Genomic DNA, 57,671 nt, shown 5'->3' on the forward strand with positions numbered 1-57,671 from the left:
ATTTGATTGTTAGTATGCAACATGAGAAGTTACCTTTATTGATTGAGATTCGACACCTTTAATCAAAATCGGTAACTTCTTCTTTTTCAAGCTCTGTGTCAGATTAAGTCGGAACTAATACATTTTATCAATCAGCTGATAAATGCGCTTTGGCCCTTTTATGGTGTATCGCTTTTTCGCCTTGTTTGAATTGTCCATTTATATTGGTGGGCATGGATCATGATTAAATATCTATAAGGTGTTGGAACACTGGCATTGATTTTGCAGTTGAGATGAATAATCTTTGGGGGATTATTCATGAAAAAAATAAAATACTTACTCTTCTTTGTGTGCTGTATTGCTTTACCCAGTTTTGCTGCAGAGCCCCTGCCAACACAGGCTCAAAATATTCAAGAAATTCGTCTCTCGCTCGACAGTGTCTGGGTGGTGCTCGGTGGCATTTTAGTGTTTTTCATGCAAGCAGGTTTTGCCCTGATTGAAAGTGGTTCGGTGCGCTCTAAAAACACCATTAATGTACTCATGAAAAACTATATGGATGCCTGTTTAGGAGGCTTGGTCTTTTGGTTGATTGGCTTTGGTTTGATGTTTGGTGTCAATTCGAGTGGCTGGATAGGAACCTCACATTTTGCCCCCAATGCCATGGATGACTGGCACTGGAACCTCTTGTTCTTTCAAATGATGTTTGCTGCCACCGCCACGACGATTGCCAGTGGGGCGATGGCTGAGCGGATTCACTTTGTGGCGTATATTGTGAGTGCTGCGGTGGTCAGTGGTTTGATCTACCCGATTTTTGGTGCATGGGCTTGGGGGAGCTTATTTGATGGCGAAGGTTGGCTAAAAGCCATGGGTTTCATTGACTTTGCAGGTTCAACGGTGGTGCATTCGATTGGTGGATGGGTGGCTTTAGCCGGAATTATTGTGTTGGGGCCTCGTTTAGGGCGTTTTGGGCGCAATGGACAAGTCCATTATTTGGCAGGACATAATTTACCGTTGGTGGCGCTAGGCGGTTTTATTCTATGGCTGGCATGGTTTGGTTTTAATGCGGCCTCTACTGTGAAGGCGGATGTGAGTATTGGGCGGATTGCCTTGAATACACATTTGGCGGCGTGTGCTTCGGCAGTTGCCTATATGGTTTATACCCTAATACGTGGTAAAGCAATTTTAATGCGCGGCACCATTAATGCCTCCTTGGGTGGGCTGGTTGCAATTACGGCGGGCTGTGCAACCATGAGTCCACTGTATGCCATCATCAGTGGGGCGGTTGCAGGTGTGTTGGTCAGTATTTTACCAGTGGTGATGGAAAAACTCCGCTTGGATGATGTGGTCGATGCGGTGACTGTGCATGGTTTTTGTGGGGCATGGGGCACATTGGCAGCGGGTTTGTTTTTTGAAAACAATATGTTTAATGCGGGGATCATTGCGGTACAAGGCTTGGGGATTTTGACAGCCTTTACGTGGGGTTTTGGTGTGGCATTGATCGTCTTTAAAGTCTTGGACCTCGTTCTTGGTGGTTTGCGGGTGAGTAAACAACATGAACAACGTGGCTTGGACTATACAGAACATGCAGAACTGTCTTATCCCGAGTTTCAGCGTGATGTGACGTTTGAAACTGATGATATGACCAAACGTCATTAATGAAAGAGGATAGCTCATGTCGACTGAAACATTAACTATTTTACAAAAACGCCAAGCGATCGAGCGTGGACTGAGTCGGTACTTACAAGGAACACTTTTAGAGCAAGTATTAAATCACTGGGAAGCGAAATATGGTGATCAACCCTCCTTTGTCCTGAATCGTTTTTTGAGTGAAGTTTGCACCACAGAGGAATTACGTTACTTCCGAAAAGACATGCTCAAAAATGTCTTGGCCGAGATGGCCCAAGTTGAAAAACAAGTGTTGTTGAATCCCTCTGCAAAAGCATCGAAAAGCGAACAAGGGGGAGCAGCGTTACTCGATGCATTGACGTTTTTTATGCAAAATATCTGTCAAGCGGTCAAAGCCGTTGATGTGCAGGAGTTTGAGCGTGAGGTAAAAACGCAGCTAGACGCTTTATCCATTGTGATTGATAGGTATCAGGCCTTGAATGATCGAGCGTTGCTCGAAGCTTTGCCTATGACTCAGTATGCGCAGGTCTTGACGGTCTGTTATGAAAATTATTGTGAGTTTTATGGTCCAGCAAAAGCAGATCAGCTCTATGCCCATGTGAAGCGCCAAGTGAAAGAGCGTTACCCAATGGTCGATATGCATCGCTTAATTTAAATAAAATTAGACATAAAAAAAGCGACCTTCAGGTCGCTCTTTTCATATTAGGCTACAGTTTCTTCTGGGGCTGCACGCCAAAGGCTTTCTAGGTCGTAGAAACGACGTGCTGTTGGCAACATCACGTGCACAACAACAAAGCCAAGATCAATCAAGATCCATTCTGCATCACGTTCGCCTTCGACACCGAGAGGGCGAAAACCTGCTTTACGTGCTTCTTCAGCAACGTTATCAGCAAGTGCTTTGATGTGACGCGTTGATGTACCGCTTGCAATCACAATTGCATCAGCGACGTTGCTGATTAGGCTGACATCAATCGCTAAAATATCTTTTGCTTTTACATCTTCAAGGGCTTCATGTACAACTTTTAAGCAAGCTTGTACGTCGGCAGCTTGGGTATTCATTGCGAAATCGTGAGAATTAGAAGCGCTGGGCGATGGTTCTAAATTCATAAAGGGAATTTTTCCGGACAATAACTCATCTTATAATATAGCGTTTTTAGGCGAAAATTTCAAATCCGCAACATTTCAACTTTGAGGATGTGCAGCAAAGTATTTTGCCTTCCATGCAAAGGACTGAGTTGAAACAGTTTTTGGTCGATATTCCGCCGCAATAAAACCGTCATAACTGCTGTGTTGTAGCCATTCAAAAATATTTGCATACATAATTTGTGCAGTATCTGGTTCATGCCGCCCCGGACAGTCTGCAAATTGGATGTGACCAATAGCTTGAATATTTTCTTGTAAGCCTTGCAGTACATCTTCACCCATCATGGCCATGTGATAGCAGTCGTATTGCATTTTAAGTGCAGGGTGTTGTACTGCTTCTAGCATTTCCTGTGCTTGGGCAATATTTTGCACTAGAAAGCGCGGCATATCTGTGCCGTTGATCATTTCAAAGACAGGTTGAATGTCATGTTCACTGAACATGTGGCATGCCAGTTTCAGGTTTTTGGACAAGGTATTTAAACAGGGCAGTAGGTCGGCATCTAGGGGTTGTTTGCCAGCAAGGATATTCACACTTGGCACTTTGAGTGCGCTGGCATATTGCACTGCTAACTGAAGAGCGTGATGAAACTCTAGCTCTTTGCCAGGGATGCCTGCGAGTCCATTGCCACCTGTCATTAAGTCGCCCGTAGGAACGTTAATAAGGCAGAGACTTAAGTCATGAAGCGTAAGCTGAGTTTGAATTTGTTCAATGCTGAGTTCGTAGGGAAATTGGATTTCCACATGTTTAAAGCCAGCGGTTTGAGCCAAAGCAAAACGCTCAAGCAGCGGTACTTCGGTAAAAATCATGGATAAATTTACAGCAAGTTTGGTCATGATTTTCTCCTAATTTTATTTGGCTTGTTGTTCTACTTGTAATATGACTGAGGCAAGATCAGCTTCAGCATAGCCTTGTTGTTGGTGTGCTTGCAATTGCTGAAGTGCTCGCGCTGCAACAGGAATGTCGAGTTGGTGCTGCGCAGCAAGCTGCACGGCGTTGTTCAAGTCTTTGGACAGGGTTTGAACTTTCCACTGTACGGGCTCAAACAGGTGAGTCGCCATACGTGGACTTAAAATTTGAAAGGGTTTCGAATCGGCAAAACCGCCTGCAAGCGCAGGTGCGAGTAAGCGAGTATCCACACCAGCTTTGTCTGCTAAAGCAACCGCTTCTGCAATCAGAGTGCTATTGGCTGCCACAATCAGTTGATTACAAATTTTGGTGGCTTGTCCTGTTCCCGTGTTGCCCATACAGGTGACACGTTGCGACAAGATATTATAAATCAAAGACAAGTCTTGAATCGTCTGTGCATCGCCACCAGCAAAGATGACCAGCGTACCTTGTTCCGCACCGACAGTCCCCCCCGAAACAGGTGAGTCGATCCATTGCACCTGTTTTTGTTCGGCACGTGCTGCAAGACTCAGGGTTTGCTCCACCGAAAGACTGGAAAAGTCGATGATCACTTGCTTCGCCGTCAAAAACGGTTCGATTTGTTCATAAACGCTGAGTGCAGCTTTGTCGTCGGCTAAACATGTTAGGACTATAGGATATTCAGCAATATTCTGTAGTGCTAAGTCTGTAGCCCCCAAATCAATGAGTGCATCGCAGGCACTGCGGGTACGGTTCCATACAGCGACTTCGAAACCTGCTTGAAGTAAGCGGGTGGCCATACGGCTGCCCATGAGTCCCATGCCGAGAAATGCAATTTTAGTGTGTCGATCGAAACTCATGGGACCCTCTTTGATTGTCAGTGATTAAATACTGTTATTTATATTGGCGTGGTAGATACTGCACGTCGGGTTGTTTATCTTTCTTACGTGCGATTTGGCTATTTTTACCTAACAGTAATTTGAGCTGCCAAATTTTTTCCAAACGTAAGGATTTTTTAGGCTCATGCTGCATAGCATCCAACACATATTTTGAGGCCATGAGTGCATCTGGTGAACGTTGTAACATTTCTTCTGCAATGGCTTGAGCTTTAGCAAGCGGTGATTCATCAAGATGTGTGACTAAGCCGATTTCTTTGGCATAAGTTGCATCGAAAATACGTGCCGTAAGTGTTAATTCTTTGGCAAGATCTAGTCCGATTAGACCTTTCAAAGAACGCGTCAGTCCCATATCCGGAACCAGTCCCCAACGGCTTTCCATAATCGACATTTTGGTTGCAGGGTGTGCGACACGAATGTCTGCCGCTAAAGCCAATTGCATACCAGCGCCAAAGCAAAACCCTTCAATCGCGGCAATCACAGGAACAGGCAGTTCTTGCCAAATTAGGAAAGCTTTTTGAAATAGACTTTGTCCCGGTTTAATCAGCTCCCATGCGGCATAGGCGCGATTCTTCGGATTGTTCAAATCGGCAAGATCAATGCCTGCACTAAAGACTTGCGCTTCACCAGTGAGGATGACACAGCGAATGCTGCGGTCTTTTTTAATTTTTTCAGCAGTTTTAACCAATTCGCGCAACAGGTCGAAACTCATCGCATTGCGTTTGTCTGGACGGTTTAGTGAAACTGTGGCAATGCCGTTTTTGTTTTCAATGCGAAGTAAAGCCATGATGAGAACTCTTATTTTTTGCTCGCATGGAGCATAGCATAGCTCTCGTGCGGATAAATGACACCAAGAGTCACGTCGAAACTTGTCTTTGGTGCCATGCTTTTTTGAATGTTTTATGGGCTATGTTTGATTAAAATTTGCTGTGCCGCATGTTGTACTTGTTCAATCACAACTTTGAGTTCATTGAAACGCTTGATGGTTTCTTGAACAAACTGTTCATCTGCTTTACGACGCTCTTTACGTAAGGTTGAAACAAACTGTTCAAATGTCCCTGTTGCTTCTTGTAAGTTGGGTACACCGACATAGCGTGTTGCACCATACAGACGGTGTAGCACATGCTCCAATTGTGGGAAATCTTCCATTTCAATCAACTGCTTCATTTCATGCAGCTCAGTATCAAAACTATCCATTAACATACGCAGTAAGTCGACTGCTAAGTCTTCTTTGTTGGCGGCTAACTGTAAGCTTTGCTGCCAGTCGAGTACCTTCGGATCAAGTGCTTCAATCACGATGGCTTTTTCAACGGGTGAGCCTTTGTTGAAACGATCAGTGGTCCAATGGGTCAGGATTTGGATAATCTGATCAATTTGAATCGGTTTGGTGACATAGTCATCCATGCCGACTTGCAGTAGTTTTTGTTTTTCATCGGCCAATGCATGTGCGGTGAGGGCAATGATGGGCAAACGCTTATGGTTTTCAATGGTTGACTCCAGCGCACGAATGGCACGTGTGGTATCGACACCCGACATGACAGGCATTTGAATATCCATAAATACCAAATCAAAAGCTTTGCTGTCGTGTTCAGCGCGCTCTTGTAAAATCTCTAAGGCTTGTTGGCCGCTTAAAGCTTTTGTTGTCGTGACATTCAATTCGCCTAGTAGTGCTTCAAGGACAATCAGGTTAGGGAGATGGTCATCCACCGCTAAAATATGTAAGCCTTGACCATTGAAGGACTCTATTTCATCTTCTTCAAATAGCGGTTGATTGCTGAGTAATTGAATCAAAGCACTCCGACTGAGCGGTTGGTATAATGGTCGTGCGCGATACTCATTCAGTGTGGTCAAATCGAGTGACATTTGGTAGCCATAAACCGCAAGGTTACCGCTATAACGCTGACGAATTTCTTTTAATAAGGCTTCGGTATCACCACTGTGGTCAACAATCAACCATGTGTTTTCCACATCTTGAGGCAGTCTGTTGAGGTGACTGAACAAGTCTAAAATTGAACTCGATTCGATGTGCTCCACAGCATAATCTTCAAGATAATGACGCAGGATATTGGCCGTTGCAGGATGCGCCAAATACGAGACCACTTGCATATCGCTAAACTGAGGATGCTCGACGTACTCATCCTCTTCATTAACCATAAACATGGCCGTAAACCAGAAGGTGGAACCTTTTTCGGTTGGCGCGCGTTCTTGGTTGTCCTCAAATCCAATTTGCCCTTGCATCAAATGCACCAGCTGTTTGGAAATCGCTAAGCCCAGACCTGTACCGCCAAATTGACGCGTGACCGAAGCATCGCCTTGCGAGAAAGACTCAAACAGTTTTTTACGGTCGGTTCCACTGAGTCCGATACCGCTGTCTTGTACACTAAAGTGCAATAGGCACTGTCCAATATCATCTTGTTCCATTCTTGCGCGGACGATGATCTCGCCATCAGGAGTAAACTTAATGGCATTCGAAATCAGGTTGGTTAAAATTTGTTTAAAGCGTAGGGCATCTCCAACCACATGCTTTGGCACATTGTCAGCATAGTAAAAGGCCATATCGATATGCTTTTGTGCAGCAAGAGGAGACAGCATATCCATAACATCAAAAATTGCTTCTTCTAGATCAAACGTTGCAGTATCGAGTTCTAACTTACCTGCATCAATTTTTGAAAAATCTAAAACATCATTAATCAGTGCCAGTAAGTGTGCAGATGATTTTCGGATGGTTTGTAAATAAAGATTTTGATCATTGTTGAGGTTGTCTTGACGCAGTAACAGGTGAATAAAACCATCAATACTGTTCAGTGGCGTGCGCAGTTCATGGCTGATATTGGCCAAGAATACAGACTTGGACTGACTTGCTGAAATGGCTTGGTCACGCGCTTGACGATAGGTAATGTTTTGCACTTCTAACGTGTCAAGGGTTCGACGTAAATCATCTTCCGTTTGCTCAGTGTGTTCTTTCAACTCTAAAAAACTAAAATGCAGGCGTTTCACCACATTGGCAATATCGCGCTGTAGTAAGCGTAATTCACCAGTACTGTTAATCAGCATGTGTTGATCTAGGGTGTCGGCATTTAAACGTTGCAGCTGCATGCGAATTTCATACATCGGCGCAATCCAGCGACGCGAGTAGAAATTTAAACAGAGTAAAAGCAATAAGAGTGTCAACAGACCTGTCGCAATCAACACAATCAACACGCGATAACGGGCAATTTGTAAGGGCTGGTTATCTAATTCAACCACCAACTGCGCAGGTGTGCCTGTAAATTGGTTGATGGGCAAACCATATACCGTATTGCCTTTAAAATTCATCGGGCCAAAAAAATCAGTATTTTTTTTCAGCGCGGGCCATGGCGCTTGGTCTTGGTAGCCAATGCTGAGTTTGTTATTGCCTTTGTCATCAATAATTGCGGCACGAATCAGATGTTTTTCATCTAACATCTTTTGCATCAAATAACGTGCATTTTCATACTGCCAAGGGGAGGCATTCACCAAATTGATCGCCGCTTCCGCATCTAGCTGATAGCGCGTTAAAATCGCTATCGCCATTTGTCGCTGTTGGGCTTTGGCGGCATTTGAAGTTTCGGTAATAACCAGTAATGCACCTACACAGGCCAAAATCATAATCGGCACGAAAATAAGTGCAATGAGCTGTCCATAAGCATGGTTTAAGTGCAGACGATTAAATAACTTTTTATTGATATTTGACATGGTGCAAGTGATTTATTCCCTATGCTTTGAAGTGTAGCACGCTTTATAAAAAATCGATGGTGCTTTAATCACTTTCACGAAAAAGCACGCTAAATGGGTGCAGGGACAGGCATTTTTCCATACAATAGGCGCACCTCGATCAAGGTGCAAAGAATGAGTACTACATCCACTGATTTTCAAGCAGACGAATTTTTGTTAGATCACTATGTTGGAAAAACTCCACTGGTGCGTTTACAGCGTCTGGCAAGTCACACTCAAGCAACAGTATTGGCAAAGTTAGAAGGTAACAACCCCGCAGGTTCTGTCAAGGACCGTCCCGCGTATAACATGATTATGCAAGCGGAAAAGCGAGGGCAAATCCAGCCGGGCGATACCTTGATTGAAGCGACCAGTGGAAATACCGGCATTGCATTGGCGATGGTTGCTGCGATGCGTGGCTATCAGATGAAACTGATTATGCCCAACAACATGAGCCAAGAACGTAAAGATGCAATGCGTGCTTATGGCGCGGAACTGATTGAAGTAACCAAAGAACAGGGCATGGAAGGTGCACGTGATTTGGCTTTGCAAATGCAAGAAGAAGGCAAAGGGCACGTACTCAACCAGTTTGGTAATCCTGATAATGTTGAAGCACATTATTTAACGACTGGGCCTGAACTTTGGCAGCAAACAGGTGGAAAAATCACTCACTTTGTGAGTTCAATGGGCACTACAGGTACCATTATGGGGGTCTCTAAATATCTCAAAGAAATGAACCCCGACATTCAAATTATTGGCCTACAGCCATCGGATGGTTCAAGTATCGCAGGGATTCGCCGCTGGCCTGAAGAATATTTACCAACGATTTTTGACCGCAGTCGGATTGATCAGATTATTGATATTCCGCAAATTGAAGCAGAAAGAACCATGCGTAAATTGGCGCAAAAAGAAGGGATTAGCGCAGGAACTTCTTCAGGTGGTGCGGTGTGGGCATCGATTAAAATTGCTGAAGAAAACCCTGGTGCCGTCATTGCGTGCATTATTTGTGACCGTGGTGACCGTTATTTATCGACGGGTCTTTTCTCTGTGGTCGATCCTGAATAAAACAATAAAAGAGAGTCCTGCTATGCGTTTACCTGTTCTCACCTTTGATATTGAAACAATGACTGATTTGAGATCGGGGGCGCATTTATATGGTTTAGATTTGCCTGAGGCTGATTTGGAGGCGGCACTGACCAAATTGCGTCGCCAAGAATCAGGCATGGATTTTCAGCGTTTGGCTTTGCATGAAATTGTGTGTATTTCAGGCTTATGGCTGGATGACCAAGGCCAGATGAAACTTTTTTCTTTTAGCCGTGAGCAATATTCGGAAGCAGAAATCCTCAGTAAGTTTTTATCTATATTTGATAAGCGTTTACCAACTTTAGTGAGCTGGAATGGTGCTCAGTTTGACTTACCTGTAATCATGCTTCGTGCTATGTATCATGGTTTAACTGCACCTGCTTTGTTCGATCAAGGCGAAATTGACACACAAAAGCGCTATAATAACTATCAGAACCGTTATCATCAGCGTCACATCGACCTGATGGATGTGATGGCAATGTTTAATGGACGTCATTTCCAAAAGCTAGATGATGTTGCCCATTTATTGGGGTATCCCGGTAAACGAGGCGATGGGGCTTATCATGTACCTGAATATGTTCGGGCACAGGAGTGGCTCAAACTCACCAGTTATTGTGAAGGTGATGTGCTAAATACATGGTTGGTGTATTTGCGTTGGCTTTTGCTCAAAGGGCAATTGCTCGCTCAAGACCACCGTCATTTTATTGATCAAACCATCCAGTTTTTACAGGCTCAGCCGCAGCATCAAGACTTTTTGTCGGTGTGGCGTGAGACCTCACAGCAGACGGCCTTTACCGCTGCTGATTTTTCCCCTTCCCATCTTTAGGTACACATGAAACATAGAGCCAAACCTCGTCCAACTCAACAGCCCAGTTATATTTTTCAGGTTGAGTCACTTTCGCATGAAGGACGCGGCATAGCGCACTATGGTTCGCATCCAGACCATCCTGCGGACAAGCAGGGTAAAAAAGTCTTTATTAGTTATGCATTGCCGGGTGAAACGGTCAAAGCGCAGATTACCCATGCGGTAAAGCGTTTAGAGGAAGCCGATGCTGTCCAGCTTCTCAGTGAAGCCTCTACTTTACGTGTTGAGCCGAAGTGCCCGCATTTTAAAAGCTGTGGTGGCTGTAATATGCAGCACATTCATCCCGATGAACAAATTCGCTTAAAGCAAGATGTGCTTAAATCACATTTGCAGCATTTTGCGGGGATTCAACCGGAAGAATGGTTGCCGCCTTTGCGCTCTTTACGTGAAGACTACCGCCGTAAAGCACGCATTGGGGTGCGTTATTTGCCGCACAAAGATCAATTGGTCGTGGGTTTTCGAGAGCGTCAAACCAATAAACTGACTTCAATTGATCGTTGTTTGGTGTTAGATCAAGAGTTTGGTTCAATCACATGCTTAAAGCAGTTACTCCAAAGTCTAACAGCCAAAGCGGCCATTGGTCATATAGAATTGGCCATGGGGGATTGTGATATCGCCCTCACGGTGCGACATACTGAAAAATTAAACACAGAGGATGTCAACCGATTAAAACAATTTGCGTTAGACAGAGGGTGGCAGTTGTATTTACAAGCTGCAGGCCCAGACAGTCTAAAGCGTGTGGATGATGAACATGCAGAGATGCGTTTACATTATCGTTTAAATGATTTTGATGTGGCATTTGGATTTAACCCACACGACTTTACTCAAGTAAACTCAACCATTAACCCGCAAATGGTGAAATTGGCATGTGACTTGCTAGATTTAAAACAAGGAGAACGTGTTCTCGATTTGTTCTGTGGTCTAGGAAATTTCTCTTTGCCTTTGGCTCGATGCGTGGGAGCAACAGGACAAGTGGTTGGTGTTGAAGGCAGTGAAGAAATGGTTCAACGTGGTGCAGAAAATGCGGAACGTAATGTTCTTCGTCAGTTGAAGTTCTTTTCACAAGATTTAACAAAAGATTTCTCGCATCATTCTTGGGCAAATCAAGGATTTGATGCATTATTGATAGATCCTCCACGTGCAGGCGCAGAGGAAATAATGCATTATATGCCTAACTTTGGTGCAAAAAGAATCGTTTACGTGTCGTGTAATCCAGCGACACTCGCAAGGGATGCGGGGCTGTTGGTACAACAGGGTTATCGATTAGTCAAAGCCGGTGTGATGGACATGTTTACCCACACAGGTCACGTTGAGTCGATAGCATTGTTTGAAAAAGATAATGAGATAAACGATTAAAGAATATGAAGCGTAAAAGTGTAGGAGAAGGGTATGGTCACAGTACGTGAGCAACTACCTGGGCGACTCAATGAGTTGTCTCAGGAGGCGACTGTAGAGCATGCCGAACAAGCTCAACATGATTTGGCTGAATGGTTAGATCGTGTTCGAAGCATATTAGATGATGCGAAGCTTGAGCAACTCGAAGAAGTTGCCAATTTGACTTTACAAAAAGAGTTAGAAACTACGGTTAATCATCGTTCCAATACCTTTTATACCGGTATTGAAATGGCGGATATTCTGGCCCATCTACATGTCGATGAAGACACCTTGGCTGCTGCGATGCTCTATCGTGGTGTACGCGAAGGCGTGATTCCTTTGGCGGAAGTACAAGAGCATTTTGGCGAACAAGTGCATGCACTGGTCAAAGGCACTTTGGCCATGGGTAAGTTATCTGACCTCATTGAGCAGAATAAACGCCTCGAAGATCACTTTAATAACAATCAGCGCGAGCACTTAAACGGCATTTATAAAATGTTGATTTCGGTGACGGAAGATGTGCGCGTAGTACTGATCAAATTGGCTGAGCGAACTTATGCACTGCGTGAATTGGCGACTTCATCTAAAGAACGTCAAGAGCGTGTAGCACGAGAAATCTTAACCATTTACTCACCTCTGGCACACCGTTTAGGGATTGCACAGTTAAAGTGGGAGCTGGAAGATTTAGCCTTTCGCTATTTAGCACCCGATCGCTATAAAGAAATTGCGACGCTGCTGAATGAAAAGCGACTGGAGCGTGAGCAATATATTCAGTTTGTGATTGATACATTGCGTGCATCTTTGAATGAGCATGGCATTGAAGCTGAAATTAGCGGTAGGGTAAAACACATTTATTCGATTTATCGAAAAATGAAAAGTAAGAACCTGAGCTTCGATCAGCTCTATGACATTCGTGCCGTTCGAGTCTTGGTTAAAACTGTACCTGAGTGCTATCACTCATTGGGGATCGTGCATCAAATTTGGCGACATATTCCACATCAGTTTGATGACTATATTACCAATCCGAAAGCCAATGGTTACCGCTCACTGCATACGGCGGTGATTGCGGAAAACAAATCACTGGAAGTTCAGATTCGTACCAAGAGCATGCATGAAGAAGCAGAGCTCGGGGTGTGTTCGCACTTTAACTATAAAGAGGGCGGTAAGAATACCGATCGCTCTTTTAACCATCGTTTACATTCATTGCGTGCAGTACTTGAACACTATCAAGAACGCAATGATGCGAATGTACATAAGTCGGATGAAGACTCTGAAAATTTTGAGCAAATTCAAGATTTTGAAGACTTTGAAAAGATTTATGTGTTTAGCCGTGATGGCGATATTAAAGAGCTCCCACGTGGTTCGACCGTACTCGACTTTGCTTATCATGTGCATACTCAAGTCGGTAACAAGTGTTATGCCGCGCGGGTGAATCAGCGTTATGTTCCGCTGACCTATACCTTAAAAACGGGTGAACAAGTTGAGATTTTAACCAAGAAAGACCGTGAGCCAAACCGTGATTGGTTGGTGAACTCTTTAGGTTATATCAAGACGGCACGTGCGCGTGACAAGCTGCGCCATTGGTTTAGACAACAAGACCGCAGCAAAAACTTGGAAGTGGGCCGTGACCTGCTCAACAAAGAACTTTCACGTTTAGCAATTCACCCAAAAAGTATTGATTTGAATGATTACTGCAATCATTTTAATGTCAAAGCGGGTGAAGATATTCTGATTGCACTGGTTAATGGTGACATTAGTCTGCATGCCTTGATCAATCAGGTGAACCGCCATATGCATTTGGATCAGGACGAACCTGAACTGGTGCTGAAGCCGACATTGAATCCACGTGCTAGTCATACTTTGTCAGCGCATGGCATTCTGATTGATGGCTTAGATAACGTTGAGCTGCATGTGGCGCAGTGTTGTCAACCTGTGCATGGTGAGTCAATTGCGGGTTATATCACCTTGAACCGTGGGGTGAGTATTCATAAAGTGGCGTGTCCTGACTACTTACGCATGATTCAAAATGAACCTGAGCGTGCAGTAGAAGCCGATTGGGAAATGCAGCCAACGCGTGGTCAGAGTGTGCAAATTGTGGTGGAGGCTTATGATCGACGTGGTTTGCTCAAAGATTTGACTCAAGTGATTTTCTCCGATCAAATCAATATTCGTCAGGTCAATACCATCTCTGAAGCAGACGGTATTGCCAATATGAAATTATTGATTGAAGTTAAAGGCTTATCTCAACTATCAAAACTGTTGGCACGATTGGAGCAACAACCGGGCATCATTAGTGCGCGTCGTTTAGTGCAAGGTAACTAAGCGAATTGAAAAAAAAAGAGCCTGCAATTGCAGGCTCTTTTTTTATTTAGAAAGGTACAAGTTGGTTAGGCGATTGAGAAATTGAGGACTGATTTTACTTAGTTGAAATAAAAGCTTGGCTTTGGCACCCACGGCTTGATGGGTTGCAGTGAGTACCGTATCTTTTGCAACAGTACGTTGAAAAACGTGTTGAGCTACATCTTCCGCAGTTAAGTGTACCCCCACGTTTTGAATACTCTTCGCTTGCATATCCTGCACCATGGCAGTTTGTACAAATAGCGGCATGACATCTAACACCCGAATGCCATATTTCTGCCATTCGGTATCTAAGCCTTCGGTGATACCGCGTACTGCAAACTTACTGGCAGAGTACGAGACTAAATCGGCTTGACCATAGATAGCTGAAGCCGATGAAAGGTTGATGACACGAGCAAAATTCGCTTGTTTGAGGTAGGGCAATGCAGCATGGCAGCCATTCAGTACACCATTAACATTGATCGAGATGGTTTTGTGATGTGCGCTGATCTCTGTGTGTTCAAAAGGCCCTGAGAATAGAATTCCTGCATTATTGACCAAAACATTGAGCTCGCCCGCCCATGCGACAAACTCGGCTAAAGCAGTTTGCCAGTCTTGATAGTTGGAAACATCGAGCTGTCCTGCTTTGGCATTCGGGCCGAGGCTGGCTGCCAGCTGTCGGGCTTGAGCGCTATTGATGTCATAAATCCCGACTTTATAGTGATGTGCATAAAATAAGCGGGCGATGGCCGCACCAATACCTTGGGCTGCACCGCTAATCAAAATACTGCGCATTGAAATGGCTCCTTGTTGCTCTTTTTCTTGATGTTATTGTTGTGATTGGATTGAGCATAACAAATGAATGCCGTCATAATGTAATTTTTATCAATATGATTTTTGAAGAGAGATAAACATGGAACAATTGCTGAACGTGATGCGGGAATTACGTGAAAAATGTCCATGGGATCAACAGCAAACCCCAGAAAGTTTAACCCGTTATGCCATTGAAGAGGCTTATGAAGTTGAAGCTGCTGTGCGTTCAGGTAAAGCTGATGAGGTACGTGATGAATTGGGTGATTTACTGCTACAGGTGGTGTTCCAGTCACAGATGTATGCCGAGCAAGGGGCTTTTAATTTTCAAGATGTGGTTCATGCCATCACAGAAAAACTAATTCGTCGTCATCCCCATGTCTTTCAAGCACAGCAGTTTTCAGCTTTGTCTGCCGAAGATGTAGGCGAGCTTTGGAAGCAAATTAAACAACAGGAAAAGCAAGGTAAGGCACAGTCACGTTTAGACAGCATCAAACATGGTCCAGCCTTACAACAAGCGGAACAGATTCAAAAAAATGCAGCACGGATCGGTTTTGACTTTCCAGATGTAGCAGGTGCTTATACCAAGCTTGAAGAAGAATTAGCTGAATTGAAACATGCGGTTCAACAGCAAAATTCCGATGAAATAGCAGATGAATTTGGCGATTGTTTATTTTCAATGATCAATGTTGGACGTAAACTGGGCGTCTCAAGCGAAATGTCGCTTTTGAGTACGATTCATAAATTTCGCACTCGTTTTGCTTTCATTGAAGATCAGGCTTTGCAACAACAAAAAAAGATTGAGCAGATGTCTTTAGAAGAAATGGATCAACTGTGGGAGCAAGCCAAATTACAACTGAAATAATAAAAATGGTGGCTTGAATTGATAAAAATAAAAGTAAGTTTGTTGATCATTGCGTTGTTATTGCTGAGTTTATTGGCTTGGGTGCCCAGTGGTTATGCACAGTCTTTTGATCAGAACTATCTGAACTGGAAAGCAGAGCAGCAGGCGTGGGATGATCGTACTCAAGCCCCCAAGAGCGTGAAATGTGCTGTGTCGCCTGTTCAGGCCCAACCTGTGTCGAACGCAAATAAAATTAGTTTAAATCAAGCCAGTGTTGATCAATTGCAGCAACTTCAGGGTGTGGGTTTAAAAAAGGCCCAGGCAATCGTGGCCTATCGCCAGAAACAAGGGCCATTTAAGACCATAGATGAGTTACAACAGGTGCGCGGTATTGGACCAGCGATTTTTGCAAAAAATAAAGCCCGTTTAGGCTTGTGAAAAAAGCAGTGTCATTTATTGGTGAATTGATCAGAATCCTGCTTTGCTTTCGATAATCAAATTGCCCTTTGATTGTGTTAGATATATGATTAGCGTCATCTTAGAATTTTACGTTTAGGCGTAGGAGACAGCGGCTTTTGCAAACTTTGCGCGCGTCAAAATGTGGTTTATCAACCGCTCAATTACCTTCTTACATTTTAGATGTGATCGATGCATTAACTAAGGCAGGCTATGAAGCGTATATCGTCGGTGGCGGTGTCCGCGACATGATGCTTGGCCTAAATCCCAAAGATTTTGATGCAGTGACCAATGCAACACCGTCACAGGTAAAAGAAGTTTTCGGACGACGTTGCCGTATTATCGGGCGCCGTTTTGAGCTGGCTCATGTCTATTCAGGTCGTGAGTTGGTTGAAGTGGCAACTTTCCGTGCACCGCCGAAGAAAGAAGTCACCTCTGCACAAGGCATGATTTTGCGTGATAACAATTGGGGCACCATTGAGCAAGACTTTGCCCGCCGCGATTTTTCAATTAATGCAATGTACTATCAGCCACGTAAGGGCGTTGTCTTAGATTTCTGTCATGCTGTGGATGACATTAAAAATAAAACCTTACGTCTACTGGGCGATGCACAAACGCGTTTTGAAGAAGATCCTGTGCGAATGCTGCGGACTTTACGTTTTTCTGCAAAATTAGGTTTCTCAATCGATCAGCAGATTCTCGATGTTTTCACCTTGGAAATGACGCAGTTGCTACGCGATGTTTCACCGCACCGTTTATATGATGAATCTCAGAAGCTGTTCACGATGGGGCATTTAAATCGGGTGCTGCCAATGTTGATCGATTTCGGTATTTGGAAGCAGTTATTTGCAGATATCAAACCGAATATCACTCCATTTATTGAACGTGCTGCTAAAAATACCGATCAACGTATTCAAGTGGGCAAAACCATCAACCCTGCATTTTTCTATGCGGTATTGTTATGGCAACCGTTCTTAGAGCGTTGTGAGTTTTATAGCAGTAAAGGTGTGGTTGCAGCTGAAGCGCGTGCACAAGCAGGACTTGATGTATTAAAACGCCAAGCCACGCGGACTATTATTCCGCGCTTTGCCGAAACCTTCATTCGTGAAGTGTGGGAAATGCAAACTCGGTTACTTAATCCGAAAGCACAGCAAATTCAAGCCTTATCTAGCCATGCACGTTTCCGTGCAGGCTTTGACTTCTTGTTGCTTCGCGAAAAATCCGGTGATGAGGGTACGCTCGGCATGGGACAATGGTGGGACGCGTATCAGTTGATGAGCACCGATGAAAAAGAACGTGCTATCAGCCAATATAACCGCCAACGTGCAAAATCACGTCGCAGCGGTAAAGCAAGTGCTGAAGAAGCGGCGATTGCTAAAACGGTAAGTCATGAAATTGAGCCTTTGGTACAAGAGCAAGAGTCGCGTAGTCGTCGTGCACGTAAACCGAAGCAACACGCTGAAGCTCGTACCCAGATTGGTACGGGAGCAGGTCATAGCTCGACCGAGATTGGTGCAGATCACCCAATTTTAAAACGTAAACGTGTTCAGCGTGATTTAAGCAGTGTGATTTTTGGACCGACACAATGAGCATCGTTACGTACATTGGTCTAGGTAGCAACTTAGGCGACTCTAAAGTGATTTTGACTGAAGCGGTGCACAAGTTGGCTAGTCTTGGCGGTGTAAAGATCTCCAAGCTGTATCAAAGCCCACCGATGGGGCCGCAAGACCAGCCTAATTATTTAAATGCCGTGGTGCAACTCAGCACAAACTTGGCACCGTTGGCTTTGCTAGATGAGCTGCAACGTTTTGAGCAAGAGTCGGGACGTGTGCGTTTACGCCATTGGGGTGAGCGCACTTTAGATTTAGATTTACTGATCTATGCAGAAGAGAAAATTCAGCATGAACGCTTAACCGTGCCACATGTCGGTGTGATGGAGCGTGATTTTGTGTTGATTCCATTGCTGGATTTAGACCCCAATTTACACATTGATGGTATTGCGTTGAAACAGTTGCCTGTTGTACAACAACCCACGTTGAGCGTACTGGATGCAGGCAATTGGGCAGAGATTTAATTTAGCCGAGCTAAATATGTTGAAAGGAATAGTTTGATGATTAGTTTAAATGACTTAAGAAAATTTAAAGCAGAAGGTCGCAAATTTTCCTGCCTGACTTGCTATGATGCAAGTATGGCAAAGGCAATGGAACTTGCTGAAATTGATACCATTTTAATTGGCGATTCACTAGGTATGGCGATACAAGGTCGTGATTCCACTTTGCCTGTTACAGTTGAAGATATGACTTACCATACTGCAGCTGTACGCCGTGGTAATCAACATGCCTTGATCATGACCGATTTACCGTTTATGAGCTATGCCACCTTAAATGATGCTTTGCAAAGTGCAAAAGTAGTGATGCAAGCGGGCGCGCAAATGGTCAAAGTCGAAGGCGGTGCATGGCTAGCTGAAACGGTTCATGTTTTGACACGCAATGGTATTCCTGTATGTGTACACTTAGGTTTAACCCCACAGTCGGTACATGTGTTTGGTGGTTATAAATTACAAGCACGTACACGTGAAGCGGCAGACCAACTGATTGCGGACTGCCAAGCGGTGGTTGATGCGGGCGCTGCTGTGTTGTTATTAGAGTGTGTGCCTGCACAGCTCGGCAAAGAAATTAGTGAGTTGTTCCCACATGTACCTGTCATTGGTATTGGTGCAGGTGTGGATACCGATGGTCAAGTCTTGGTGGTACAAGACATGCTTGGACTGACTTTTGGTCGTGTTGCAAAATTTGTGCGTAACTTTATGAAAGAACAAGCAGGGGAAACGGCGATTTTGGATGCGTTCAAGGCATACCATACAGCTGTGCTAGATAGCTCATTCCCTGCGAAAGAACAAACATTCCAAGTCGAGCTGTAAAACATGAAAACTGAAACCACGATCCAAGGCCTATCAGCATCATTGAACCCTGCGCGAACGGCTCGAAAAAGTATTGGTTTCGTCCCGACCATGGGGAACTTGCATCAGGGACATTTGAACCTTGTACGCGAAGCGAAAAAACTCTGTGATGTGGTTGTAGTTAGCATTTTTGTGAATCCGATTCAATTTGGACCCAATGAAGATTTTGACAGTTACCCACGCACCTTGGAGCAAGATCAGCGCTTGTTGGCCGAGGTTGGTTGTGACATCGTGTTTGCACCAACTGTTGAGCAAATGTATGGCAACAGTCCACGTTTGACCAATATTACTGTTTCAGATATCACCAATGATTTGTGTGGTCTACAACGTCCAGGTCATTTTGATGGTGTCGCCGTTGTAGTGACGAAACTGTTCAATATTGTGCAACCTAATTTTGCTTTCTTTGGTGAAAAAGACTATCAACAGTTGGCTGTGATTCGTCAGTTTGTTCGTGATTTGAATATGCCGCTTGAGGTAATGGGTGTGGCAATTGCACGTGCAGAAGATGGTTTGGCTTTAAGTTCCCGTAATGGTTATTTAAGCGAAGAAAACCGTCAAAAGGCACCGACCATTTACCAAAGTTTAAAAGCGGCAGAACAGTCGCTACAAACCGGTACTGCTTTAGCGGATGTGTTAGCAAATATAAAGGCGACATTGACACAGGCTGGTTTTGTTGTGGATTATGTGGAAGCACGCACACCTGCATTGCAGAAATTAGATGCGTTTGACCAAGATCTGGTGCTTTTTGTTGCGGCGAAACTCGGGGCAACTCGTTTAATTGATAACTTGAAAGTGAAACATATTTAGGCAAGCTCACCTCTCAAAGGATTAAGATGAAGCGCATTTTAATTGTTACAGGACAGTCTGGTTCAGGTAAATCCTCTGCATTACAAGTATTGGAAGACCTCGGTTATTACTGTATTGATAATTTGCCTTTGGCCTTACTCCCAGAGATTGTGGCTAAACTGGATCGGGAAAATAACCTTGAGCAGTTGGCGCTTGGTGTGGATGTACGCAGTACACGTGCAGATTTGCAAGAGTTCGACTTGGTGTTTGAACAATTGCAAAGACATGGTACGGTCGATATTATTTATTTGACCACGCGTGACCAAGAGCTGATTGCGCGCTTTAGTGCTTCACGTCGTCCACATCCGTTGGCGACACGCTTTCAAAGTTTGAACCAGTGTATTCAAGAAGAGAAAACCCTTTTATTGCCGATTAATTTGCGCTCAACTGTGCATATTGATACCACCGATAAAAGTGTGCACGATTTAAAGCATACCTTGCTGTCAAAATTGGGGCAGTCGGATAACCTGATTTTGATTTTGCAGTCTTTTGGCTTTAAACACGGTATCCCGTTAGATGCTGACTATGTGTTTGATGTTCGACATTTACCGAATCCGCATTGGGATTTAGAACTGCGGAAGTATTCAGGACTAGATGCCCCTGTGCAAAAATTTTTGGAACAAAGTGAGCAAACGCACGAAATGTTCCAAGATATTTATAAGTTTTTAGATAAATGGTTACCAGCTTTTGCTGAAGGGCATCGTCACTATATGACCGTGTCAATTGGTTGTACAGGTGGGCAGCATCGCTCTGTATATATTGTGGATAGACTAAAAAAAGCCCTTGAGGCAAAATGGTCTATTCAGGTCCTCCATCGAGAAATGAAGCACTGGGCATGATTGACACAACTGTTGATGTAATTAATAAACTAGGGTTACATGCGCGTGCATCTGGCAAGCTCATTGAAGTGACCACCAAATTCCGTTCTTCAATCCAAATTGGAAAAGGAGACAAATTGGTGGATGCTAAAAATATTATGTCCCTCCTGATGCTAGGCGCAGGAAAGGGCACCACTTTACGCTTGGTGCTTGAAGGCGCAGATGAAGAACAAGCTTTATCTGAGATTCAGGCACTATTTGCAGCAAAATTTTACGAGGCAGATTAATCGTGGCACGTCGACCGCATAGTTTTACTGAAGAAGACTTTGAATCTTTAGAAGGACGTGCAAGTAAAACTGAACAGAAAAAAGCCGTACAACGTATGGCATCTTTGGGTTCTCAACTTGCAGAGTTGAACACTAAACAAATTCAAAACTTACCTGTTGAAGAGCGTTTGATTGAAGCCCTTTTGGATGTAAAACTAATTACATCAAATGAAGCTCGTCGTCGCCAATTTTTACGCATTGGGAAGTTGTTGCGTAATGAAGATGAAACGGTGATTTTGTCTTATTTGACACCGCAACAAGGCGCGAAAAAAACCGCTCAATTGCAGCGTTGGGTTGACCGTATGATCAAAGATGGTGATGTGGTCATTAATGAGTTTTCCAAAACCTATAATGCCGCGGAACGTCATACCATTCGTCAGCATGTATTGCGTATTCACCGTGATATGAAACAGCAGGCTGATGAAGAACAACTTAAAGCTTCGCGTTTGAAGTTGTTTAACTACATTCAGCAAGTGGCTTTAATTTCAGATAATTAAGTCATTTAGACATAAAAAAGCGACCTTCAAGGTCGCTTTTTTATGTGAGAATATTTGCTTGAATAGACTGCTGAATGTTTAGCTAAACTCGCCCGTTGCACGCTCTTTGGCCCAATCGCGTAGAACAAATTTTTGTAACTTGCCTGTCGACGTTTTTGGAATTTCTGTAATCACCACATCTTTCGGGACTTTAAAACGTGCCAGATGTTGCTTACAGAATTCAATGATTTCCTCAGGCGTAGTTTCTTTGCCTGCTTTGAGTTCAATAAATGCACAGGGCACTTCTTGCCAGCGAGGATCGGGCTTCGCGACCACCGCAGCCGTTAAAATAGCAGGATGTTGATAGAGAATTTCTTCAACTTCTAGTGATGAAATATTCTCACCTCCAGAAATGATCACATCTTTAGAGCGGTCAGTAATTTTGGCATAGCCATCGGGTTGGCAGACTGCAAGATCGCCTGTATGAAACCAACCACCTGCAAAGGCTTCTGCGGTCGCTTCAGGGTTTTTGAGATAACCTTTCATCACAATGTTGCCACGGAACATAATTTCGCCCATGGTCTGACCATCATGCGGGACAGGTTGCATGGTATCTGGATCAAGGACTTTCATGCCATCTTGCAGTGGGTACGGTACACCTTGGCGTGAGTGCAGTTGCGCTTGTTCTTGAATCGATAAGTCTGACCAACCTGCTTGAGAGGCACAAAGCGCAGAAGGGCCATAGGTTTCAGTGAGGCCATAGACATGGGTGACATTGATGCCAATATGACGCATGCCCTCAATAATTGCAGCAGGAGGTGCAGCACCTGCCACCATCACTTCAACGCGATGCTCAAAGTGAATCCGTTGCTCTTCAGGGGTATTGATCAGCATTGATAACACAATCGGCGCACCGCAGAAATAATCGACTTTGTGTTCAGCGATGAGTTTGAAAATGAGTTCAGGGTCAATTTTACGTAAACAGATGTTGGTGCCCCCATTGGCTGCCATAGTCCATGCAAAGCACCAGCCGTTACAGTGAAACAGGGGGAGGGTCCACAAGTAGGTCGCACGAGGTGTCATGCCACAAGCAATGATGTTACTGGCTGCATTGATATAAGCCCCGCGGTGATGATAGACCACCCCTTTCGGGTTACCTGTCGTTCCCGAGGTGTAATTTAGGCTAATGGCATCCCATTCATCTTGAGGTAAATGCCACTCAAAGTTTTCATCGCCTTCGGTTAACCAGTCTTCATATTCAATCTGACCAATCGGAGCTGCAAAACAGTTTTCGTACTCAGCATCATCTACATCAATCACAAAAATGTCACGCTTGACTAAAGCCAAAGCCTCTTGTGCAACCGATGCAAACTCAGGATCGACCAAAAGGACTTTGGTTTCGGCATGTTCCAACATGAACGCAATGGTTTTTGCATCTAGGCGTGTATTCAGCGTATTTAGTACCGCACCTGTCATGGGTACTGCAAAATGTGCCTCAATCATTGCAGGGATGTTGGGCAATAGTACCGAGACGGTATCATTCTTAGTGATCCCTAGTTTTTGCAGCTGAGAAGCAAATTGGCGACAACGTTGATAAGTTTCACGCCATGAAATATGACGGTGTCCATGAATGATGGCATCTTGATGGGGATAAATATAGGCAGCTCGTTCTAAATAACGCAGCGGTGACAAAGCCACAAAGTTTGCGGGGGTTCTTGGTAGTTCGTCATAAGCGCTGACCATGTTTATCACTCCAAATTCAGTATTATTTTTCCATTGCTTAAAAGATATGCATTTTTCAGCCATCTTGCATTTATGCTTTAGTCGAGTTGCGCTTTTTAGATGAATTTATTGAACTTTTTTGTTTAGTTTATCTAAACTGAATCTATGGATTCTGTGCGATATAAGCGCTTTTAGGTCGATTCTAGCTTGTTTTGTGAGCAATATGTATATGCTTGTGTTGCAGCATTGTTTAATAAAAAGTGACCGATAAAGTCATTCTAAAATGTAGCGATGAGGATTGCGGCACATCAATTCCCTCATTCTAGGGAGGCTGATGGATTGGCAAATGAATTCAAAATGCGCCGAAACGTGAATTTTCTAGGGGAAAAGGTTTAATCCTGTGGATAACACGTGTAAAATTCGACTGATTTTATTTATCCACCGTTTTTATCTTTTGAGGTTTTACCTCGATCATAATCTCGCGGTGACATGCTCCATGGTACGGGGCATCACTCCTTAAGGATTTTTTATGCCAATTATCACTTTGCCAAATGGCGATCAAAAACAATTTGATCAAGCTGTATCTGTGATGGACGTTGCACTGAGCATCGGTCCGGGTCTTGCGAAAAATACAGTTGCAGGAAAAGTCGATGGTCGTTTAGTCGATGCATCTGACTTGATTACCACGGATGCCAGCCTTCAAATTATTACGCCTAAAGACGAAGAAGGTGTCGAAATCATTCGTCACTCTTGCGCTCACTTGGTGGGACATGCGGTTAAGCAATTGTTCCCTGAAGCGAAAATGGTGATTGGTCCTGTCATTGAAGATGGCTTCTATTACGATATTTTTAGTGCAAAGCCATTTACACCAGAAGACATGGTAGCCATTGAAGAGCGCATGAAAAAGCTCATCGATCAAGACTATGATGTCATCAAAAAAATGACACCACGTGATGAGGTGATTGCAGAATTCACAGCGCGTGGTGAAGATTATAAATTACGCTTGATTGCAGACATGCCTGAAGAAACAGAAATGGGCTTGTACTACCATCAAGATTATTTGGATATGTGCCGTGGTCCACACGTGCCAAATACTAAATTTTTAAAAGCATTCAAGTTGACTAAAATGTCAGGCGCTTATTGGCGTGGCGATGCGAAGAATGAACAGTTACAACGTATTTATGGTACAGCGTGGGCAGACAAAAAACAGCTTGCAGCGTATATCAAACGTATTGAAGAAGCTGAAAAGCGTGACCACCGTAAAATTGGTAAAGCTTTAGACCTGTTCCATATGCAAGAAGAAGCACCAGGTATGGTGTTCTGGCATCCAAACGGTTGGACCATTTATCAAGTACTTGAACAATACATGCGTAAAGTTCAGCAAGACAATGGCTACCTCGAAATTCGTACCCCACAAGTGGTTGATTTCACGCTTTGGGAAAAATCAGGCCATGCTGCAAACTATGCAGATGGTATGTTCACGACACATTCAGAAAGCCGTAACTATGCAATTAAGCCGATGAACTGTCCTTGTCACGTACAAGTGTTCAACCAAGGTTTAAAGTCATACCGTGATTTGCCAATTCGTTTGGCCGAGTTCGGTTCGTGTCACCGGAACGAACCATCGGGTTCATTGCACGGCATTATGCGTGTTCGTGGCTTTACCCAAGATGATGCACACATTTTCTGTACCAAAGAGCAAATTGGTCAAGAAGTGGCTGACTTCATTCAACTGACTTTAGATGTGTATAAAGACTTCGGTTTCGAAGAAGTGCAAATGAAGTTGTCTACACGTCCAGAGAAACGTGTGGGTGATGATGCACTTTGGGATATGGCTGAAAAATCTTTAGCAGATGCTTTAGATGCTGCTGGTTTGGAGTGGGAACTTCAACCGGGTGAAGGCGCATTCTATGGTCCGAAAATTGAATTCTCACTGAAAGACTGCTTAGGCCGTGTATGGCAATGTGGTACAATCCAATGTGACTTCAATTTGCCAGAACGTTTAGATGCGTCATATGTCACTGAAGACAATGATCGTGATCAACCGGTAATGTTGCACCGTGCAATACTTGGCAGTTTTGAACGTTTTATTGGTATACTAATCGAACACTATGCGGGCTTTATGCCACCTTGGTTAACACCAATCCAAGCATGTGTGATGAACATTACCGATTCACAAGCGGAAGCATGTGAGTCAGTCGTCGCTAAACTTAAAGAAAACGGTCTCCGTGCGATTTCAGACTTGAGAAATGAGAAAATCGGCTTTAAGATTCGTGAACGTACATTAGAGCGTATTCCTTACTTACTGGTACTTGGGGACCGTGAGGTAGAGGAAGGTACAGTGAACGTGCGTACCCGCTCTGGAACAAATTTGGGTACTATGTCAATCGACGCTTTCGTTGACCTAGTAAAAGCAGCCGTTGCCGAACGCGGCCGGTACATTGTGGAGTAACAGCGATTAAACAGCCTGACCGTAATCAACAGGGCGGTAACAAATCAAACCGTCCTGCTTTGAATGATGAAATTCGTGCGAAAGAAGTCCGTCTTGTAGACGAAAATGGTGAGCAAAAAGGTATTGTTAGCTTGGCAGAAGCATTACGCGCTGCTGAAAGTGTTGAGCTTGATCTTGTTGAGATCGTAGCAAACGCTGAACCGCCTGTTTGTAAAATCATGGACTTCAACAAGCATTTGTTTGATCTAAAGCAAAAGCAGAAAGAAGCGAAGAAAAAACAGCATCAAGTACAGGTGAAAGAAATCAAACTCCGCCCGGGTACTGATGTTGGTGATTACAACGTAAAACTACGTGCAATCACTAAGTTCCTTGAAGAAGGCAACAAAGTAAAAATTACTCTTCGTTTCCGTGGTCGTGAAATGGCGCACCAACAGCTTGGTTTGGCTCAACTTCAAAAAGTTGAAGCAGATGTGGCTGAAATTGGTGTTGTTGAGCAATCACCAAAAATGGAAGGTCGTCAAATGGGTATGTTGCTTGGTCCTAAAAAGAAAAAGTAATGATCCATTGATCTTAAAAAAGCACTGCCTATGCAGTGCTTTTTTTATTGCAATATCAAGAGAAGGCTACTAACCAATTTGATTATGATCTTATAAAGTTGCTTGCAAAGTGCATAAGCCGTCTATCTCAAGTCCAATCTGAATATCCCTAAAGTTAGCGTTACTTAAGCTTTGCATGTGTTCATCTTTGGTCATATACAGTTCGAGATTCTTCATATTTCCATCAGGTTGGGCCAAGTGATCGGTCATGAAGTAGGAGCCATGGGGTTGGATAACTTGCTGTGCAATACTCTTATGAAACTCATAAGCATATGCTTTATGGCGAAGTTCATGTAAAGCTTGATGAATCACGACATAGTCAAAGCGTTGACCATTCAGAACTGTATACCAATCCTGCTGTTTAAAATCAGCGATGATAAAATCTACGGATGTATGGGGAATAGCAGCTAAGGGTTGTTTGGCTAAGTTATGCATAGCCGCTGAAAAATCGACGGCTGTATAATGAATATTAGCTCGTCTACTTAAGAGCTCATATGCAAAGAAACCGGGGCCTGAGCCTAATTCTAAAATACGGACATCTGGTTTTGGATGATTTAAAAATTGAGAAATATAGTGTTCGAAGAACTCGATGCGGTAAGGTCGTTTAAGGTTTGCTTCCTTTGCCCACTGTGTCGCATGTAGCGGATCTTTAAGATCGATTGGGCTTGGAATATCAATGATTTTATTCATGTTGTTAAGTCATTTTTTATTCGCATAAAAGCTAAGTAATATATAAAATTACATAAAAATAGTCATGTTTAATTATGATATCGTGTATCCAAAATAAGTGAATAAACTCAGGAAATAAGAATGATCGATTTGTACTATTGGGGAACACCCAACGGACATAAAATTAGCATTGCATTAGAAGAGATGGGTTTGGAGTATCAAGTTTTTCCCATCAATATTTTAGAAAATGATCAGTTTCAACCCGACTTTCTGCGCATTTCACCCAACAATAAAATCCCTGCGATTGTGGATCAAGATGGCCCCAAAGGTGAAGCCATTTCTGTGTTTGAGTCAGGGGCGATTTTGCAGTATTTAGGGCGTAAAACAGGACAGTTTTATCCAAGCGATGAACAGTCTCGTGTTGAAGTTGAGCAGTGGTTGATGTGGCAAATGGGTGGTTTTGGTCCAATGCTTGGACAGAACCATCACTTTAGTAAATTTGCACCCGAACGTATTGCGTATGCGACTGAACGCTATGTCAATGAAACCAAGCGCTTGTATGCTGTACTAGATAATCAGCTTTTTGGTCAAAACTATGTGGCTGGCGAGTATTCGATAGCGGATATGGCAATTTTCCCATGGATTTTGCGTTATGAATGGCAACAAATTGATATAAATGACTATCCAAATGTGAAGGCTTATATGGAGCGTATTCAAGCGCGTCCTGCAGTTCAGCGTGCGTTGGCGCTTCAAGTGAATTAGTTACAGAAGCGCTGACTTGAACTGTGTTAAGCTTAGCACCTTCAAGGTATAAGCCATTCTTTAAAGCCACCGATGGGTGGCTTTTTTGTTGAAAGGTTGTTTGGACATCAGCGTAATGAAAAAAGAGTTTTTCCTCAATTTAACCCGTATTATTGAAGCGAATCCTAAAATCTATCTCAGTATTATTGTGGGGATTGCGGGATGTTTGGTGCTATTTGTAGCTGAAGCGGTACACATTCAAAAAATCATTGAACTGCTGAATACCAAAGATCAGGCGGTACTTCGAGCTGCAATTGAACCGATTGCCGATAAATATTCATGGTCACGTTGGTCTTTGTTGATTCTGGCATTGATCTGGTCAAGTTTTGCTTACAGCTCAACCAAGAAAAAGCTGGGTTTAAAATCATAAAATGATGTGGGCCTTAGGACTACTTTTCCTTTCTGCCTTTGGGGCGGCGACACTGCTACCCTTGCAGTCAGAGGCCGTCTTGGTGGGATTGTTGGCTCAGACGCAGTATCCAGTGTGGTTATTGGTAGCTGTTGCAAGCCTAGGCAATATTTTAGGTAGCTGTGTGAATTGGTGGCTCGGCCTGAAAGTTGAGCAATACAAAAATAAAAAATGGTTTCCCGTCTCAGAGCAAAAGATGTTGCAGGCACAGGGTATTTATCAAAAATATGGTTTTTGGTCTTTATTGCTCAGTTGGATCCCCATCATTGGCGATCCGATTACCCTCATTGCAGGATTACTCAAAGAAAACTTTGTTCGTTTTGTCGTGATGGTGAGTATTGCGAAAATCGGACGCTATCTTTTTGTGTATTGGATGTTTAGTCAGTTCTAATTATTTTCAGAGACCAACTAGCCATATGCTTATATGTGCTGAATGGGTTTAAAGTTTATCTAGAGAGATGACACGAGTGAGTAAAAACTCGTGTCATGCTAAATTTTTAACGACAAGCATTTAGATCGAATTCAATCGCATCTTTAAATTTAGACTTTTTATAGAGCCACAGTGTACTTGCCGTGCGTTTAACACTGACTTTGCTGTTTGCAACGGCTTGTAAAACTTGTTGATCAAGCGCGTAAATACCTGAACCTTTGATAATTTTAGGCTTCTTGATGTTGCCGTGTTTATCGGCTTTAAAGCTAAATTTAATTTGACGGTCATGATCATTCAACTGCGTAGAATCTAGCGCAAGCTTAGGTTGAGCCTGATATTGAAAAGGCACTTTTTGCTGCTGTTGTTGTGCAAGCCAATTCTTCGAGTCGAAGGTGTAGTTACATGCTTCGGCATCATTTGGGGTTAGGTTTAAATTAAAAACTTGATAACCAATGACAGCTAAAGCGGTGTCGTCCTCCATAAAAGGTTTTACTTTGGCTTGAAGTACGGCATTTACCAGCTTTTCATCCAAAGCTTTGATTCCCGTCGTTTCTTGGACTGTCGCTTTGGTTACATCACCTGTTTCATCTGCATACACACGAATAATTGCTGCACGGTTTTGTTGATTTAAATCGCTATTTTTATATTGGGGTTTGGGAAAATCTACCCATTGAATACGCGTGGTCAAATGCGCCGATTGAGCTGAACTTTTTTGAATGGTGAGTTCTAATGGTGGTTGAGCTGCATGACTGAGATGAAAGGGCAGTGTAGACAATGCGAGCAAGAAGAGTGGTTTCATATGATCGATTTCTTTTATAACGCATCCAGTGCGCATGACTTAAATAATTGTTGCGAGTATTTCCTGAATTAGAAAGACTCGCAAGTTATATTGTTAAATTAAAACTATTTTTGCTCGGCTTGGGTGATGTCTACACCAAATAAGTCTTTGGTTTTAGCCCAACTGAGTGCGACCACCAAGAGCGTCATGCTGCCGCCAAAAACCGTTGCAATCACAGGGCCTAAATATTTTGCTGCAAGACCTGACTCAAATGCCCCCAGTTCATTACTACTCGACACAAACATACCATTTACAGCTGCAACACGGCCTCGCATATTTTCAGGAGGATAAATTTGTAAAATAGTCTGACGAATTACCACTGAAATACTGTCACATGCACCCGTCATAGCAAGAGCAAATAAAGATAGCCAGAGATAGTTTGAGTAAGCGAACAATAAGGTGAATAGGCCAAAACCAGCAACAGCAAGCAGCATATTGCGCCATGCATGTCGGGTGGGCGGAAAACGTGTCAGCGCAATCATGGTAATGAGTGCACCAATCGATGGCGCTGCCCGTAAATAGCCCAATCCTTCGGGCCCAATTTTCAAAATATCTTCAGCAAAGATCGGGAGCAAAGCAATCACACCACCAAACAGTACCGAGACTAAGTCGAGTGAGATGGCCCAGAGGACAATTTTAGTTTTGGCAATAAAACGAAAGCCTTCACCTAAACTTTGTAGTACACGTTCCGTTTCAATTTTAGGAAAAGTGCGTTTGCTTAAAAGATTGACGAGTAAGAAACATAGGCTGAGCAGTACCGCTACACTGATTAAACTGGTTTCACGGCCTAAAAATGCCAGCATAAATCCACCGAGCATTGGCCCAATAATCACCCCGCTTTGCCAACCAATGGTGGTCCATGTAGCACCATTGGCATAAATTTCCCGAGGAATTAAAAAAGGTTTGAGTGATGTTGCGGATGGATTGTAGAAACCTCGAATTGTTCCTAGGCCAAAGATCACGGCATAGACACCCCATGACAGGGTGGAGAGTTCAATGTGCTTTAAGCCATAAGCATGAAATAACCCCCATAAAACCAAGGGCAGAGGAATGGCAAAGAATAAGCAGATTTTCATGATGGTTTGTTTATTAAAGCGATCGGCAAAATAGCCGCCCCATAAGGAGAGCGCAATAAAGGGGATTGCTTCTGCCAGACCAATCAAGCCTAGAGTGAGAGGATCTTTGGTAATTTTATACAAAGAATACGCCACAATAATTTCCTGAATCAAAATGGCAAGTGTCAGACAAAATTGATTGAGTGTAACAATAGAAAAGTCTCGGTATCTGAGTACGGCAAAAGCATCCTGTGTGGTGTTCATAAGGGTACAGTATGGAATGAATGAGGCATTATACGACTTGGACTAAACCTCGGTTATAAATTCATCGCTTAAAGCTTATCGGGAAATAAACTAAGCTTGCTTTTATTGTTGATTATTTGCTTTTGTTTTAGACAAAGTTCGATTAGAATATTCGCTCCCTTACCTGCAGGTCGTTTTGCAATGGTGCAAACGTTCCGAACAGGTGTTCAAAAGAGGTTGTTATGCCTAAGATGAAAACTCGCCGTGGTGCAGCTAAGCGTTTTAAAGCTACTGCTAACGGTTTCAAGCGTAAACAAGCGTTCAAACGCCACATTTTGACCAAAAAATCTGCTAAGCGTATTCGTCAATTACGCGGCTGTGTAATGGTTCACGTGAGTGACGTTGCTTCAGTTCGTCGTATGTGCCCATACATCTAAGGAGATTATAAATGGCTCGTGTAAAACGTGGTGTACAGGCTCATCGCCGTCATAAAAAAATTCTTGCTCGTGCTAAAGGTTACTACGGCGCTCGTTCACGCGTATATCGCGTAGCGTTCCAAGCAGTAATCAAAGCGGGTCAATACGCTTACCGTGACCGTCGTCAGAAAAAACGTCAATTCCGTGCTCTATGGATTGCGCGTATTAATGCTGGTGCTCGTCTAAATGGTTTATCGTACAGCCGTATGATCGCTGGCTTGAAAAAAGCTCAAGTGATTATCGACCGTCGCGTACTTGCTGACATCGCTATGCATGACGCAGTTGCATTTGCTGCTTTAGCTTCTAAAGCTAAAGATGCATTAGCTGCATAAGTCTTTAAGACTTAAAGAAAGACCGCTTTTTAGCGGTCTTTTTTATTGCCGATTATCTTTTGAATCAAATTTTTTATGGGTCAAAGGTGAGACTGTGATACAACCATAATTACATATGATAAGAAAGACCGCATCAGCGTTAGGCCAGTACAATGAAAAGAATCAATGTCGTAGGAACCTCTGCCACGGGAAAATCTACATTTTCCAGAGCTTTGGCCGAAAAGTTAGATTTGCATTATATCGAGTTGGATAATTTGTTTTGGTTAGACGACTGGCAAGAATGTCCCGATGAGGTGTTCTTTGCCAAGATTGAGTCGGAAGTACAAAAGGCGACACAGGGCTATGTGATCGATGGTAACTATACCCGCGCCATTCCTGTGAAATGGGCGGAAATTGATACTGTCATTTGGTTGGACTTACCGTTTCCAGTCAACCTTTACCGTTCTGTGAAGCGTGCGGTTCAGCGGGCATGGGCGCAACAGGATTTATGGGAAAACTCAAATAATCGGGAAAGTTTGCTGCGGATGTTTGGTCGGGAATCGATTATTTGGTGGATGATCAAAACACATGCTAAAAACCGACAGAAATACTTAAAAATGATGCAGATGCCTGAATATCAACATATACAGTGGATTCATTTAAAGACACCAAAACAGGTGAGTTGCTTTTTAAATCAGTTGGCTGTTGAAAAGCATAGCGTTTAAATAAAAAATATCAGTACATACTCAGCGATCAAGATGAACCTTTAAGCTTTAGTTACATAAATCTGCTTTAATCTCAAAGATGGCCGATGCCTAATAAATAAAAAGATTAAAAAGAAAAGGAGCAGGATATGCTTGCAGAAATTACTGGGATGGGACAGGGAAGTATCACGGTGGAATTACAAATGATTCCCAGAAAAGGTGAGTCAGTCAAAATTATGTATGGACCTGATGCGGAGCTTGAAGGCGAGGTGGTTTCGGTTAATCATTATATAAATCAACATGCCAATCAGCATAAGGTGCAAATCAAAATCCAGCCTTTCAACCTTCTTATTACCGCCTGAAGAAATTGAGCCCATAAAAAAACGCTCTTAGAGAGGAGCGCTTTGATATACCTCTAATAGCTTATAAGCCAAAATAATAGCCCACTACACAAATCAAAATCGTAATTACGATTAAAGCAAATACCCCGGTTTTCCCAGATTTGTGGTGTGTTTCATGAGGCTTGGTCTCTATCGCACTTAATTTAGGTGTTGAATGATTGCGAGCATTAAGTGGTGTAGTCGTGTCTTTGGGTGTGAGCTGCGCGGTTTGATAGTGATTGGCCACTTTCACGATAAACTTGGTACTTAAATCATCAATCTTTTGTTCAAAATGACGTAGATTCAATTGCTCATCTGGCGTGAGCACGTGGCCTTCTGCATTGTAAGGATGTTGAATCTTAGTCTGGATCAATGCTGATAGAGCATCTAAACGATACAGCGTTTGGTGTGCATAATCAGCAGCGTAGTCTGTTGGTAAAAGAGCGAGATGATGGGCTTCATCTGAGGCATCTTGTTGTCCATAGTAAGGTAAGTTTACCGTCTCAGGCTCTACTAAACCTTGTGCAAATGGCGCACTAAACAGTTCTTGTTCGGTAAAGTTTTCGATTTCATCCCATTTCGGCGTTTGTAAGTCTGCTTCAATGCGTTTGCTGAGTTTGTGATTCAGTTCAAAACGCCATAAATTTTCACTACGGATTGAGCTTTGTTGTGTTTTTGGAATTATAAAATCGTGTTCAGCGCTGTACCACTCCGCCAGTTCTTTACCAAAAATCCAAGCAGTTTTTTGCTGTGCTTGATGGCTCACAATAATATGGGGGGTAGCGAGGAGTTCAACATTTGGGTTAGGGTTCTTTTCATCTGCTAGCAATGTTGAACTATGCAGACTGAGTTGTTTGACCCCTTGTTTTTTTAAGGCTTCAAGCCACACTTGAAAATGCTGAGCCAGTAAATGTTGGCTATTTAGATCACGAAACTGAAAGCAATGTCGGTCAAAAATGGCATGTTCTAACCAACGTTGGAAACTTAGGTTGTGGCGCAAATATTCATTGCCATAAGTAACTAAAGTAAGTTGTTGTTGCCAAATAGGATCAAGCGACATTGTTTGTTGTTCTCTTCTGTGATGTCACTATCTTAACCTGTTTATAAAACCATGTACTAAACAAATTTTCCTGATCGTAGAGCTTCATCAACGTGCTTAAAAACTGATAGAATATGGGGTTTTATTAATTTTATAAATTGTTGCTTTGAGAGTTACTATGTCACTGGAAGCCCTGACCACTGAAGCGCTTGCTGCGATTGCAGCAGCAGAGGACCTTGCTACACTCGATCAAGTACGAGTGCAGTTTACGGGTAAGAAAAGCCAGCTCGCTGAGCAATCCAAAGCTTTAAGTAAAATGGACCCTGAAGAGCGTAAAAATTTTGGTGCGCAAATTCATGCAGTCCGCGAAGCGATTACCGGTGCTTTAACTGAACGCCAAACACAATTACAACAAGCAGCTTTGGCGCAAAAACTTGCAAGTGAAACGGTGGATATTACTTTACCGGGTCGTGGTCAAACGATTGGTAGTATTCACCCTGTTACTCAAGTGCAAGAGCGCATTTGTCAGTTCTTTACCAAAGCCGGTTTTGTGATTGAAACTGGCCCAGAAGTTGAAGATGACTACCACAACTTTGAAGCTTTAAATATTCCAGGGCATCACCCTGCGCGTGCAATGCACGATACATTCTATTTTGATGCGACACATTTGTTACGTACCCATACTTCGGGTGTGCAGATTCGTACCATGGAAACCCAGCAACCCCCGATTCGTATTGTGTGCCCAGGTCGTGTATACCGCTGTGACTCTGACCAAACGCATTCGCCAATGTTCCATCAAATTGAAGGTTTGTATGTAGCTGAAAATACTAGCTTTGCAGAACTGAAAGGTTTATTGGTCAATCTGTTAAACGAATTCTTTGAAAAAGACTTAAAAGTACGTTTCCGTCCATCTTATTTCCCATTCACAGAGCCAAGCGCTGAAGTGGATATTATGGATGAGCGTGGTAAATGGTTAGAAGTGCTTGGTTGTGGCATGGTACATCCAAATGTCTTACAGGCAGCAGGGATTGATCCTGAAAAATACAAAGGCTTTGCTTTCGGTCTAGGTGTGGAACGTTTTGCGATGCTTCGTTATGGCATCAATGACTTACGTATGTTCTACCAAAACGATGTGCGTTTCTTACGCCAATTTGCTTAAACAGATTTATACCTCTCCCAGCCTCTCCTTGAAGGAGAGGAGTTGTTTGTGATGACTCGGGGTTCTCCTTCTTTTCCAAAAGAGGGAGTTAGAGGGGGATTCAAAAATTTAGATTTATAGGTTTTTAACAAAATGAAAATTAGCGAAAATTGGTTGCGTACATGGGTTAACCCAGCCGTTGATAGCAATACTTTATCTGATCAACTGACCATGTTGGGTTTAGAGGTCGATGATTTATCGCCTGCGGCAAAACCGTTCACTGGCGTGGTTGTTGGTGAGGTGTTGACGGTAGAGCAACATCCTGATGCAGACCGTTTACGTGTGACCACTGTGAATATTGGTTCAGGCGAGCCGTTACAAATAGTGTGTGGTGCACCAAACGTACGGGTTGGTATGAAAGCCCCTGTGGCAACCATTGGTGCTGTGCTTCCAGGCGATTTCAAAATCAAGAAAGGCAAACTTCGTGGCATTGAATCACAAGGGATGTTGTGTGGTGCATCTGAAATTGATCTAGAAGACAAAATTGATGGCCTTTTAGAGCTGCCCGTTGATGCACCTGTCGGTGTGGATATTCGTGAATATTTAAATTTAGATGATCATGTCATTGATATCAGCATCACGCCAAACCGTGGTGACTGTTTTAGTATTCGTGGTATTGCCCGTGAAATTGGGGTAATTAACCAACTGACTGTGACTGCACCTGAAATTAATGCCGTTGCTGCGACCATTGCTGATGAGAAAAAAGTTGTGGTGAGCACTGAAGGCTGCCCGCGCTATTTGGGTCGTGTGATTAAAAACGTGAATACCAAAGCCGCAACCCCAGAATGGATGGAACGTGCTTTGGTTCGCTCAGGGATTCGTCAGCATAGTATTTTGGTTGATATTACCAACTATGTACTGATGGAGTTGGGTCAACCGCTCCATGCTTTTGATGCAGCAAAAATTCAAGGTTCAGTCCAAGTTCGTCAAGCGAATACGGCGGAGAAATTGGTTCTACTGAATGAACAAGAAGTTGAGCTCAATGAAAAAGTCATGGTGATTGCGGATGATGAAAAAGCATTAGCGATTGCAGGCATCATGGGTGGCTTGTCTTCATCTGTTACCGATGAAACCCAAGACATTTTCTTAGAGTCTGCATTCTTTGCTCCATTAGCCATTGCAGGCCGTGCCCGCAGCTTTGGTTTACATACCGATGCGTCACAGCGTTATGAGCGTGGCGTGGATTTTGAACTCCCAATACTCGCGATGCACCGTGCATCACAATTGATTGCAGAATTGGCGGGTGGTGAGTTTGGTCCGATTACGATAGCGGAACAAGCAGCTGTTTTACCGAAGCGTGAAGCGATTGAGCTAGAACAAGCACAAGTGGATCAATTGCTCGGTTATCGCGTAGATGCTGCATTTATCGCGGATGCCTTAACCCGTTTAGGTTGTGCTGTGACGGTTAAAGCAGAAGGTCAGTGGTCTGTAGTACCGCCTTCACACCGTTATGATATGGCGATCTACCAAGACCTGATTGAAGAAGTTGCGCGTATTCATGGTTATGACAATATTCAAATCAGTTTGCCAAAAATTGAAGCGCAATTGGCGCAATATCAAGACCAATTTGAAATGGCTCAGCTTCGTCAAACTCTCGTGACTTTGGGTTATCAAGAAGCGATTAGCTTTAGCTTTGCAGACTTAAAGCTTGAGAAGCAACTCAATGCGGCTGTGAATCCTTTGGCTTTGGCTAACCCGATTTCAAGTGATTTAGCGGTGATGCGTTCAACATTGCTCTCTAGTTTGATTCCGTGTGTGCAATACAACGTAAACCGCCAACAAAGCCGTGTACGTTTCTTTGAATTAGGCTTGCGTTTTGACTATCAAGATGCTGAATCTATTCATGATTTGAAACAAATTCCTACCCTTGCAGTGATTGCAACAGGTGCAAAAACTTCAGAAACTTGGCATGCTAAACCTCAAGCTATGGATTTCTTTGATTTCAAAGGTGAAATTGAAGAAGTATTGGCAGCAGGTCGTGTGCAAGTAGACTATGTTCGTTCTGAGCGTAGCTGGTTGCATCCAGGACAGTCTGCTGAGATTTTAGTCGATGGCCAATCTATTGGTTACTTTGGTCGATTACATCCATCTTTAGAAGATGCACTGGATTTGAGCACAACTTGGGTGGCTGAACTTGATCAATCGGCTGTTTTGCAAACTTATGTATCTAATTTTACAGAATTATCACGTTTTCCGTCGGTTAGACGTGATATTGCGCTTTTAATTAGTGATAAGATAAATGTAAGTGAAATTCAGCAACTTATCGAAAAAACAGGTGGTGAGCTTTTAGACTCGACTTGGTTGTTCGATGTGTACACTGGGCAAGGCGTTGAAGACGGTAAGCGCTCATTGGCATTTGCACTTCTTTGGCAACACCCATCACGTACGCTTGAAGATGCTGAAATTAAATCCGGTATGGATCATATTTTACAAGTGTTGGAAAACACTTATCAGGCGACATTGAGGGCTTCATGACAGCATTAACAAAAGCGGAAATGGCTGACCATCTAAGTGAGCTCACGAGTTTAAACCGTCGTGAAGCTAAGCAAATGGTCGAGTTGTTCTTTGACGAGATTAGCCAAGCGCTAATCTCTGGTGAGCAAGTTAAACTTTCTGGTTTCGGTAACTTTGAGTTGCGTGATAAACGTCAACGTCCAGGTCGTAACCCGAAAACGGGTGAAGAAATTCCGATTTCTGCACGTCGTGTAGTGACCTTCCGCGCAGGGCAGAAATTCCGCCAGCGTGTGGGAAATGAGCAGATCGATTGATCTGCTTTTTTTTGCTTAGAATTTTTGATGATCGTTTGGCTGATTCAATTCTTGCCAAATAATGGAACGTCGTTTTTTGATAAATTTTGAGCATAAAAAAAGAGAGCCAAGGGCTCTCTTTTTCTGACTAATCTCTAAGAGATTAGTGAGCTTCAGAAGCAGCAACTTCAGAAGCAGCAGCAGTAGCTTCAGAAGCAGCAACAGTAGCTTCAGATGCAGCAGCAGCAGCATCTACAGCAACTTCAGAAGCAGCTTGAACAGCTTCAGATGCAGCAGCAACTTCAGATGCAGCAGCAGCAGCAGGAGCTTCTTCTTTCTTAGCACAGCCAACGAAAGCTAAAGTAGTAGCAACTGCAGCAGCAATAGCGATTTTTTTGAATAACATGGCATCACTCTCTAAAATATGAGATTAAAAAAAACCGACGTTAGTCTGTTGTGTGCTTTTATTGTTCCTAATTTTGCTAGGGACTAACAATGCAGGAGCAGCCTAACTGGTCTGCAAATATGCTATCACTGCGCATTTTGAATTGCTACTAGCTGGGATGAAAAAAGTGATAAAAAAGGTCTAAAAACAGGGCTTTTTTAACAGAAAATAACAATCAATGATGAGGTTTGTATTGGAGAAGTGCTGAATAAACATTTAAAAAGATGAAGGTTTTTTATTTCAAATTTTTGTTTATCAAAAACTTGCAAATAAGTTTACAGAGAATCGGATAAAATGTTGCTTTGTGTAAGCTAAGTCAACCAAATAAAAAGGCTGTCGTTAAGACAGCCTTTTTAGGTGAAGCAGGTCGGATCAACTGGTTGCTTTACGCTTCATTTGATCAAAGAAATCATCGTTGGTTTTAGTTTCTTTCATGCGATCAAGTAAGAACTCCATTGCTGCAAGTTCATCTTGAGTATGAAGTAACTTACGTAAAATCCAAACCTTACGTAGATTGTCTTCAGACATTAAGCGCTCTTCGCGACGGGTGCCAGACTTTTTGATGTTCATCGCAGGGAAGACACGTTTTTCTGCAATACGGCGATCCAGTGTAATTTCTTGGTTACCAGTACCTTTAAATTCTTCGTAGATCACTTCATCCATTTTACTGCCAGTTTCAATCAGGGCTGTAGAAATGATGGTTAGTGAGCCACCTTCTTCAATATTACGTGCTGCACCGAAGAAACGCTTAGGGCGTTCTAGCGCATGTGCATCCACACCACCAGTTAAAACCTTACCAGATGAAGGCACAACCGTGTTGTAAGCACGTGCTAAACGGGTAATGGAGTCAAGAAGAATCACAACATCTTTCTTGTGCTCAACCAAACGTTTTGCTTTTTCAATCACCATTTCAGCCACTTGAACGTGACGAGCAGGAGATTCATCAAACGTTGACGCAATGACTTCACCACGAACAGTACGTTCCATTTCGGTCACTTCTTCAGGGCGTTCGTCAATGAGAAGAACGATCAGGAAGCACTCAGGGTTGTTACGCACGATCGACTGAGCGATGTTTTGTAACAACATGGTTTTACCCGCTTTTGGCGGTGCTACGATAATTGAACGTTGGCCTTTACCGATAGGTGCAACCAAGTCAACTACACGTGCAGTTAAATCTTCTGTCGTCCCGTTACCAAGTTCCATCACCAATTGTTCGGTTGGGAAAAGAGGTGTTAAGTTTTCAAACAAGATTTTGTTGCGTGAGTTTTCTGGCGTGTCGTAGTTAATTTGGTTCACTTTTAACAGTGCAAAATAACGTTCGCCTTCTTTGGGTGGGCGAATGGTTCCCGTAATGGTGTCACCAGTACGTAGATTGAAACGACGAATTTGAGATGGGCTAACATAAATGTCATCTGGGCCTGCAAGGTAAGAACCTGCTGCAGAGCGTAAGAAGCCGAAGCCATCTGACAGAATTTCCAAAACGCCATCACCAAAGATCTCTTCGCCATTCATCGCATGGCGCTTTAAGATGGCAAAAATAATGTCTTGCTTACGGTTACGAGCCATTCCTTCGAGGCCCATAAATTCAGCAATTTTGATGAGTTCGCCAATCGGTTTTTTCTTGAGTTCGGTTAAATTCATAGGAGGTCAGATAAGAATCAAAAATTCTAAATTACAGGATGAAAAGGAAGCAACATTTAGCCGCAGACATGCAATGAAGTAACGCAATTGTATTTGAACTATAACAATTCAGAGGACTGATTCATTGTTTGAAGAGAAACGTGTCAAAACAATTTGTATTGCCGAGCGGCGATCTTATGTGTTGTGTCTTTTAAGAAAATGACAGGATTGAATAATCCTTTATCTCTTGATCATGCAATATAAGAGAGAAAGACAGACTTGTCAATTTATAGCCGAAAAAAATACGCTGTTGTTTAGGCAGCGTATTTCATTTTCAATCTAAACGGATGCTTAAATGTTTTCTTCAATGAAAGCAGTCAATTTCGATTTTGGTGCAGCGCCCACTTGTTGAGCAACAACTTCACCATTTTTGAACATAAGTAATGCAGGAATGTTGCGGATGTTATAGTTCACAGCCGTTGCTTCGCAAGAAGTTACGTCAACTTTAACAATCTTCACTTTACCTTCGTATTCGTTCGCCAATACTTCTAATACAGGTGCAATTGCTTTACATGGCGCACACCAGCCTGCCCAGAAGTCAACAAGCACAGGAACGTCTGATTGAAGTACATCAGCGTCGAAGTTTGTATCAGTTGTATTTACGATATTGCCAGACATGGATAGCTCCAGTTTCAATTTTTGGATAGTTTTATGGCTAATAGTATGTCATAGCCTGCTATCACTGAGTAGATGGATTACTAAATTTTCAACCTTTAGTTTGAATTTGTCTAATTGAAGCTCACGATGTTACTGATCGTGTAACACAATTGTCATATATGCCGAAATTTTAAAGGCTCGTCAATTTCTGACCACAAATGGCTTTTAAATTGCATGGAGGTGAATTAATCTAAGCACAATTCTGTATAGGTTTATATTAAATCATGTCTGATTTTTTGATTGATGAAGAGTTACTTGCTGCCATCGATATGGGGTCGAACAGCTTCCACTTAGCGATTGCGCGAGTGGACCATGGCGAAGTGAAAAAAGTTGCGTCAATGTCAGAAAAAGTACAGTTAGCAGCGGGTTTAGATGAAAATAAAAACTTAACAGAAGCCGCACAGCAACGTGGTTTGGCCTGTTTATCTCGCTTTGTCGGACGCTTAGGTTCGGTTCAGCCGAATCGTTTAAGAATTGTGGCGACCAATGCGCTACGCCAAGCCAAAAATGGACATGAATTTATTCAAAAAGCGGCAGAAATTTTGCCGAAGCACATCGAAATTATTGCAGGTCGTGAAGAGGCTCGTCTGATTTATTTGGGTGTATCGCACACTATGGTAAACAGTGGGCGCCGCCTTGTGATTGATATCGGTGGGGGGTCAACAGAGCTGATTATTGGTGAAGAATTTGAACCCATTCATACCGAATCTTTACAAATGGGCTGTGTAGCATTTACCAAAGCCTTCTTTGTTGATGGTGAAATTAACCAAAAAAGTTTTGATAAAGCCGTGGTTGCAGCACGTAAGGAACTGTCTGGTATTGCAAATACCTATAAAGAAGCGGGTTGGGATACGGTGGTCGGTTCGAGTGGAACCATCAAAGCGTGTCGTCAAATTACCGTGAATATGGGTTGGAGTAATGAAAAAGAAGAACTCACCCGTGACGGTTTAGATAAGCTTAAAGAAAAATTGCTCAAATATAAACACGTCGCTGAGATGGAATTTGATGGTCTAAAAGAAGACCGTCGAGCAGTTTTGCCAGCCGGAATCGCTATACTTTATGCCATTTTCGATGTACTCGAACTGGATAAATTGGTGTATTCAGATGGTGCCCTGCGCGAAGGGGTGATGTACGACTTACTGGGGCGTTTTCAACATGAAGATATTCGAGATCGTTCTGTACAAGCGTTAATGGGCCGTTATAACGCCGATCCAAAACAAGCTGAACGGGTCGTGAACATGGCTCAGCATTTGTTTGATGGTGTGGCGGACTCACTAAAATTAACCACAGAAGACAGTGATTTACTGCGTCGTGCAGCTTATCTGCATGAAATTGGTTTAGCGATTAGTCATGCGGGCTACCATCGTCATGGTGCATATTTGTTGCAACATTCTGACATTGCGGGATTCTCGCAAATTGATCAAAACCATCTATCACATTTGGTGGCCCATCACCGTCGTAAGCTGCGTAGTGACGCGCGTGTCGATGTGATGAAAGTCGGCGGCAACAAATTAGTCTATCTGTGTTTGTTACTTCGCCTTGCTGTTTTACTCAATCATAGTCGTAGCGATCAGATGCTTCCTGCCATTGAATTAACAGTAGGCAATGCGCAACAATGGCAGCTGAGTGTTTCTGGTAATGCCGCGCAATGGCCTTTGTTGGTTGCAGACTTGCATGATGAGCAAGCGCAATTTAAGCATTGGGATGTTGAGCTGGATATCCAATCAGAACAATTTGTCGATGAATAAATTGGTCAATTAGGGATTTATGGTTGAGCTATGAAGAATAAAGCTGCGCAATCCAAAGCATGGACGACGGTTCAAATTGCACGTCATCCTGAGCGTCCGCAATTTTTAGATTATGTGAGTGAAATTTTTACCGAATTTGATGCTTTGCATGGTGATCGCTTATTTGGTGATGATGGTGCAATGATCGGTGGATTAGCTCGCTTTGATGGTCAGCCAGTCATGATTGTGGGTCAACACCGTGGTCGTAGTACGCGTGAAAAGTTACAACATAACTTTGGTATGAGTAACCCAGAAGGTTATCGTAAATCACAACGTTTACTCGATATGGCTGAACGTTTTAATCTACCCGTCTTTACATTTATTGACACCATGGGTGCATATCCAGGTGTGGGTGCAGAAGAACGTGGTCAGGCTGAAGCAATTGCAACATCTTTGGCACAACTTTCAAGCTTGAAAGTGCCTGTCATTGCAACCGTACTCGGTGAAGGTGGTTCAGGTGGTGCACTGGGTATTGGTGTGGCTGACCGTGTAGTGATGTTATCCCATAGTATTTATTCAGTCATTTCACCTGAAGGCTGTGCATCTATTTTATGGAAAACAGCTGAAAAAGCAGAGCAAGCCAGCGAAGCTTTGGCCTTGACTGCTGAAAAATTACAGAAAATTGGTATTGTTGAATATGTGGTCGATGAAGGTGAAGGCGCTCATCTCAACCCAGAACAAGTCATGCATGCTTTAAAAACCGTTTTAAAAGATGCATTGGCTGAGTTGCAACCAATGGATGCGAATGAACGATGCGAAGCACGTTACCAACGTTTAATGAAGTTTGGCAGCGACAATTTAGGGCTAGTGTCTTAACTGAGTTTCAGGATACGCCTGAACAGCCTCATTTTTTAATCGGATGTAGTGGTGGCATGGATTCCATGCTGCTACTCCATTTGATGTCTCATTTATTTCCCAAGCGCATTCGTGCCATCTATATTGATCATCAATTGCAGGATGTCAGTCCGCAGTGGGGCAGCTTTGTTCAAGAACAATGCTATGTCTTGGATGTCCCATGTGTGATTCAAGCGGTGGATGTTGATACAGGCAATGTAGAAAGCCAAGCACGTAGTGCACGTTATGCTGCCTTTCAGAAGCATCTTCTTGCCAATGAAATTTTAGTTCTCGCTCATCATCAACAAGATCAAGCTGAAACCGTTTTACTCCGTTTACTCTCTGGTGCGGGAATTCATGGACTTGCCGCCATGCAGAGCATCGACATACGAGAGCAATTTACAATTTGGCGCCCGCTATTGGCTTTGTCCAGACAGCAAATTAAGCTGTGGGCCGCTGAGATGCAGCTAAGAAATATTCAAGACCAAACCAATTTTGATACCAGTTATGATCGGGCATGGTGCCGAGCTGAATTGTGGCCAATTTTAGAACAACGCTTTCCGAAAATGCAGCAAGCTTTGGCACGCACCAGTTATTTGATGCAAGATGCCGAAACGATTTTAGTCGATGTGTTGGCGCAAGACTGGACTAGTTGTGGGAATGCTGCGGTTTTAAATTTAACCCCATTTCGTCAGTTATCTGCACCGAGACAGCGACAGTTGCTCTCTGCTTGGATGAAAGGTGAGGATTTATATCGCCCTGCTTTTGATATGGTGCAACGCCTGTTTGATGAGGTGATTGAATCCAAAGTGGATGCTCAAGCCGCATTGCATTGGAACCAATATTATTATGTACGCTATCAACAACAGCTCTTTCGTGTCAGTAAAGCCGAGTATTTGGCGGAACAATTTCAGACGATTGAGTCAATTGAGCAACGGTTTAGTTTAGATCAAGCTTATGCATTGGCTTCAGGGCAATATCACATTGAAACACAAAAATATGGACTGTCTTCTGCATTATTAGAGCAGCCTTTACAGATAAAACCACGTTTAGGTGGGGAAAAACTGCATTTGTATGGACGTGTTGGGGCTTGGCCGTTGAAAAAAGCCATTCATAGCGCACAAATTTTTCCGTGGCAACGTCATACAATACAAATATTAAGCATAGATAATGTTATGCTTGGTGTTTTTACGCCTAAAGGATTTTGGTTGGTCGAGTCGGCTTATTGTGAAGCGGGTGGATGGCAACCAAATTTAATCGCTTAGTTAAAAAATTCAGGATAGAGAAATAATCATGAGCGCAGTGTTGAATCGTAATATTTGTTTTATCGGCGGTGGTAACATGGCTCAAGCCCTCATTGGTGGCTTGATTTCACGTGGTTTACCTTCAACTCGCATTACGGTTTCTGATCCTGTTGAACAAGTTCGTCATTTATTGGCTGAAAAAGACTTGGTGGTGACTGAGGACAACGCATCTGCTATTCGTGAAGCCGATGTCGTGGTCTTAGCGGTTAAACCTCAAGTTTTAGCCAATGTTTTAAAACCATTAAATGGTTTATTTGACGGTAAGTTGATTATTTCGATCGTTGCGGGTGCTGAAATTGCCACGATTGCTGCATTAGCTGGCACTAATCGTATTGTTCGTGTAATGCCAAATACACCTGCTTTAGTACAAACAGGTGCGCATGGTTTATATGCCACTGAGGCTGTAGATAAAGAAGACCGTGATTTGGCGAGCCAAGTACTTGCTGCGACTGGCTTAACTTTATGGGTAGGCGAGGAAGCGCAAATTGATGCTGTGACTGCGGTGTCTGGTTCAGGTCCTGCGTATTTTTTCTATATGATGGAAAGCATGATCCGTGCAGGTAAAAACCTCGGTCTAGATGAAAAAGTGGCAACGGCATTGACGTTGCAAACTGCACTGGGTGCGGCACAAATGGCAATTACCAGCTCAAATACACCAGCTGAATTGCGTAAAAATGTTACTTCACCGAATGGTACAACCCAAGCGGCACTTGAAGTGTTTGATCGTGCACAAATTTCACAAAATATCCAAGCTGCATTGGCTGCTGCTCAAAAGCGCAGTCAGGAACTTGCTCAAGAGTTGAGTGAAAGTAGCAAATAATCGTTTTATTTAGGAAAGTTCAAGTATGGGTGCAAACTCTGCGCTAATTTTTGGCATCATTATTAACGTTGCAATTTTACTGGTGTTCTTCCGCTTTCTCATGCAGTTGGCAGCGGTTAACTTTTATAACCCAGTGGTGATGTCGACCGTAAAAGCCACAAAAATTGTGGATATGTTTGGTCGTATTTTTCCAAATGTAGCGAAAGGCCGCGTTAACTTAGCGGCTTTAGTGCTTTTGGTTTTATTGTACTTACTGAAAATTTTTGGCGTCATGTATCTCTCTGGAGCGATGCCGAATAGTCCTGTACATTTGGTCATTTTAACTTTTGTGACCATGATTCAGGACTTAATTCGTTTCTGTCGTTACCTGATTTTTGCAACGATTATTTTAAGTTGGGTCGTGATGTTTACGCAGTCACGCTCGCCTTATATCGAAGTGATTCAAGAGCTTGCTGAACCATTATTGGCACCGTTTCGCCGTTTATTGCCCAATATGGGGATGATTGATCTTTCTCCAATCGTAGCGTTCTTGGCGTTGTATATTGCTGAAATGATTATGAATGAAGTGGCGATTGTCCTGCTCACTGGTTTATAAGATTGTAGCGATATAAAAAAGGACTCGATTGCGAGTCCTTTTTTTGTGGTTGAAATTTTTAGGTGAAGACGTTGATATTTCTTCTAGGAGGCAAATGACCTCCATACTAGCCTTACTCCTGGGAGAAAGGCGCAAATGTTTTAGTGGGCTTCATCCCAGTTTCGACCTTTGCCGACTTCAACCAACAATGGCACAGAAATTTGCAAGACGGACTGCATCACGTCTGCCAGTTTCGAAGCCAGTTCATCTGCAATACTTTCATCGACTTCAAAGACTAATTCATCGTGTACTTGAAGTAGCATTTTGGCTTGATCTTTAGGCAGCATTTGATCAACAGCAATCATCGCCATTTTAATAATGTCCGCAGCAGAACCTTGCAGCGGTGCATTAATTGCGGCACGTTCAGCCGCTTGTTTGATCATTTTATTGCTTGCCATAATATCGGGCGTATACAAGCGACGGCCTAAAATGGTTTCGACAAAACCTTGTTCACGTGCAATTTGACGGGTACGTTCCATATAGTCGAGCACGCCCGGATAACGTTGGAAGTATTTCGCAATATAGCCACGCGATTCTTCACGGCTAAAACCGAGTTGACGGGTTAAGCCAAACTCAGACATGCCGTAGAGTAGACCGAAGTTGACGGCTTTGGCCTGACGACGTTGGTCTGAAGTGACATCTTCAAGTGCGACACCTAAGACTTCAGCCGCTGTACGACGGTGTACATCTTGTCCATGATTAAAAGCATCGACCAAGGCTTCATCTTGTGAAAAATGCGCCATTAAACGCAGTTCAATTTGTGAATAATCGGCTGCCAAGATCACGCGACCTTGTGGTGCAATAAAGGCTTTACGAATTTGGCGTCCAATTTCTTCACGCACAGGAATGTTCTGTAAGTTGGGATCGGTCGAAGACAAACGACCAGTTGCGGTCAGTGCTTGGTGGTAACTGGTATGCACACGATGGGTATCACTGTTGGCTTGTTTTAATAAGCCATCGGTATAGGTGCTTTTTAGTTTGGATAACCCACGATAGTCTAGAATCAGCTCGGTAATTGGGTGGTCAATCTTTTCTAAAACACTTTCAGAGGTACTGTACTGACCCGTTGCGGTTTTTTTGCCGCCCTTAAGTCCGAGTTTATCAAACAGAATTTCACCGACTTGCTTCGGCGAGCTGACATTGAAACTTTGTCCTGCCAGTTCGGTAATTTGGCTTTCAAGGTTGGCCATGGTATTGGCAAACTCAACACCAAGTTGGTCAAGGAAGCCTAGATCCAATTCAATGCCATTTTCCTCCATGATGGTCAGGACACGGGCAACTGGCATTTCGACATTGTGCAAAATATTGACCAGTTCGGGATGCTTTTGTAGTTTGGCATCGAGCACTTCAAACAGGCGATAGGTCACATGGGCATCTTCAGCGGCATAGTGTGCAGCGGTTTCGATCTCAATTTGGTTAAAGGTTTTCTGTTTTGCACCTTTACCTGCCACTTGTTCAAAAGTGGTGGTTAAGTGGCTGAGGTAGAGACGCGAAACGTCATCCATCCCGTGACGAGTCGCTACAGCATTGAGTACATAAGAGGCCAACATGGTATCGAAATACCAACCTTTGAGTTCAATGCCATGATTTTCTAAGACATGTGCATCGTATTTCAAATGATGACCGATTTTCTGAACCGACTCATCTTCTAAAATAGGTTTAATTTGCGCCAAGATCTGTTCACGATCTAACTGCGCAGGTGCATTTTCATAATCATGCGCAAGTGGAACGTAATACGCATCTTGCGCATCGAACGCGACCGAGAAACCAACAATTTGCGCTACGCGATAGTCTAAACTGGTGGTTTCGGTATCAAAGGCAAAACGTTTTTCTGTATTTAAACGTTTGAATAATTGAGTCCACTGTTCTGCACTGAGCACAGTATGGTAATTCGCTTGACCCAGTTGGTCATCGACACTGCTTTGAACGGCCTGATCTTCTGTATTGATAACAGTTTCAGATTGTGCTGATTTTACAATTTCTTGTGTTGCTTGTTTATAGGTTGCACTATTCGGATTGTTTGGATGATCGAGTGATTGCAACTGCTGACGGAATTCAAGCTCGGTATACAGTGAACGCAAGGCTTCGGTATTCGGATCTTGGAGTTTAAGATCGTCAAAGGTCAGTCCTGTCTCTAAGTCACAGACAATACTTGCCAGTTGGTGATCTAGAGCAATTCCATCAGCATGTTCTTTGATGTTTTGACCGACTTTGCCTTTAATTTTATCGACATTCTCTAAAATGCCACCAATCGAGCCATATTCTGTTAACAGTTTTGCCGCAGTTTTTGCACCAACACCTGGAACACCCATAATGCCGTCAGAGGCATCGCCCATTAAGGTCAGATAATCAATAATTTGGTTTGGCCACACCCCAAACTTTTCAAACACGCCATTCACATCCATCGGCTTGTCTTTAAAGCTGTCTTCTAAGGTGACTTTATCGGTCACCAGTTGAGCCATGTCTTTATCACCTGTGGAAATCAGCACTTGCTGTCCCGCGGCTTCCGCACGTTTGGCTAATGTCCCGATGATGTCATCTGCTTCAGCACCCGGTAGCATGTACAAGGGGATACCTAAAGCACGAATTAAGGCATGCAAGTACGGAATTTGCTCTGATAACTCCTCAGGCATACTTGGGCGGTCACCTTTATAAATTGGTGATAGCACATGACGAAAAGTTGGTTCTGGTGTATCAAAAATGACCGCCATATGTGTTGGCTGGGTACGACGCATCAGTTTTTGGATGGCAGAAATTGCCCCACGAATTGCATTGGTATGTAAGCCAGTTGACGTGGTGAGCGGTGGCAAAGCATGAAAAGCACGAAATAAAAAGTATGAGCCATCGACCAAGACAAATGGTGGCATTGCAAGATTCCTTATCCAAATAACCCGTTTATTGTACGTGATTTTGGCACAGAACAAAGTGTATTGATGTACCGATTGGCATAGATGGTTACGGTTATGCGCTTAAAGATGTACTACAAGCTGATGTATTATTTGAAGATGAGAAAAAGAGATCGAGAACGGATGCAAACTGGACAGCGTGAAATTCGCATGATGTGGTTAATGGGGCTGACGATTGTTGCGATTGCAGCATGGTTTTTGGCCGTGCCGCTGTTGAGTGCATTGTGTGGAATTGCTTTGATCATGAGTGTCATGCACTATGTTGATAGTATTGAACACCCCAGTGCGAGGTTGGCGGAACAACGGGGTATTGCTTTTCAGCCAACGTCAAAAGTCCCGCTTTACCTTGCTGCTTTCGTCATTTTAATCGGCATGGTGGGGCAATGGGGCGGACTCATTGGATTGGGGATCAGTGGTTGGTTGTTCTTTTTCTTTCGATGGTTGCGTCGTCTAGAATATCTATTGTTATCCGTGCAAGCACAGCCATATCAGGTGATATCCGACCGAATCCTAGAATCTGAAAACTCTCCCTCTTTACCCACTACTCTAAACAACACAGATGATTTAAGTCTCAGTGAGCAAGTGAAACGCTGGCTTTGGCAGGGCAATCCTGTCTTAAAAGTTGCGATTGTGATACTGCTGATTGGGCTTATTTTATTATTACGCTTTGCCACCGAACATTGGCAGTTGAGTCTCGCTGTTAAGCTGAGTCTCGTTGCTGCGGTAAGTGTGGGCGTTGTGATCTTTGGTTATGTGCTTCGGCACAAAAACCGCAGTTTTGCTTTGGCTTTGGAAGCACTTGGACTGTCAGGTTTATTTTTGACTTTGTTTTTTGCTTACTACAACGGTGTGATTGCAAGTTTAGCGATTGCAAGCCTGTACTTTGTGGTGGTGATGGCGGTTACACTTTGGCTCAGTTTAAAACAGCAGTCGATTGAGCTGGCGTTGATGGCGCTGATCATTGCTTATTTGGCACCTTTTACTTTGCCTGTACGGAATGCCACTGCGATAGAACTGGTGGCCTACTATTTGGTCATCAATATTGCGGTTGCTGTTTTAAGCACGTTCAGGCCGTGGAAAGTCCTCAATCAAATTGCTTTTTTAATGACGGTGGTCGTAGGCGGCGCTTATGCCTTTTATCAGGGTAAAGCACCTGAGCGAGACATGCTAGCCGTGTTGGTTTTGGCACATAGTACGGTCTTTATTTGGTTGAGTTTTCGTTATAGCCAACTGTTGGCGCGTGAGGATTTAACTCAGTTTAAGTTGAAACCGATCTTGGATGTGGCTTTGATTTTTGCTGCCCCTATTGTTGCTTTTGCTTTTTTGTATGTAATGTATTTTGAGGAAACGATTTGGCAGGCAGGCTTTAGTCTAGGCTTTGCAGCGCTCTATGCCATGCTTTATCAACTGCTAAAAAGAGCCCACAGTGTTGAGCTGATTGCGCAAAGTTATCTTAGTCTGACTTTGGTCTTCTTGGCGCTGATTCCCCCTATTTTGCTGCCTGACCAGTGGGGTGTGGTGGGTTGGAGTGTTGAGGGTGCACTGATCTTTATGTATGCCTTATATCGAAATTCCGCCCTGAGTCGTTATTTGGCGATGGGCTTATTGGCCGTGGCAGGGCTCTCAAGTCTGTATTATGTGGTGGAGCTCAATCGTTTTCCAACGGAAGTCTATTGGGCGCTGTGTCTGAGTTATTTTGCTGTGGTTGCCGTTGCCAACAGTGTAGAGCGCTTTAGACAACAGTTGTCTTTTGCCACCATTGCCTTTTTTTGCTTACAACTGCTTTCAGCAACCAGCATGTTGTTTATCCTACTTTTGGATGAAATCGACAGTAAAAGTCAGGTGACGATGGCACTGCTGATTATTGTGCTTTTATATACGGTACTGAATGAATGGTTGCTCTACCGCAAAGTCAGTTGGTCATGGCTATTACCCAAATGGATTGGTTTGATTCCGCTGTATGCAGTTGCCTTCATTTTCTTGGTGGGTCTGAGCCATGATGGCGTCATTATGTGGTCGTCTGGTTTAGACCGTCTATTGTTTGCTTTAACGAGTGGATTACTCACGTTGCTGTGGCTTCGCCCGCTACAGGGAGTGGAGGATGAGCAGGAGTGGGTGAGTTTGGGGGCTTTATTGAGTTTGGCGCTGACCAGCTTAACCCTCATTCCAAGTATGCCGTATCTGAGCATGGTTATTTTACCACTGGCCTTTGCTGCATGGTGCTACACACAATCGACTCAAACGCGATGGCGAAAGTTTTGGCAGGCGCGTAATACCTTAGTGCTTATGCTGTTTTGGATCGTCTGTTCTCAGATCTTTAGCCAGCAAGTTTTTCAGCTATATTGGTTGCCGATATTCAACCCATTCGACCTGATCAGTATTGCGATGCTGATTGGGTTTATTTGGATGCTGAATTTACAGATGAAAGCGGGCTTGGAAAAAAGTCTGGGTGCCATTTTGATGATGTCGAGTCTCCTTTGGCTGAGTAGTTATGTGGTGCTACGTGCGCTGCATGTCTATTTCCTAACACCTTATAATGACTGGCAAATGTGGCAAAACGCCTTGGTGCAACTCAGCTTTACTTTGCTTTGGGTCAGTTTGGCCTTCATTTGCATGCTAACGGCGACCAAACGCAACTTGCGTTCATTGTGGATTTTCGGCGGCTGTATTTTGGTTTTGGTGACGCTAAAATTGGTCTTGTTTGACTTATCTCACATTGGGACACTCACCCGCGTGATTTCATTTTTAGGTGCAGGTTTGGTGATGTTGGTGATTGCGTATATTGCACCGATGCCTGAACTTGATGAAAAGACCAATTAAACAAGTTCAGCTCCTTATGCCTACAGGGATCATAAGGAGCTGAGACAATTTATTTGATATTCGGTTCTCGTTTCAAGGCTTGTGCATTGGCATATTGATCAATTTCTTCATTGGATAATGGACGTGAAAGCGGATGATCGACAAAACCCATTTTCGGCACAGGAATTTCGATTTGGTTATCTAAGAAACCATTGCGAATACGTTCCTGCATTTCATCACGCACTTGCAAAAAGTGTTCTTGCTGACACCATACGGCAAATAATAATTCAATCGAGGACTCGCGAAAGGCGGTGACGGTGACGGCAGGTTTAGGGTCGGCCAGCACCAAAGGATATTTATTAGCCACATCAATCAGCACTTCACGTACTTTAATAATGTTCTCATGAAAGTTAATCGCTAGGGTGATGGGAATACGCCGTATTGGAAACTTAGAGAGGTTGTGAACAGGCGCTCGAATCAGTTGTTCATTCGGCAGTCGTACATAAATGTTGTCTTGAGTGAGTAACTTAACCGAGAGGAGGTCAATTGAAATGACTTCACCTTCAATGGTATTGCCACGAATAAGGGTGATTGAAATGGTGTCACCAATTTCAAAAGAACCTTCACCAATCAGGAACAACCCACTAATTAAGTTGGATGCAGAGGTTTGTGAGGCAAAACCCAAAGCAACCGTCAAAATACCTGCTGCGCCTAAAAACACACTGAGTTTAAAACCAGCTTCTTTGAGGCTGGCCATCACAAAAATTAGGAAAATAAAGTAAAAAATACCACGACGCCAGACCAGTCGTTGGTGGGCGTTAAACTTGGTGCCAATGGTTCGGATAAAGGCATTTGAAACCAGACGTGCCAAGAGAAACCCAACAAAACACAGCACTAAGGCAATTAAGATTTCCGTTAATCGTTCTGTATTGATGTTGGTGAAAATGCCTTTTAGGCTACTGGTAATTTCTTGGGGAATATTTGAGTTTGGCATATTTCCCCCTTAGAAGAATGAATCAAACATATTAAATAACGCACTCGCCGAAGAGCGAGGTGGATGCACATAAATCACTTTGCCTGCATGCGGAGGCGTACGATTTTCGATACGGATTCGCGGTGGCCGATCGGCACCTTCATGCAAGACTTTAATTTGCGATGTCCAAAGTCGATCCGTACTTTCACTATAAAATAAAGGCAGGGCTGAAACAGGCACGTTCATGCGGTCAAAACGCAGTTGTAAGTGACTGGTGTTGTGGAACTCAATGGGAGTCACTGCACGAAATGCACGTGGTTTGAGTTGATGCAATTCAGTTCGACCATCGACAGCTGTAGCGTAGGCAATTTCACCTGTACGGTGGTTTGGCCCAAACCAAGTTTCTTTGGGTAAAATCACAGGAATATCAAATAGGGGATCTCGCTGACCTTCAATAAAGCCCGAAATCCATAACGGGGTGCTGATATACAGCGTCCCGCGCTGCCCCGCTGGAATATAAATCGGATCGACAGGTTTAATCACGACTGAACGATCGGCCAAACGTGGCATCAGTTGAATCGTATGATGGGTGTTTTTAAACATGTAACGTTTAATTTCAACCGGTTGTGGAAAGGCGAAATGTGGGTCTTCTATCGCATGCCATTTTTGCTCATAGTCATACTGAACTTGAGGACGATGGAACTCTAAACGCCATTCTTGTAGACCACGGGTGAGGCGAAAAAGTAATGAGCCGAACTGCCACGCACGGGCTTGATTCAACTCAAAGTTGTATTCCCCCCACCATTTTAAATTGGGGCTATCCGATTCAAACAGTTCATTCATATTAGGCAACAGCACATTTCCTTATATTGCAAATCAGTGAAAAACAGACTTCACGCTGTCATATGCTTAGAGTACACTCAAAATAATATTTTTCATCATTATTATAATTTTAAGATGCAAGTGCTTAAACAATTACAAATTCCCTATAGTTTTGCGAAGCGTCATGGCGTGCTGTTGCGTTACGAAGGCGATCAAGCCTTTATTGTGCGCCGTGAAAGTACGCCGTTGTTGGCTTTGCAAGAGGCACGTCGTTTTTTAGGTGTGGCAGCACAACATCAACTGTGTAGTGATGAAGAGTTCCATCAGCTTTTAAGCAGTAGCTATGCAGGGGACAGTGGCGAATCACAACAAGTGGCCGCAGGTTTAGAAGATCATCCTGATTTACTCAGTTTAGCTGACCAAGTGCCTGAAGCTGAAGATCTGATGGATCAAGAAGATGATGCTCCAATTGTTCGTTTGATTAATGCATTATTGTCTGAAGCCATTCGTGTTGGCGCATCCGATATTCATATTGAAGCCTTTGAAAAGAAACTGTCGGTGCGTTTACGTGTCGATGGGCAATTACGTGAAATTGTGCAGCCACGCCGTGAACTAGCACCGCTGTTGGTGTCTCGTATTAAAGTCATGGCAAAACTGGATATTGCAGAAAAACGGATTCCGCAAGACGGGCGTATTTCACTGCGTTTGGCTGGGCGTGAAGTGGATGTGCGTGTATCGACTTTGCCATCATCACATGGCGAACGCGTGGTGATGCGTTTATTAGATAAACAAGCCGGTCGTTTGAATATGACTCATTTGGGCTTATTGAAACCTGACTATGAACGCTTGACTCAATTGGTGCATCGTCCACACGGGATTATTTTGGTCACAGGACCGACAGGTTCGGGTAAAACCACAACGCTTTATGCAGCACTTTCGGACCTCAATGACGGATCGAAAAATATTTTGACCGCAGAAGACCCGATTGAATATCAACTGGAAGGGATTGGACAGACACAAGTCAACACCAAAGTCGATATGACTTTTGCGAGAGCCTTAAAGGCCATGCTACGACAAGACCCTGATGTAGTCATGGTGGGTGAAATACGTGACTTGGAAACGGCTGAAATTGCGGTACAAGCATCGCTCACAGGGCATTTGGTTTTATCTACACTGCATACCAATACGGCCATTGGTGCGGTGACCCGCTTAAAAGATATGGGCATTGAACCATTTTTACTGTCGAGTTCTTTGATTGGTGTGATTGCACAGCGTTTAGTGCGAACCTTATGTAGCCATTGTTCCATTTGGCATGATGCCGATACTTTTGAAACACAACTGTTTCAGCATTTGAACCCAAAAGTAGAACTTCAGTTACCTCAACCGAATGGCTGTGAACGTTGTTCACATACGGGTTTTACGGGGCGGACGGCAATTTATGAAATTGTTGCTGTGGACGATCAGATGCGCCGTTTAGTTCATGGCAATGCAGCTGAGTTTGAGCTAGAAAGTTATGCAAGACAACACTCAGGTTCTATTCGTGATGATGGTTTGCGTAAAGTATTGGCGGGGAAAACCACACTGGAAGAAGTATTGCGTGTGACCAATGACGCTGCTGAATAATAGAATATCGAGTAGTGGATACGGATTATGTGTGTAGTTGTATTATCCTGAAATTACCTGATGTGTTTCATAACAGATTTCGTTTTACTTTTAGAATGAAAATAAAGAACTTTATAATGATGAATAAATCCTTAGCCTTGTTTGGTGTGTTGAGTGGTATGGTATTTTTTACTCCACTCAGTTTTGCAAAAGATGAAACTTTTAATGTTTATAAACAATGCAATGATGAAATGGAGTGGTCTTGTGATGTCATTAGAAACACCAATGGCAAGAAAGAAAAAGTTTATGGCGGTATGAAATCACCAAACATTGAGCGTTTAAATCAAAATTATTATCATGTTCAAATGTCATGTGGTAGCCCATGTCAGGCTCATAGTTTTCTATCGAGAAATAAACAAAAAGATGATGTGACTCAAGAATTTATCGCTATTGATACGAAAAATAATTGTTTAATTGAAACTGATTCTGAACACAATAGAATCACAGCTCGCCAATTAAATTCGAAAAAAAGACATATTTTGATCAGTACTCAGCACCCTATTTTTCAAAACGTCCCTATTTTTGATATTGCCCAATATACTGTGTTCCAAGGCACTTCTTATTTTGATCAAAAAGGAAATTTGATTTTGCTGGCAGATGAAATCGATGATCAAAAGAAATTTAAAAAGATATTTCTAAACCCTTGTAAGTTATAAAATCTCTATCCCAAAGCTATGACTTTGGGATAGAAGAGATGACTTAAACAATTACATTCAATGTCACATCAATATTACCACGCGTTGCATTTGAATAAGGGCAAACGATATGTGCTGCATCCACTAATTTTTGGGCTTCTGCTTGCTCTAAACCTTCTAAGTGAATGTTCAAGGTCACTTGAATACCAAAACCTGTTGGAATCGGGCCAATCCCAACATCACCTTCGATATAAACATCAGGTGTAATTTTTAACTGGTCACGGTTAGCAACAAACTTCATTGCACCTAGAAAACATGCAGAATAACCTGCGGCAAAAAGCTGTTCAGGGTTCGTTCCACCACCTGCGCCGCCCATTTCTTTAGGAACGGTAAGTTTTACATCTAAAATTCCATCAGAAGAGGTTGCGCGACCATCACGGCCACCTGTCGCTTTAGCATGTGCTGTATAAACTACTTTTTCTAAAGACATTGTGATTCCCTGAATATTGTATTTGAGTTCTTATCCTGTCCTAAATTGCAGAAAGAATAAGCAGTGTTTTTGTAAATTTATACAGAGTATGCTTGCGTTTAAATTGAGGGTTTAGTCTATTAAAAATCAATGATATGAATGCCTATTATTGTTTTTTAACATTCGCAATCGGGGCTTGTCGATGTGAATGAAAACTGAGAGCGATTCGAGGGATTATTAATTTTTAAAGATAAATAGAGTCATGTATTTTATGAGAGCTAGAGCTACTCAATGCAAGAGCAGCAAATCAATATGAAGTTTTTGTGCGAAGACTGACGTTATTTTAAATGATCGCGGCTTGATTAAAATTGCACTAATTTTCGGTGTTGCATTAACGGCATGCTTTCACGAATTTGAGCTTGTTCCGACAAGTCAAAAGGTACCGTAATCAACTGCGCGCCTGGGTTAAGAATCAAATCCAAAACTTGACCACGGCTATTGGTTGCTGCTGCATGTCCCCAAGTTTGTCTCTTTTCACCATGCCAACCTTGTTGCGCTGCGCCTAACACGATGCTTTGGCTATCCATCGCACGGGCTTGTAATAATAACTGCCAGTGCATTTGCCCCGTGGTATAGGTAAATGCAGCAGGAGCAGTCAAAATATTTGCGCCACGCGCGCGTAAAGTTAAAGCCAGTTCAGGAAAGCGTAAGTCATAGCAAACCATCAAACCAATATTGCCAAAAGGTGTTTTTGCCACAACGACATCTGTACCAGGTTCAAAAAACTTAGATTCTTGGTAGCCACCCACAGCATCGCCAACTTGTACGTCAAACAAATGAATTTTGTCATAACGTGCTTCAGTACGTTCAGGGCTAATGCAAAGACTGACTGTACGAACACGACCATCTTCAATAACAGAACCATCTGGACGGAACGGACATGGGAGGGTACCCGCGACGATCCAGATCTGATATTGATGAGCAAGATTTTCTAAACGCTTTTGAATGTCTTCAAACTGTGCTGCGGTCTCACGTTGTTTGCCTGCGGCAAAACAAACGAAGTTTTCGGGGAACACAATAAGTTCAGCACCATTTGCTTTACTTTGTTGAATGAGAGACTCAATGACAAGGAAGTTTGCTTCAATGTCATTTTGAGAGTTCATCTGTACAACAGAAAGTAAAGTCATAAATGGGCCTACAAAATTTGTTGTTATGCGTTTTGTTGCTGTGACACTTGGTCGAGGCTGTCTTGTTCTTTTTGCAACTGTTTGACCAAAGGTTCAAACATATTTTGATTACTTTGATTCAGTTCCATCAAAGTTTTATGTGCATCTAGTACGGTGTTTAACATATTACGATGTGTAATGTGCTCTTCCATCAGTTCGAGGGTACAAACGTTTGGATCGCCGCAGTAGTTTAAAATCACAAAAACCTGCCCTAGCCCCATGCTGTTGGCTAAGGTAGTGATATCAGAGTTGGTGGACAACATGACAGCTTGGATATTATGGATCTGTTTAAGCTTTAAGCCTAACTTTGCCAAAATGCCTAACACAGTGCTGTCGATGAATGTAGTTTGGGTTAAATCTACGATTGCACCAACAACATTTGACTGTTGTTCAATACGGTTTAAAAGTTTGTCTAGACTGATACAAGATTGGGCACGCACTTCGCCAATAAGCTTAAAAATATGCGTTCCATTCAAGCTTGCATATTCAACATGACCTGTTGACATATAAATG

General features: G+C 43.1%; 55 protein-coding genes. 35 read left to right on the forward strand and 20 right to left on the reverse strand.

Translation table 11 applies throughout. The features are described 5' to 3' along the window. Nucleotides 1-297: 297 nt before the first annotated feature. Together KVY11_RS14815 and KVY11_RS14820 are read left to right on the forward strand one after the other, a co-directional pair. Nucleotides 298-1,635 (forward strand): ammonium transporter, encoded by a 1,338-nt coding sequence (locus KVY11_RS14815; protein ID WP_218289376.1) that lies wholly within the window; start codon nucleotides 298-300, stop codon nucleotides 1,633-1,635. Between the two features lie 16 nt (nucleotides 1,636-1,651). Continuing rightward, entirely contained in the window at nucleotides 1,652-2,260 is a 609-nt protein-coding gene (locus tag KVY11_RS14820) for a hypothetical protein (RefSeq protein WP_218289377.1), read from the forward strand. A gap of 47 nt (nucleotides 2,261-2,307) precedes the next feature. Here the strand turns inward: KVY11_RS14820 and rsfS are convergent, their stop codons facing one another. The 5 genes from rsfS to KVY11_RS14845 all read right to left on the reverse strand — a co-directional run bounded on the left by rsfS (nucleotide 2,308) and on the right by KVY11_RS14845 (nucleotide 8,223). After that, on the reverse strand, nucleotides 2,308-2,712 hold the full coding sequence (rsfS, locus tag KVY11_RS14825) for a ribosome silencing factor (RefSeq protein ID WP_004692321.1): 405 nt from the start codon (nucleotides 2,710-2,712) through the stop codon (nucleotides 2,308-2,310). 75 nt (nucleotides 2,713-2,787) lie between these two features. Next, nucleotides 2,788-3,582, reverse strand: coding sequence for a hydroxypyruvate isomerase family protein (locus tag KVY11_RS14830; RefSeq protein ID WP_218289378.1), 795 nt, complete (start codon nucleotides 3,580-3,582; stop codon nucleotides 2,788-2,790). Nucleotides 3,583-3,597: 15 nt separating this feature from the next. Beyond that, complete coding sequence (locus KVY11_RS14835) at nucleotides 3,598-4,473, reverse strand: NAD(P)-dependent oxidoreductase (protein ID WP_218289379.1); 876 nt, start codon at nucleotides 4,471-4,473, stop codon at nucleotides 3,598-3,600. A 34-nt stretch (nucleotides 4,474-4,507) separates the two neighbouring features. Further along, entirely contained in the window at nucleotides 4,508-5,296 is a 789-nt protein-coding gene (locus tag KVY11_RS14840; protein ID WP_004692317.1) for a crotonase/enoyl-CoA hydratase family protein, read from the reverse strand. Between the two features lie 113 nt (nucleotides 5,297-5,409). Beyond that, nucleotides 5,410-8,223 carry an ATP-binding protein gene (locus KVY11_RS14845; RefSeq protein ID WP_218289380.1) on the reverse strand — a complete coding sequence of 938 codons (2,814 nt, stop codon included), beginning with the start codon at nucleotides 8,221-8,223 and terminating at the stop codon, nucleotides 5,410-5,412. A gap of 153 nt (nucleotides 8,224-8,376) precedes the next feature. Between KVY11_RS14845 and cysM the strand changes: the two genes are divergently transcribed. The 4 genes from cysM to KVY11_RS14865 are packed head-to-tail and all read left to right on the forward strand — an operon-like array spanning nucleotide 8,377 to nucleotide 13,885. Next, on the forward strand, nucleotides 8,377-9,306 hold the full coding sequence (gene cysM / locus KVY11_RS14850) for a cysteine synthase CysM (RefSeq protein WP_004692314.1): 930 nt from the start codon (nucleotides 8,377-8,379) through the stop codon (nucleotides 9,304-9,306). Nucleotides 9,307-9,328: 22 nt separating this feature from the next. Continuing rightward, nucleotides 9,329-10,150 (forward strand): 3'-5' exonuclease, encoded by an 822-nt coding sequence (locus tag KVY11_RS14855; protein ID WP_004692313.1) that lies wholly within the window; start codon nucleotides 9,329-9,331, stop codon nucleotides 10,148-10,150. A 6-nt stretch (nucleotides 10,151-10,156) separates the two neighbouring features. After that, nucleotides 10,157-11,545: a 23S rRNA (uracil(1939)-C(5))-methyltransferase RlmD gene (rlmD, locus tag KVY11_RS14860; RefSeq protein ID WP_218289381.1), complete on the forward strand. Its 1,389-nt coding sequence runs from the start codon at nucleotides 10,157-10,159 to the stop codon at nucleotides 11,543-11,545. A 33-nt stretch (nucleotides 11,546-11,578) separates the two neighbouring features. Next, nucleotides 11,579-13,885 (forward strand): bifunctional (p)ppGpp synthetase/guanosine-3',5'-bis(diphosphate) 3'-pyrophosphohydrolase, encoded by a 2,307-nt coding sequence (locus KVY11_RS14865; RefSeq protein ID WP_004979149.1) that lies wholly within the window; start codon nucleotides 11,579-11,581, stop codon nucleotides 13,883-13,885. Between the two features lie 42 nt (nucleotides 13,886-13,927). Here the strand turns inward: KVY11_RS14865 and KVY11_RS14870 are convergent, their stop codons facing one another. Further along, nucleotides 13,928-14,695: an SDR family oxidoreductase gene (locus tag KVY11_RS14870; RefSeq protein ID WP_218289382.1), complete on the reverse strand. Its 768-nt coding sequence runs from the start codon at nucleotides 14,693-14,695 to the stop codon at nucleotides 13,928-13,930. Nucleotides 14,696-14,813: 118 nt separating this feature from the next. On the opposite strand from KVY11_RS14870, the gene mazG reads away from it, so the two are divergent. From mazG to yjgA, 9 genes are all read left to right on the forward strand, one after another. Then, nucleotides 14,814-15,575 (forward strand): nucleoside triphosphate pyrophosphohydrolase, encoded by a 762-nt coding sequence (gene mazG, locus KVY11_RS14875; protein ID WP_010325929.1) that lies wholly within the window; start codon nucleotides 14,814-14,816, stop codon nucleotides 15,573-15,575. Between the two features lie 18 nt (nucleotides 15,576-15,593). Continuing rightward, the gene (locus KVY11_RS14880) at nucleotides 15,594-15,992 is read left to right on the forward strand and encodes a ComEA family DNA-binding protein (protein ID WP_218289383.1); all 399 of its coding nucleotides are present in this window, start codon (nucleotides 15,594-15,596) and stop codon (nucleotides 15,990-15,992) included. Between the two features lie 137 nt (nucleotides 15,993-16,129). Next, entirely contained in the window at nucleotides 16,130-17,599 is a 1,470-nt protein-coding gene (pcnB, locus tag KVY11_RS14885; protein WP_168157953.1) for a polynucleotide adenylyltransferase PcnB, read from the forward strand. Continuing rightward, nucleotides 17,596-18,084, forward strand: coding sequence for a 2-amino-4-hydroxy-6-hydroxymethyldihydropteridine diphosphokinase (gene folK / locus KVY11_RS14890; RefSeq protein WP_148826703.1), 489 nt, complete (start codon nucleotides 17,596-17,598; stop codon nucleotides 18,082-18,084). The genes pcnB and folK overlap by 4 nt, the downstream gene beginning before the upstream one ends. A 36-nt stretch (nucleotides 18,085-18,120) precedes the next feature. Then, a complete protein-coding gene (gene panB / locus KVY11_RS14895) occupies nucleotides 18,121-18,930 on the forward strand; it encodes a 3-methyl-2-oxobutanoate hydroxymethyltransferase (RefSeq protein WP_218289384.1) in 810 nt (269 codons plus the stop codon). A gap of 3 nt (nucleotides 18,931-18,933) precedes the next feature. Beyond that, on the forward strand, nucleotides 18,934-19,776 hold the full coding sequence (panC, locus tag KVY11_RS14900) for a pantoate--beta-alanine ligase (RefSeq protein WP_218289385.1): 843 nt from the start codon (nucleotides 18,934-18,936) through the stop codon (nucleotides 19,774-19,776). A gap of 26 nt (nucleotides 19,777-19,802) precedes the next feature. After that, complete coding sequence (gene rapZ / locus KVY11_RS14905) at nucleotides 19,803-20,654, forward strand: RNase adapter RapZ (protein WP_004692298.1); 852 nt, start codon at nucleotides 19,803-19,805, stop codon at nucleotides 20,652-20,654. Next, complete coding sequence (locus tag KVY11_RS14910) at nucleotides 20,651-20,920, forward strand: HPr family phosphocarrier protein (RefSeq protein WP_010325935.1); 270 nt, start codon at nucleotides 20,651-20,653, stop codon at nucleotides 20,918-20,920. Before rapZ ends, KVY11_RS14910 begins: the two co-directional genes overlap by 4 nt. Before the next feature lie 2 nt (nucleotides 20,921-20,922). Further along, complete coding sequence (gene yjgA, locus KVY11_RS14915) at nucleotides 20,923-21,456, forward strand: ribosome biogenesis factor YjgA (RefSeq protein ID WP_005400753.1); 534 nt, start codon at nucleotides 20,923-20,925, stop codon at nucleotides 21,454-21,456. A gap of 78 nt (nucleotides 21,457-21,534) precedes the next feature. Here the strand turns inward: yjgA and KVY11_RS14920 are convergent, their stop codons facing one another. Further along, on the reverse strand, nucleotides 21,535-23,178 hold the full coding sequence (locus tag KVY11_RS14920) for an acyl-CoA synthetase (RefSeq protein WP_183174091.1): 1,644 nt from the start codon (nucleotides 23,176-23,178) through the stop codon (nucleotides 21,535-21,537). 508 nt (nucleotides 23,179-23,686) lie between these two features. Between KVY11_RS14920 and thrS the strand changes: the two genes are divergently transcribed. Further along, nucleotides 23,687-25,609, forward strand: coding sequence for a threonine--tRNA ligase (gene thrS, locus KVY11_RS14925; RefSeq protein WP_004692292.1), 1,923 nt, complete (start codon nucleotides 23,687-23,689; stop codon nucleotides 25,607-25,609). A gap of 5 nt (nucleotides 25,610-25,614) precedes the next feature. Next, entirely contained in the window at nucleotides 25,615-26,166 is a 552-nt protein-coding gene (gene infC, locus KVY11_RS14930) for a translation initiation factor IF-3 (RefSeq protein ID WP_050796974.1), read from the forward strand. A gap of 90 nt (nucleotides 26,167-26,256) precedes the next feature. On the opposite strand, the gene KVY11_RS14935 is transcribed toward infC, so the two are convergent. Then, entirely contained in the window at nucleotides 26,257-26,895 is a 639-nt protein-coding gene (locus KVY11_RS14935) for a class I SAM-dependent methyltransferase (RefSeq protein WP_218289386.1), read from the reverse strand. A gap of 120 nt (nucleotides 26,896-27,015) precedes the next feature. On the opposite strand from KVY11_RS14935, the gene KVY11_RS14940 reads away from it, so the two are divergent. The 3 genes from KVY11_RS14940 (at nucleotide 27,016) to KVY11_RS14950 (ending at nucleotide 28,475) form a co-directional block, all read left to right on the forward strand. Then, on the forward strand, nucleotides 27,016-27,636 hold the full coding sequence (locus KVY11_RS14940; protein WP_201706078.1) for a glutathione S-transferase family protein: 621 nt from the start codon (nucleotides 27,016-27,018) through the stop codon (nucleotides 27,634-27,636). Between the two features lie 115 nt (nucleotides 27,637-27,751). Continuing rightward, nucleotides 27,752-28,045, forward strand: coding sequence for a hypothetical protein (locus KVY11_RS14945; protein ID WP_062033473.1), 294 nt, complete (start codon nucleotides 27,752-27,754; stop codon nucleotides 28,043-28,045). A gap of 1 nt (nucleotide 28,046) precedes the next feature. Beyond that, nucleotides 28,047-28,475 carry a YqaA family protein gene (locus tag KVY11_RS14950; protein ID WP_218289387.1) on the forward strand — a complete coding sequence of 143 codons (429 nt, stop codon included), beginning with the start codon at nucleotides 28,047-28,049 and terminating at the stop codon, nucleotides 28,473-28,475. Nucleotides 28,476-28,581: 106 nt separating this feature from the next. Here KVY11_RS14950 and KVY11_RS14955 read toward each other — a convergent pair whose 3' ends face one another. Next, nucleotides 28,582-29,313, reverse strand: a complete 732-nt coding sequence (locus KVY11_RS14955; protein WP_218289388.1) for an energy transducer TonB — start codon at nucleotides 29,311-29,313, stop codon at nucleotides 28,582-28,584. Between the two features lie 104 nt (nucleotides 29,314-29,417). Further along, entirely contained in the window at nucleotides 29,418-30,671 is a 1,254-nt protein-coding gene (locus KVY11_RS14960) for an MFS transporter (protein ID WP_218289389.1), read from the reverse strand. 221 nt (nucleotides 30,672-30,892) lie between these two features. Between KVY11_RS14960 and rpmI the strand changes: the two genes are divergently transcribed. The 4 genes from rpmI to KVY11_RS14980 all read left to right on the forward strand — a co-directional run bounded on the left by rpmI (nucleotide 30,893) and on the right by KVY11_RS14980 (nucleotide 32,503). After that, nucleotides 30,893-31,087 (forward strand): 50S ribosomal protein L35, encoded by a 195-nt coding sequence (gene rpmI / locus KVY11_RS14965; RefSeq protein ID WP_004278281.1) that lies wholly within the window; start codon nucleotides 30,893-30,895, stop codon nucleotides 31,085-31,087. 11 nt (nucleotides 31,088-31,098) lie between these two features. Then, the gene (gene rplT / locus KVY11_RS14970) at nucleotides 31,099-31,458 is read left to right on the forward strand and encodes a 50S ribosomal protein L20 (protein WP_004692276.1); all 360 of its coding nucleotides are present in this window, start codon (nucleotides 31,099-31,101) and stop codon (nucleotides 31,456-31,458) included. A 152-nt stretch (nucleotides 31,459-31,610) separates the two neighbouring features. Further along, a complete protein-coding gene (locus KVY11_RS14975) occupies nucleotides 31,611-32,162 on the forward strand; it encodes an adenylate kinase (protein WP_218289390.1) in 552 nt (183 codons plus the stop codon). Between the two features lie 128 nt (nucleotides 32,163-32,290). Continuing rightward, nucleotides 32,291-32,503 carry a hypothetical protein gene (locus tag KVY11_RS14980; protein WP_126037951.1) on the forward strand — a complete coding sequence of 71 codons (213 nt, stop codon included), beginning with the start codon at nucleotides 32,291-32,293 and terminating at the stop codon, nucleotides 32,501-32,503. Nucleotides 32,504-32,564: 61 nt separating this feature from the next. Here KVY11_RS14980 and KVY11_RS14985 read toward each other — a convergent pair whose 3' ends face one another. Then, nucleotides 32,565-33,581: a hypothetical protein gene (locus tag KVY11_RS14985; RefSeq protein ID WP_218289391.1), complete on the reverse strand. Its 1,017-nt coding sequence runs from the start codon at nucleotides 33,579-33,581 to the stop codon at nucleotides 32,565-32,567. Between the two features lie 157 nt (nucleotides 33,582-33,738). On the opposite strand from KVY11_RS14985, the gene pheS reads away from it, so the two are divergent. The 3 genes from pheS to KVY11_RS15000 all read left to right on the forward strand — a co-directional run bounded on the left by pheS (nucleotide 33,739) and on the right by KVY11_RS15000 (nucleotide 37,526). After that, complete coding sequence (gene pheS, locus KVY11_RS14990) at nucleotides 33,739-34,719, forward strand: phenylalanine--tRNA ligase subunit alpha (protein WP_218289392.1); 981 nt, start codon at nucleotides 33,739-33,741, stop codon at nucleotides 34,717-34,719. A 132-nt stretch (nucleotides 34,720-34,851) separates the two neighbouring features. Further along, nucleotides 34,852-37,233, forward strand: a complete 2,382-nt coding sequence (gene pheT / locus KVY11_RS14995; protein WP_218289393.1) for a phenylalanine--tRNA ligase subunit beta — start codon at nucleotides 34,852-34,854, stop codon at nucleotides 37,231-37,233. After that, entirely contained in the window at nucleotides 37,230-37,526 is a 297-nt protein-coding gene (locus KVY11_RS15000) for an integration host factor subunit alpha (protein ID WP_004649746.1), read from the forward strand. Before pheT ends, KVY11_RS15000 begins: the two co-directional genes overlap by 4 nt. A 142-nt stretch (nucleotides 37,527-37,668) precedes the next feature. Here the strand turns inward: KVY11_RS15000 and KVY11_RS15005 are convergent, their stop codons facing one another. The 3 genes from KVY11_RS15005 to trxA form a co-directional block, all read right to left on the reverse strand. Continuing rightward, nucleotides 37,669-37,911: a hypothetical protein gene (locus tag KVY11_RS15005; RefSeq protein ID WP_218289394.1), complete on the reverse strand. Its 243-nt coding sequence runs from the start codon at nucleotides 37,909-37,911 to the stop codon at nucleotides 37,669-37,671. 411 nt (nucleotides 37,912-38,322) lie between these two features. Further along, nucleotides 38,323-39,591: a transcription termination factor Rho gene (gene rho, locus KVY11_RS15010; RefSeq protein WP_004692266.1), complete on the reverse strand. Its 1,269-nt coding sequence runs from the start codon at nucleotides 39,589-39,591 to the stop codon at nucleotides 38,323-38,325. Nucleotides 39,592-39,921: 330 nt separating this feature from the next. Then, entirely contained in the window at nucleotides 39,922-40,248 is a 327-nt protein-coding gene (gene trxA, locus KVY11_RS15015) for a thioredoxin (protein WP_004692264.1), read from the reverse strand. 263 nt (nucleotides 40,249-40,511) lie between these two features. On the opposite strand from trxA, the gene ppx reads away from it, so the two are divergent. From ppx to KVY11_RS15040, 5 genes are read left to right on the forward strand one after another with little or no spacing between them, the layout of a single operon-like run. Further along, the gene (gene ppx, locus KVY11_RS15020; RefSeq protein ID WP_004692262.1) at nucleotides 40,512-42,035 is read left to right on the forward strand and encodes an exopolyphosphatase; all 1,524 of its coding nucleotides are present in this window, start codon (nucleotides 40,512-40,514) and stop codon (nucleotides 42,033-42,035) included. 30 nt (nucleotides 42,036-42,065) lie between these two features. After that, on the forward strand, nucleotides 42,066-42,890 hold the full coding sequence (locus KVY11_RS15025) for an acetyl-CoA carboxylase carboxyltransferase subunit alpha (protein WP_078388708.1): 825 nt from the start codon (nucleotides 42,066-42,068) through the stop codon (nucleotides 42,888-42,890). Then, nucleotides 42,827-44,173: a tRNA lysidine(34) synthetase TilS gene (tilS, locus tag KVY11_RS15030; RefSeq protein WP_218289395.1), complete on the forward strand. Its 1,347-nt coding sequence runs from the start codon at nucleotides 42,827-42,829 to the stop codon at nucleotides 44,171-44,173. Before KVY11_RS15025 ends, tilS begins: the two co-directional genes overlap by 64 nt. Nucleotides 44,174-44,201: 28 nt before the next feature. Then, nucleotides 44,202-45,032, forward strand: a complete 831-nt coding sequence (gene proC / locus KVY11_RS15035) for a pyrroline-5-carboxylate reductase (protein ID WP_221188627.1) — start codon at nucleotides 44,202-44,204, stop codon at nucleotides 45,030-45,032. Nucleotides 45,033-45,057: 25 nt separating this feature from the next. After that, nucleotides 45,058-45,627: a YggT family protein gene (locus KVY11_RS15040; RefSeq protein ID WP_004979206.1), complete on the forward strand. Its 570-nt coding sequence runs from the start codon at nucleotides 45,058-45,060 to the stop codon at nucleotides 45,625-45,627. Between the two features lie 140 nt (nucleotides 45,628-45,767). On the opposite strand, the gene polA is transcribed toward KVY11_RS15040, so the two are convergent. Continuing rightward, nucleotides 45,768-48,533 (reverse strand): DNA polymerase I, encoded by a 2,766-nt coding sequence (gene polA / locus KVY11_RS15045; RefSeq protein WP_218289396.1) that lies wholly within the window; start codon nucleotides 48,531-48,533, stop codon nucleotides 45,768-45,770. A 162-nt stretch (nucleotides 48,534-48,695) separates the two neighbouring features. Here polA and KVY11_RS15050 point away from each other — a divergent pair, with 162 nt between their 5' ends. Then, nucleotides 48,696-51,392, forward strand: coding sequence for a DUF2339 domain-containing protein (locus KVY11_RS15050; protein ID WP_218289397.1), 2,697 nt, complete (start codon nucleotides 48,696-48,698; stop codon nucleotides 51,390-51,392). A gap of 49 nt (nucleotides 51,393-51,441) precedes the next feature. Here KVY11_RS15050 and KVY11_RS15055 read toward each other — a convergent pair whose 3' ends face one another. Together KVY11_RS15055 and KVY11_RS15060 are read right to left on the reverse strand one after the other, a co-directional pair. Next, nucleotides 51,442-52,365: a mechanosensitive ion channel family protein gene (locus KVY11_RS15055; RefSeq protein ID WP_218289398.1), complete on the reverse strand. Its 924-nt coding sequence runs from the start codon at nucleotides 52,363-52,365 to the stop codon at nucleotides 51,442-51,444. A 9-nt stretch (nucleotides 52,366-52,374) separates the two neighbouring features. Then, complete coding sequence (locus tag KVY11_RS15060) at nucleotides 52,375-53,187, reverse strand: hypothetical protein (RefSeq protein ID WP_017396988.1); 813 nt, start codon at nucleotides 53,185-53,187, stop codon at nucleotides 52,375-52,377. A 114-nt stretch (nucleotides 53,188-53,301) separates the two neighbouring features. On the opposite strand from KVY11_RS15060, the gene gspE reads away from it, so the two are divergent. Together gspE and KVY11_RS15070 are read left to right on the forward strand one after the other, a co-directional pair. Next, nucleotides 53,302-54,789, forward strand: a complete 1,488-nt coding sequence (gspE, locus tag KVY11_RS15065) for a type II secretion system ATPase GspE (RefSeq protein WP_218289399.1) — start codon at nucleotides 53,302-53,304, stop codon at nucleotides 54,787-54,789. 116 nt (nucleotides 54,790-54,905) lie between these two features. Beyond that, nucleotides 54,906-55,484 (forward strand): hypothetical protein, encoded by a 579-nt coding sequence (locus tag KVY11_RS15070; RefSeq protein ID WP_062033435.1) that lies wholly within the window; start codon nucleotides 54,906-54,908, stop codon nucleotides 55,482-55,484. Between the two features lie 43 nt (nucleotides 55,485-55,527). Here the strand turns inward: KVY11_RS15070 and KVY11_RS15075 are convergent, their stop codons facing one another. From KVY11_RS15075 to gigB, 3 genes are all read right to left on the reverse strand, one after another. Continuing rightward, on the reverse strand, nucleotides 55,528-55,953 hold the full coding sequence (locus KVY11_RS15075) for an organic hydroperoxide resistance protein (protein WP_005400731.1): 426 nt from the start codon (nucleotides 55,951-55,953) through the stop codon (nucleotides 55,528-55,530). 341 nt (nucleotides 55,954-56,294) lie between these two features. After that, on the reverse strand, nucleotides 56,295-57,119 hold the full coding sequence (locus KVY11_RS15080) for a carbon-nitrogen hydrolase family protein (RefSeq protein WP_218289400.1): 825 nt from the start codon (nucleotides 57,117-57,119) through the stop codon (nucleotides 56,295-56,297). A 23-nt stretch (nucleotides 57,120-57,142) separates the two neighbouring features. Continuing rightward, a complete protein-coding gene (gene gigB, locus KVY11_RS15085; protein WP_004692241.1) occupies nucleotides 57,143-57,664 on the reverse strand; it encodes an anti-anti-sigma factor GigB in 522 nt (173 codons plus the stop codon). Nucleotides 57,665-57,671: the final 7 nt, after the last annotated feature.

The organism is Acinetobacter sp. CWB-G5, assembly GCF_019209785.1.
Classification (GTDB): Bacteria; Pseudomonadota; Gammaproteobacteria; order Pseudomonadales; family Moraxellaceae; genus Acinetobacter; species Acinetobacter johnsonii.

Bases quoted from the DNA above. Each gene is read 5' to 3' on its own strand.
- pheS (WP_218289392.1), top strand. From the start codon at position 33,739: ATGTCACTGGAAGCCCTGACCACTGAAGCGCTTGCTGCGATTGCAGCA.
- KVY11_RS14935 (WP_218289386.1), bottom strand. From the start codon at position 26,895: ATGAATAAAATCATTGATATTCCAAGCCCAATCGATCTTAAAGATCCG.
- tilS (WP_218289395.1), top strand. From the start codon at position 42,827: ATGCGAAGCACGTTACCAACGTTTAATGAAGTTTGGCAGCGACAATTT.
- KVY11_RS15060 (WP_017396988.1), bottom strand. From the start codon at position 53,187: ATGAATGAACTGTTTGAATCGGATAGCCCCAATTTAAAATGGTGGGGG.
- KVY11_RS15000 (WP_004649746.1), top strand. From the start codon at position 37,230: ATGACAGCATTAACAAAAGCGGAAATGGCTGACCATCTAAGTGAGCTC.
- KVY11_RS14920 (WP_183174091.1), bottom strand. From the start codon at position 23,178: ATGGTCAGCGCTTATGACGAACTACCAAGAACCCCCGCAAACTTTGTG.
- KVY11_RS14815 (WP_218289376.1), top strand. From the start codon at position 298: ATGAAAAAAATAAAATACTTACTCTTCTTTGTGTGCTGTATTGCTTTA.
- KVY11_RS15080 (WP_218289400.1), bottom strand. From the start codon at position 57,119: ATGACTTTACTTTCTGTTGTACAGATGAACTCTCAAAATGACATTGAA.
- gspE (WP_218289399.1), top strand. From the start codon at position 53,302: ATGCAAGTGCTTAAACAATTACAAATTCCCTATAGTTTTGCGAAGCGT.
- KVY11_RS14975 (WP_218289390.1), top strand. From the start codon at position 31,611: ATGAAAAGAATCAATGTCGTAGGAACCTCTGCCACGGGAAAATCTACA.
- KVY11_RS15050 (WP_218289397.1), top strand. From the start codon at position 48,696: ATGCAAACTGGACAGCGTGAAATTCGCATGATGTGGTTAATGGGGCTG.
- KVY11_RS14845 (WP_218289380.1), bottom strand. From the start codon at position 8,223: ATGTCAAATATCAATAAAAAGTTATTTAATCGTCTGCACTTAAACCAT.
- KVY11_RS14950 (WP_218289387.1), top strand. From the start codon at position 28,047: ATGATGTGGGCCTTAGGACTACTTTTCCTTTCTGCCTTTGGGGCGGCG.
- rsfS (WP_004692321.1), bottom strand. From the start codon at position 2,712: ATGAATTTAGAACCATCGCCCAGCGCTTCTAATTCTCACGATTTCGCA.
- KVY11_RS14955 (WP_218289388.1), bottom strand. From the start codon at position 29,313: ATGAAACCACTCTTCTTGCTCGCATTGTCTACACTGCCCTTTCATCTC.
- cysM (WP_004692314.1), top strand. From the start codon at position 8,377: ATGAGTACTACATCCACTGATTTTCAAGCAGACGAATTTTTGTTAGAT.
- proC (WP_221188627.1), top strand. From the start codon at position 44,202: ATGAGCGCAGTGTTGAATCGTAATATTTGTTTTATCGGCGGTGGTAAC.
- thrS (WP_004692292.1), top strand. From the start codon at position 23,687: ATGCCAATTATCACTTTGCCAAATGGCGATCAAAAACAATTTGATCAA.
- rplT (WP_004692276.1), top strand. From the start codon at position 31,099: ATGGCTCGTGTAAAACGTGGTGTACAGGCTCATCGCCGTCATAAAAAA.
- KVY11_RS14870 (WP_218289382.1), bottom strand. From the start codon at position 14,695: ATGCGCAGTATTTTGATTAGCGGTGCAGCCCAAGGTATTGGTGCGGCC.
- panC (WP_218289385.1), top strand. From the start codon at position 18,934: ATGAAAACTGAAACCACGATCCAAGGCCTATCAGCATCATTGAACCCT.
- rapZ (WP_004692298.1), top strand. From the start codon at position 19,803: ATGAAGCGCATTTTAATTGTTACAGGACAGTCTGGTTCAGGTAAATCC.
- KVY11_RS14840 (WP_004692317.1), bottom strand. From the start codon at position 5,296: ATGGCTTTACTTCGCATTGAAAACAAAAACGGCATTGCCACAGTTTCA.
- KVY11_RS14960 (WP_218289389.1), bottom strand. From the start codon at position 30,671: ATGAACACCACACAGGATGCTTTTGCCGTACTCAGATACCGAGACTTT.
- KVY11_RS14835 (WP_218289379.1), bottom strand. From the start codon at position 4,473: ATGAGTTTCGATCGACACACTAAAATTGCATTTCTCGGCATGGGACTC.
- KVY11_RS15055 (WP_218289398.1), bottom strand. From the start codon at position 52,365: ATGCCAAACTCAAATATTCCCCAAGAAATTACCAGTAGCCTAAAAGGC.
- polA (WP_218289396.1), bottom strand. From the start codon at position 48,533: ATGCCACCATTTGTCTTGGTCGATGGCTCATACTTTTTATTTCGTGCT.
- KVY11_RS15070 (WP_062033435.1), top strand. From the start codon at position 54,906: ATGATGAATAAATCCTTAGCCTTGTTTGGTGTGTTGAGTGGTATGGTA.
- KVY11_RS15075 (WP_005400731.1), bottom strand. From the start codon at position 55,953: ATGTCTTTAGAAAAAGTAGTTTATACAGCACATGCTAAAGCGACAGGT.
- panB (WP_218289384.1), top strand. From the start codon at position 18,121: ATGATTAGTTTAAATGACTTAAGAAAATTTAAAGCAGAAGGTCGCAAA.
- KVY11_RS15005 (WP_218289394.1), bottom strand. From the start codon at position 37,911: ATGTTATTCAAAAAAATCGCTATTGCTGCTGCAGTTGCTACTACTTTA.
- KVY11_RS14910 (WP_010325935.1), top strand. From the start codon at position 20,651: ATGATTGACACAACTGTTGATGTAATTAATAAACTAGGGTTACATGCG.
- KVY11_RS14865 (WP_004979149.1), top strand. From the start codon at position 11,579: ATGGTCACAGTACGTGAGCAACTACCTGGGCGACTCAATGAGTTGTCT.
- KVY11_RS14820 (WP_218289377.1), top strand. From the start codon at position 1,652: ATGTCGACTGAAACATTAACTATTTTACAAAAACGCCAAGCGATCGAG.
- KVY11_RS14985 (WP_218289391.1), bottom strand. From the start codon at position 33,581: ATGTCGCTTGATCCTATTTGGCAACAACAACTTACTTTAGTTACTTAT.
- KVY11_RS14945 (WP_062033473.1), top strand. From the start codon at position 27,752: ATGAAAAAAGAGTTTTTCCTCAATTTAACCCGTATTATTGAAGCGAAT.
- rho (WP_004692266.1), bottom strand. From the start codon at position 39,591: ATGAATTTAACCGAACTCAAGAAAAAACCGATTGGCGAACTCATCAAA.
- KVY11_RS15040 (WP_004979206.1), top strand. From the start codon at position 45,058: ATGGGTGCAAACTCTGCGCTAATTTTTGGCATCATTATTAACGTTGCA.
- KVY11_RS14855 (WP_004692313.1), top strand. From the start codon at position 9,329: ATGCGTTTACCTGTTCTCACCTTTGATATTGAAACAATGACTGATTTG.
- rpmI (WP_004278281.1), top strand. From the start codon at position 30,893: ATGCCTAAGATGAAAACTCGCCGTGGTGCAGCTAAGCGTTTTAAAGCT.
- KVY11_RS14940 (WP_201706078.1), top strand. From the start codon at position 27,016: ATGATCGATTTGTACTATTGGGGAACACCCAACGGACATAAAATTAGC.
- ppx (WP_004692262.1), top strand. From the start codon at position 40,512: ATGTCTGATTTTTTGATTGATGAAGAGTTACTTGCTGCCATCGATATG.
- gigB (WP_004692241.1), bottom strand. From the start codon at position 57,664: ATGTCAACAGGTCATGTTGAATATGCAAGCTTGAATGGAACGCATATT.
- KVY11_RS14980 (WP_126037951.1), top strand. From the start codon at position 32,291: ATGCTTGCAGAAATTACTGGGATGGGACAGGGAAGTATCACGGTGGAA.
- folK (WP_148826703.1), top strand. From the start codon at position 17,596: ATGAGCATCGTTACGTACATTGGTCTAGGTAGCAACTTAGGCGACTCT.
- KVY11_RS15025 (WP_078388708.1), top strand. From the start codon at position 42,066: ATGAAGAATAAAGCTGCGCAATCCAAAGCATGGACGACGGTTCAAATT.
- pheT (WP_218289393.1), top strand. From the start codon at position 34,852: ATGAAAATTAGCGAAAATTGGTTGCGTACATGGGTTAACCCAGCCGTT.
- KVY11_RS14830 (WP_218289378.1), bottom strand. From the start codon at position 3,582: ATGACCAAACTTGCTGTAAATTTATCCATGATTTTTACCGAAGTACCG.
- rlmD (WP_218289381.1), top strand. From the start codon at position 10,157: ATGAAACATAGAGCCAAACCTCGTCCAACTCAACAGCCCAGTTATATT.
- trxA (WP_004692264.1), bottom strand. From the start codon at position 40,248: ATGTCTGGCAATATCGTAAATACAACTGATACAAACTTCGACGCTGAT.
- mazG (WP_010325929.1), top strand. From the start codon at position 14,814: ATGGAACAATTGCTGAACGTGATGCGGGAATTACGTGAAAAATGTCCA.